Here is a 57,671-nt window from a genome sequence, read left to right on the forward strand (position 1 = left end):
TTCACTCTCAACTTTGTACCTTGAAAACTAGATAATGTCATTCATTAAACTGCGTAAGTTTAATTCAATTAGTTTTAAAATTAGTTAAGTTAGAAAGGGCGCACGGTGGATGCCTTGGCACTAGGAGTCGATGAAGGACGGGACTAACACCGATATGCTTCGGGGAGCTGTAAGTAAGCTTTGATCCGGAGATTTCCGAATGGGGAAACCCACTACTCGTAATGGAGTAGTATCTTTACCTGAATACATAGGGTACTGAGGACAGACCCAGGGAACTGAAACATCTAAGTACCTGGAGGAATAGAAAGCAATAGCGATTTCCTGAGTAGCGGCGAGCGAAACGGAAGATAGCCCAAACCAAGAGGCTTGCCTCTTGGGGTTGTAGGACACTCTATACGGAGTTACAAAGGAACGGGGTAAATGAAGCGACCTGGAAAGGTCCGTCAAAGAAGGTAAAAACCCTGTAGTTGAAACCTCGTTCCCTCTTGAGTGGATCCTGAGTACGGCGGAACACGTGAAATTCCGTCGGAATCTGGGAGGACCATCTCCCAAGGCTAAATACTACCTAGTGACCGATAGTGAACCAGTACCGTGAGGGAAAGGTGAAAAGCACCCCGGAAGGGGAGTGAAAGAGAACCTGAAACCGTGTGCTTACAAATAGTCAGAGCTCGTTAACGAGTGATGGCGTGCCTTTTGTAGAATGAACCGGCGAGTTACGATCCCGTGCAAGGTTAAGTTGAAGAGACGGAGCCGCAGCGAAAGCGAGTCTGAATAGGGCGATATAGTACGTGGTCGTAGACCCGAAACCGAGTGATCTACCCATGTCCAGGATGAAGTTCAGGTAACACTGAATGGAGGTCCGAACCCACGCACGTTGAAAAGTGCGGGGATGAGGTGTGGGTAGCGGAGAAATTCCAATCGAACTCGGAGATAGCTGGTTCTCCCCGAAATAGCTTTAGGGCTAGCCTTATGTGTTAGAGTCTTGGAGGTAGAGCACTGATTGGACTAGGGGCCCCCAACGGGTTACCGAATTCAGTCAAACTCCGAATGCCAATGACTTATCCATAGGAGTCAGACTACGAGTGATAAGATCCGTGGTCAAGAGGGAAACAGCCCAGACCGCCAGCTAAGGTCCCAAAGTATACGTTAAGTGGAAAAGGATGTGGAGTTGCTTAGACAACCAGGATGTTGGCTTAGAAGCAGCCACCATTTAAAGAGTGCGTAATAGCTCACTGGTCGAGTGACTCTGCGCCGAAAATGTAACGGGGCTAAACGTATCACCGAAGCTGCGGATTGATACCGTATGGTATCAGTGGTAGGGGAGCGTTCTAAGGGCGTTGAAGCTAGATCGTAAGGACTGGTGGAGCGCTTAGAAGTGAGAATGCCGGTATGAGTAGCGAAAGACGGGTGAGAATCCCGTCCACCGTATGCCTAAGGTTTCCTGGGGAAGGCTCGTCCTCCCAGGGTTAGTCAGGACCTAAGCCGAGGCCGAAAGGCGTAGGCGATGGATAACAGGTTGATATTCCTGTACCACCTCATTTCCGTTTGAGCGATGGAGGGACGCAGAAAGATAGGGTAAGCGCGCTGCTGGATATGCGCGTCCAAGCAATTAGGCTGATGTGTAGGCAAATCCGCACATCATAAGGCTGAGTTGTGATGGCGAGGGAAATATAGTACCGAAGTTCCTGATTCTACGCTGCCAAGAAAAGCTTCTAGCGAGGAAATAGGTGCCTGTACCGCAAACCGACACAGGTAGGCGAGGAGAGAATCCTAAGGTGAGCGAGAGAACTATGGTTAAGGAACTCGGCAAAATGACCCCGTAACTTCGGGAGAAGGGGTGCTCTTTTGGGTGTATGCCCGGGAGAGCCGCAGTGAAAAGGCCCAAGCGACTGTTTAGCAAAAACACAGGTCTCTGCGAAGCCGCAAGGCGAAGTATAGGGGCTGACGCCTGCCCGGTGCTGGAAGGTTAAGAGGAGGGGTTATCCCTTACGGGAGAAGCTCTGAATTGAAGCCCCAGTAAACGGCGGCCGTAACTATAACGGTCCTAAGGTAGCGAAATTCCTTGTCGGGTAAGTTCCGACCCGCACGAAAGGCGTAACGATTTGGGCACTGTCTCAACCATAGACTCGGTGAAATTATAGTACCTGTGAAGATGCAGGTTACCCGCGACAGGACGGAAAGACCCCGTGGAGCTTTACTGCAGCTTGATATTGAATTTTGGTACAGCTTGTACAGGATAGGTAGGAGCCTGAGAAGCCGGAGCGCTAGCTTCGGTGGAGGCGTCGGTGGGATACTACCCTGGCTGTATTGAAATTCTAACCTAGAGCCGTGATCCGGCTCGGAGACAGTGTCAGGTGGGCAGTTTGACTGGGGCGGTCGCCTCCTAAAGAGTAACGGAGGCGCCCAAAGGTTCCCTCAGAATGGTTGGAAATCATTCGAAGAGTGTAAAGGCATAAGGGAGCTTGACTGCGAGACCTACAAGTCGAGCAGGGACGAAAGTCGGGCTTAGTGATCCGGTGGTTCCGCATGGAAGGGCCATCGCTCAACGGATAAAAGCTACCCCGGGGATAACAGGCTTATCTCCCCCAAGAGTCCACATCGACGGGGAGGTTTGGCACCTCGATGTCGGCTCATCGCATCCTGGGGCTGTAGTCGGTCCCAAGGGTTGGGCTGTTCGCCCATTAAAGCGGTACGCGAGCTGGGTTCAGAACGTCGTGAGACAGTTCGGTCCCTATCCGTCGTGGGCGCAGGAAATTTGAGAGGAGCTGTCCTTAGTACGAGAGGACCGGGATGGACACACCGCTGGTGTACCAGTTGTTCTGCCAAGAGCATGGCTGGGTAGCTATGTGTGGAAGGGATAAGTGCTGAAAGCATCTAAGCATGAAGCCCCCCTCAAGATGAGATTTCCCATAGCGTTAAGCTAGTAAGACCCCTGAGAGACGATCAGGTTGATAGGTCAGAGGTGGAAGCGTGGTGACACGTGGAGCTGACTGATACTAATCGGTCGAGGACTTAACTAACAAGTTTGATGATGACATTATCTAGTTTTGAGGGTACGAAGTACAACTCTATAAATCAGGTGATTAGTGCGAAGAGGTCACACCCGTTCCCATACCGAACACGGCAGTTAAGCTCTTCAGCGTCGATGGTAGTTGGGGGTTTCCCCCTGTGAGAGTAGAACGTCGCCTGGTTTAACAAAGTATCAGCTAATCAGCTGGTGCTTTTTTTATTTTAAATCAGTTAATTGTTGATATTTAACAATCCTAAAGGTGTCAATAATTGATTAGTCCTTTTAAGTTCTTTTTAAAAAAAATTGATTACCAAGAACTTGAATCTTGTCATTCAGAATTATCAATAATAGTAGGAACTGTATCAGATTGTTTAAAAACATAGGTCTCATTATCAATTTTTATTTTAAAAGTTCTTCCTTTTTCATCATAAATAATTTTCAAGTTATGAAATTTAGAACTATTAATTACATACGTGGTATCTGTCTTCTGAGTATAATTTCCTTTATCTGACTCAGATTGATTATAATAATAAAATGAATGATGGTCATCTTCATCAAATACTATTGTTGCAAATGGAAGTTTTTTGCTGTGGAAAGTCCCTATTAAAGTTGAATCATATAAAATCTGTATTTTAGGGACGTTTATAGCTAAACTAATAAATACTAAAGCTAATAATAGAATAATGCTTTTATCAACCCACTTTTTGTTTTGAACTTCAGCCATTACGATCTACACTCCTTCCCTAATTTAAAACTATTTAAATAAAGGAAGAACTATTCTAAATACATACTAATACAAAACCGAGTTATTTTATCTTTGTATTATACATAGTCTCTAGCTCATTAATGTAATAATTCTTGTTGAATAAATAAAACAAACACTCTGAAATATAAAATGGTCAATAGGAAAACGAACATTAAATTGAACAAATTAAGTTGATAGTTTAATCGATGAAGATGTTTTTTGTAAAAATCACATGCTTTAGTACTTTAATAGAGGTTATGTATTTGGTTTATCCACTTTTTTTACGATAATTGTACTTATAGTATCTTTCCAGTAAATTTCGTAATATATTTCTTTTTCCTGATCAATAAACTCACATCCGCCGCTCTCTCTTTTTTTACCATGAAATTCACCAGATTGATATAATAAAAACGTCTCTCCTCCGATGATTCCTTCATTATAACTAATCAAATAGCGTGAGTTTGACTTAATTAAATTTTTATCATATTTTCCTTTATACTTTATATTTGTTTGATATAATATATCAGTTCCAACCAAAGTCATTTGGTGTAATATTTCCCAGTTATTATCTGCTCCTTTAAAACTAACAGACTTAGAACGAAATAAATGATTTGCAATCTCTCCGTGTACAGAAGTAATTTAGTAAAATTAAGAACAATAAACTAAAAGTAAGATACGCTATTGTATTTTTCATTTGAAATCTCCAGTTTTTATATTTAATATTCAATTAAATTATTTGTTTTTATACAATAATAAATCCTTACTAAACTTAATTTCTATTTGCACCAATTTGGAAGGTAGATTTTTTTACTTTTTACAATCCTTTTTACAATTGAATTTATGTAAGTATGAAACATAAAGTTGAATGCTTATCCGAAAGGAAAAAAAGATGTAGAAAATTTAAATTACTCACATATAGTAAATAATGCAGATCATCTTTACTTTTCAAATTACAAATAGTATGATGATTTCAATAAGTTAGATTTCAATGAACATAATAATAAATGAGGTGCCTTTTGTGAGTGCGGTAGGTTCTAAATAGGATAAAAATAAATGAAATAAATAAGATGAAAAAAGGGGATTGGATTTGTAGAATTCGTACCCTTAATTTTGTCATGTATTTATTTCAAACCTATGAAGATACCTACAATACTTTATAATGCGTGTATTGAATTTAGTATGGCTATTCTGTAATAGCTTATTTAACTATATTTCAATTATACTTGCCTTGTAATGTGATTAAAGCTGCGGTATCTCCGCAGCTTTTTATATTTTTCGGGTAAAAACAGTTCTTTACTTCTATAAATAATTTCAATGGAATCTAACTAGTAGGTATCTCCATTTATGATCAATAAAATCATATTAAAGAGGAGAATTAAAGTTGAATAATATAACATTTAAAAAATTACAATATAACGAGTTAAAAGAAATTGTAAAATCTTATTGTGTAAGTGGATTAGGTAAAAAATTGATAAATCAATTAGAACCTAGTACAAATATAAAAGTAGTTAAAAATAGATTAAATGAGACAACTGAAGCTCGGGCAATATTAGATGCAGAAGGACATGTGCCATTTTTAGGTGTCTCTAACATTGAAAATCTTATTCAAAATCTTGAAAAGGGCATAATATTAGATCCAAGTGATTTAACCAGTGTTTCGGACTTTTTAAGAGGGTGTAGAAGAATTAAAAAGTTTATGCAAGATAACGAATTTTTTGCTCCAAATCTCGCTTCTTACGCAAACTCAATGAGTGAATTTATATGTATTGAAGATGAGATTAACTTCTCAATTAAAGGGAACAGCGTTGATTCTGCGGCAAGTAAGGATCTTAAAAGGATACGAAATAAAATAGAATCAGTGGAAGAGAAAATTAAAGATCGTTTAAATAAATTTTTAAGTAGTAGTGCAAATAAAATGTTTATTCAAGACTTTTTTATAAGTAAGAAAGATGACCGGTATACAATACCAATTAAAGCTTCCTTTAAGAAGCAAGTTCCAGGATCGATTATTGAAGTTTCATCTAAAGGGGCAACAGTCTTTATTGAACCGAATACAGTAACTAAATTAAATAGTGAGTTAGCAAGTCTAAAGGCTGAAGAGGCAATGGAAGAATACCAAATATTAGCTACCCTTACAGGAATGATCTTAGAAAACATTTATGAAATAAATATAAATATGGAGTTAATTAGCCAATATGATATGGTGTTTGCTAAAGCTAAATTCAGCAAATATATTGGTGGAGTTGAGCCGAAATTAAATGACTTTGGATATATAAAGTTAGTTGATTGCAAGCATCCACTATTAACAGGAAATGTAGTTCCGCTTAATTTTGAGATAGGAGAAAGTTATCGTAGTTTAATTATTACTGGCCCTAATGCGGGTGGAAAGACAGTTGTTCTGAAAACAATTGGTTTACTAACTTTAGCAACAATGTCAGGTTTCCATATTATAGGAGGCACGGGGACTGAAATTGCAGTGTTTGAAAAGATTTTTGTTGATATTGGTGATAATCAAAGTATAGAGAACGCGCTAAGCACATTTTCATCACATATGAAAAACCTTTCCGATATTATGGGTGTTTCTAATAATAATACACTTTTACTATTCGATGAAATAGGAAGTGGTACGGAACCGAATGAAGGGTCTGCACTAGCAATATCTATATTGGAAGAATTTTACCTTATGGGATGTATTACAGTTGCAACTACCCATTATGGTGAAATTAAACGTTTTTCAGAAATGCATAGTGACTTTATGAATGCAGCAATGCGATTTAATAGTGAAACACTAGAACCAATGTATAAGTTAATAATCGGGAAATCAGGAGAAAGTAATGCTCTATGGATTTCTAAGAAAATGAATATTAGCGAAAATGTACTTCAAAGAGCCAAGGAATATATGGAAAATAAAGAATATCAATTAGAAAAAGTAAATGAAAATGCAATAAGGAGACCAAAGATTGTCAAATTGAGATCTGATGAAAAGGTTAACTTCCAAAAAGGTGATCGAGTAAAATTATTAGACTATGATAACTTTGGAATTGTCTATAAAGAAATCGATTATTTCTACAATCTTATTGTTTTTTACAATGGTGATTTTTTTGAAGTTAATGAAAAACGAGTATCTTTAGAAGTAAAAGCTACTGAACTTTATCCAGAAGGATATGACTTAGATACATTATTTGTTGATTATGCGACAAGGAAATTACAGCACGATATTGAACGAGGTTCGAAAAAGGCACTTCGAAAGATTCAAAAAGGAATGAGAAGTAACGGGGAGTAATATTACGGCTGTTTTCAATCAGCAAATTATCGCACATTGTATACACACTAAAACATCAGCCCAAAAGCTGATGTTTTTTTAAGAAAAAAATCATTGTTTTCAAGAATACAAAACAAATTTAAGCTTATATGAATAGACTATACCAAACAACATGATTGGGGTCTTAATATGAGGAAATTTTCTTATATAGATTTAATCGCCACGTTAAATATAGAAGATGCACATCCAGGTGGGTTTGATTTAACAAAAAAAACATTGAGATTTCTTCCGCTGACATCAGATAGCCAAGTTTTAGAAGTTGGATGCGGTTCAGGTAAAACTGCTAGCTATTTATATGAAAGTTACAATTGCTCAATTACAACAATCGATATAAACAGTCGGATGCTGGCTAATGCACGAAAACGATTTAACAAAAAGAAAATTCCAGTTACTCTACATCAAGCAAGTGCAGAAAACCTTCCTTTTAAAGATAATTCATTTGATATCATTATATCTGAATCAGTAACAAGCTTCACAAATGTAGATAAATCAATACAAGAATATGTAAGAGTGTTAAAAAAAGGTGGATATTTTCTTGCTATAGAAATGACAACTGAGAGACCACTAACACTAAAAGAAGAAAGTGAAATAAAGGAAGTTTATGGTATTCCAAAAGTAAAAACAGTAAGAGAATGGGAACAAGCGTTAATCAAAGGGGGCTTTAGAGATTATAAAATCCTCAAAGGAAATACAGTAATGAATACATCAACAAACTCAACTGATTCAATACCATTTCAAAAGTTACCACCGGAGGGAATTGAATTACTTCATAGATTTCAAGACATACTAGTGCGTTATAAAGATGTGTTAGGATATAGAGTGTTTTTATGTAGAAAAAGATAGGCATAATTGCTTATCTTTTTTTTGATTAAAAAAAACTACCAAATTAACGGTCACCATGAGGATAAATTGAAAATGCTTATTAATCTCTACTTCATTGATGATTAAAAATGTTTTGGAAAATTTATAGGCATATGTATATAAGTAAAGTATGAATATAATTATAATGACTTTTTTCATAATGCTTTTATTCTGTAATTAATGAAAGGAAATTATTTTTGTATTAGTAATTAAAAGTATAATGAGGGTTTTACATGACCTTTTCACCCATAAAATAAAAGGATGTCTCAAAAGTCAGCAATTGACCAAAGAGACATTCCCACAGTAATTGAATATAAAGTTTTTATTGAGCTATTAAAAAAAGAATAATGCAGCTAATGCGACTCCTGCAACAAAACCAAGTGCAATTGAAATACCGAACCCACAGCCGAAGAATCCGCATCTAAATCCATCTCCGTCAAAATTTCTTTCTTCTCTTCTATCAAATCTTCTATCAAACCTTCTGTCAAATCTTCTATCGAATCGATCATCAAATTGATTGTCAAATCGATTATCAACCCGATTACCAAACATATTATCAAAACGATTTCCATTTTGGAAATTTCTATTTGAAAAATTTCTATTAGATTGATTTCTATTCATGTTATTTCTATTACGATTGGATGATCTATTAGAAAAATTAGAGTTCTGACGATTTTGATTCACTGGTTCAATAAAAACTCGATCTTCAGTTACTCTAGTAATACGTCCAACGTGCTCGTTTCCTTCTTTATCGAAAATGCGTACAACCTGCCCTCTAAAATTATTACATAATTGATGGGCTTCATTACATTGCATAACAATTCCTCCTTTTCTTGTACTAATCTATGGAAGAGGAGTAGTTTGTGCTTGTACTTTTACCTAGTTGTACAATTAACTAATTAATTTGTTTGAAATTTATGTGATTTATTTTTAATAACTTTTTGTAAAAGAAATACTTGCAATCATTTGGACGAGATGGTATATTTGTTTATGTTGTCACAACGAAACAAGTTGGAACGACAAAAAAATATAAAATAAGTTGTTGACAGGTTGGTCGACAAAATGTTATTATATTAAAGTCGCTTCTGAAGAGGCGAAATGAACTTTGAAAACTAAACAAAACATGAAGTAAACGTCAATTATTAGTTTTTTGAGCAATACAAGATTTAAACTTAACTTTTATGGAGAGTTTGATCCTGGCTCAGGACGAACGCTGGCGGCGTGCCTAATACATGCAAGTCGAGCGGACTAATGGGAGCTTGCTCCCGTTAGTTAGCGGCGGACGGGTGAGTAACACGTGGGCAACCTACCTGTAAGACTGGGATAACTTCGGGAAACCGGAGCTAATACCGGATGACATAAAGGAACTCCTGTTCCTTTATTGAAAGATGGCCTCGGCTATCACTTACAGATGGGCCCGCGGCGCATTAGCTAGTTGGTGAGGTAACGGCTCACCAAGGCAACGATGCGTAGCCGACCTGAGAGGGTGATCGGCCACACTGGGACTGAGACACGGCCCAGACTCCTACGGGAGGCAGCAGTAGGGAATCTTCCGCAATGGACGAAAGTCTGACGGAGCAACGCCGCGTGAGCGATGAAGGCCTTCGGGTCGTAAAGCTCTGTTGTTAGGGAAGAATAAGTGCTAGTTGAATAAGCTGGCACCTTGACGGTACCTAACCAGAAAGCCACGGCTAACTACGTGCCAGCAGCCGCGGTAATACGTAGGTGGCAAGCGTTGTCCGGAATTATTGGGCGTAAAGCGCGCGCAGGCGGTTTCTTAAGTCTGATGTGAAAGCCCCCGGCTCAACCGGGGAGGGTCATTGGAAACTGGGAAACTTGAGTGCAGAAGAGGAAAGTGGAATTCCAAGTGTAGCGGTGAAATGCGTAGAGATTTGGAGGAACACCAGTGGCGAAGGCGACTTTCTGGTCTGTAACTGACGCTGAGGCGCGAAAGCGTGGGGAGCAAACAGGATTAGATACCCTGGTAGTCCACGCTGTAAACGATGAGTGCTAAGTGTTAGAGGGTTTCCGCCCTTTAGTGCTGAAGTTAACGCATTAAGCACTCCGCCTGGGGAGTACGGTCGCAAGACTGAAACTCAAAGGAATTGACGGGGGCCCGCACAAGTGGTGGAGCATGTGGTTTAATTCGAAGCAACGCGAAGAACCTTACCAGGTCTTGACATCCTCTGACAACCCTAGAGATAGGGCTTTCCCTTCGGGGACAGAGTGACAGGTGGTGCATGGTTGTCGTCAGCTCGTGTCGTGAGATGTTGGGTTAAGTCCCGCAACGAGCGCAACCCTTGATCTTAGTTGCCAGCATTTAGTTGGGCACTCTAAGGTGACTGCCGGTGACAAACCGGAGGAAGGTGGGGATGACGTCAAATCATCATGCCCCTTATGACCTGGGCTACACACGTGCTACAATGGATAGTACAAAGGGTTGCAAGACCGCGAGGTGGAGCTAATCCCATAAAACTATTCTCAGTTCGGATTGTAGGCTGCAACTCGCCTACATGAAGCCGGAATCACTAGTAATCGCGGATCAGCATGCCGCGGTGAATACGTTCCCGGGCCTTGTACACACCGCCCGTCACACCACGAGAGTTTGTAACACCCGAAGTCGGTGGGGTAACCTTTTAGGGGCCAGCCGCCTAAGGTGGGACAGATGATTGGGGTGAAGTCGTAACAAGGTAGCCGTATCGGAAGGTGCGGCTGGATCACCTCCTTTCTATGGAGACATCATGAACCGATGGTTCATGTATGAAATGTTTCTTCATTGTTTTGTTTAGTTTTGAGAGTTCACTCTCAACTTTGTACCTTGAAAACTAGATAATGTCATTCATTAAACTGCGTAAGTTTAATTCAATTAGTTTTAAAATTAGTTAAGTTAGAAAGGGCGCACGGTGGATGCCTTGGCACTAGGAGTCGATGAAGGACGGGACTAACACCGATATGCTTCGGGGAGCTGTAAGTAAGCTTTGATCCGGAGATTTCCGAATGGGGAAACCCACTACTCGTAATGGAGTAGTATCTTTACCTGAATACATAGGGTACTGAGGACAGACCCAGGGAACTGAAACATCTAAGTACCTGGAGGAATAGAAAGCAATAGCGATTTCCTGAGTAGCGGCGAGCGAAACGGAAGATAGCCCAAACCAAGAGGCTTGCCTCTTGGGGTTGTAGGACACTCTATACGGAGTTACAAAGGAACGGGGTAAATGAAGCGACCTGGAAAGGTCCGTCAAAGAAGGTAAAAACCCTGTAGTTGAAACCTCGTTCCCTCTTGAGTGGATCCTGAGTACGGCGGAACACGTGAAATTCCGTCGGAATCTGGGAGGACCATCTCCCAAGGCTAAATACTACCTAGTGACCGATAGTGAACCAGTACCGTGAGGGAAAGGTGAAAAGCACCCCGGAAGGGGAGTGAAAGAGAACCTGAAACCGTGTGCTTACAAATAGTCAGAGCTCGTTAACGAGTGATGGCGTGCCTTTTGTAGAATGAACCGGCGAGTTACGATCCCGTGCAAGGTTAAGTTGAAGAGACGGAGCCGCAGCGAAAGCGAGTCTGAATAGGGCGATATAGTACGTGGTCGTAGACCCGAAACCGAGTGATCTACCCATGTCCAGGATGAAGTTCAGGTAACACTGAATGGAGGTCCGAACCCACGCACGTTGAAAAGTGCGGGGATGAGGTGTGGGTAGCGGAGAAATTCCAATCGAACTCGGAGATAGCTGGTTCTCCCCGAAATAGCTTTAGGGCTAGCCTTATGTGTTAGAGTCTTGGAGGTAGAGCACTGATTGGACTAGGGGCCCCCAACGGGTTACCGAATTCAGTCAAACTCCGAATGCCAATGACTTATCCATAGGAGTCAGACTACGAGTGATAAGATCCGTGGTCAAGAGGGAAACAGCCCAGACCGCCAGCTAAGGTCCCAAAGTATACGTTAAGTGGAAAAGGATGTGGAGTTGCTTAGACAACCAGGATGTTGGCTTAGAAGCAGCCACCATTTAAAGAGTGCGTAATAGCTCACTGGTCGAGTGACTCTGCGCCGAAAATGTAACGGGGCTAAACGTATCACCGAAGCTGCGGATTGATACCGTATGGTATCAGTGGTAGGGGAGCGTTCTAAGGGCGTTGAAGCTAGATCGTAAGGACTGGTGGAGCGCTTAGAAGTGAGAATGCCGGTATGAGTAGCGAAAGACGGGTGAGAATCCCGTCCACCGTATGCCTAAGGTTTCCTGGGGAAGGCTCGTCCTCCCAGGGTTAGTCAGGACCTAAGCCGAGGCCGAAAGGCGTAGGCGATGGACAACAGGTTGATATTCCTGTACCACCTCATTTCCGTTTGAGCGATGGAGGGACGCAGAAAGATAGGGTAAGCGCGCTGCTGGATATGCGCGTCCAAGCAATTAGGCTGATGTGTAGGCAAATCCGCACATCATAAGGCTGAGTTGTGATGGCGAGGGAAATATAGTACCGAAGTTCCTGATTCTACGCTGCCAAGAAAAGCTTCTAGCGAGGAAATAGGTGCCTGTACCGCAAACCGACACAGGTAGGCGAGGAGAGAATCCTAAGGTGAGCGAGAGAACTATGGTTAAGGAACTCGGCAAAATGACCCCGTAACTTCGGGAGAAGGGGTGCTCTTTTGGGTGTATGCCCGGGAGAGCCGCAGTGAAAAGGCCCAAGCGACTGTTTAGCAAAAACACAGGTCTCTGCGAAGCCGCAAGGCGAAGTATAGGGGCTGACGCCTGCCCGGTGCTGGAAGGTTAAGAGGAGGGGTTATCCCTTACGGGAGAAGCTCTGAATTGAAGCCCCAGTAAACGGCGGCCGTAACTATAACGGTCCTAAGGTAGCGAAATTCCTTGTCGGGTAAGTTCCGACCCGCACGAAAGGCGTAACGATTTGGGCACTGTCTCAACCATAGACTCGGTGAAATTATAGTACCTGTGAAGATGCAGGTTACCCGCGACAGGACGGAAAGACCCCGTGGAGCTTTACTGCAGCTTGATATTGAATTTTGGTACAGCTTGTACAGGATAGGTAGGAGCCTGAGAAGCCGGAGCGCTAGCTTCGGTGGAGGCGTCGGTGGGATACTACCCTGGCTGTATTGAAATTCTAACCTAGAGCCGTGATCCGGCTCGGAGACAGTGTCAGGTGGGCAGTTTGACTGGGGCGGTCGCCTCCTAAAGAGTAACGGAGGCGCCCAAAGGTTCCCTCAGAATGGTTGGAAATCATTCGAAGAGTGTAAAGGCATAAGGGAGCTTGACTGCGAGACCTACAAGTCGAGCAGGGACGAAAGTCGGGCTTAGTGATCCGGTGGTTCCGCATGGAAGGGCCATCGCTCAACGGATAAAAGCTACCCCGGGGATAACAGGCTTATCTCCCCCAAGAGTCCACATCGACGGGGAGGTTTGGCACCTCGATGTCGGCTCATCGCATCCTGGGGCTGTAGTCGGTCCCAAGGGTTGGGCTGTTCGCCCATTAAAGCGGTACGCGAGCTGGGTTCAGAACGTCGTGAGACAGTTCGGTCCCTATCCGTCGTGGGCGCAGGAAATTTGAGAGGAGCTGTCCTTAGTACGAGAGGACCGGGATGGACACACCGCTGGTGTACCAGTTGTTCTGCCAAGAGCATGGCTGGGTAGCTATGTGTGGAAGGGATAAGTGCTGAAAGCATCTAAGCATGAAGCCCCCCTCAAGATGAGATTTCCCATAGCGTTAAGCTAGTAAGACCCCTGAGAGACGATCAGGTTGATAGGTCAGAGGTGGAAGCGTGGTGACACGTGGAGCTGACTGATACTAATCGGTCGAGGACTTAACTAACAAGTTTGATAATGACATTATCTAGTTTTGAGGGTACGAAGTACAACTCTATAAATCAGGTGATTAGTGCGAAGAGGTCACACCCGTTCCCATACCGAACACGGCAGTTAAGCTCTTCAGCGTCGATGGTAGTTGGGGGTTTCCCCCTGTGAGAGTAGAACGTCGCCTGGTAACAAAAAAACATCAGTCTAATAGCTGATGTTTTTTTGTGCTGGAATATGTAAAACGATAATTTACTCTAAATTTTTATTTGTTAAATTTAAATCAAGTCAATGATCAAAAGCCAGATGACACGATTAAGTATAGTTCGCATGCTATCTATGAAGTGAAACGAGTAATAAAAGGTTTGATCATATTAAAAATGTAAATGGTCTACATTCTCTAATGAAACAATATTAAGCCGATGAAGGGAGTTGCTACAAAGTATCTTATTTATTATCTGCTTGGTTTATTTTGTTGATAGTCTTAGTAACGAAAATAGAAAACACAATATTAAAGAAGGATTACTCATACCGTTTGTTTTTGAAATAACATTTAGTTATGAATGTTTGCGTTTGGCCAGGCTCAATATTGAGTCTTTTTATTTTTAATTTACAGAAATAATTTTATGAGGTGTTGGAATGATACTTAATGATTTCTTGAAAGAATTATTTCCTAACTTAGAACTCAAGAACACCTTTGTAATTACAATTGGGATATTGGTATTCGATTTGAACTTTGGGTAGAGTGGGAAAGAGGTTAGGATTATCCTGAAATCCCATATATATTGGGTTGTTACAAAAGAGCAACTACTTTTTTAAAGCAATTCACTCTCCAACGGATGATATTTTTGTCTTATGAGATGTAAACGATTTTGATTGAGGTAAACAAATTAAAGGTAAATTAAAGAACTTTTTACCATTTGTAGAGAATTCACTATTGTATAGATTAAAGCATCAAGCGAAGCTATATGTTTTCTGACAATGACGAAGAAGGAACATATAAAACGCATTGGTACAGTTTAAAATGTAAAACGAGTGAATTCAAATACTGTTCTTTGCTAAAAGAAATATGCAATCTAGAATTGGGAATTAGTCCGAAGGTTTTTCATAGAGTATATTTTATAAATATAAATATTAATAAGAAAACAATCTTTTACGTTTACGATGACCGAGTATGATTTACGGCAACTTCACCCGACACTATAAGGGATACATATGTTACTTACAATGAATGGATCTTGGATTATGACAAACCTAATATTGAGATGGTTCTTAGTTGAAATAAGTAGAAGGGAAGTAGTATTTAGAAGTGTTTCCTTTTAATATATATATAATCAACACTAATATTTAATAAAGCAATAGATAATTAAAGTATCTTAAAAAAGGTCATACATAACTTTTATTAATTTTTTGTAAAGAAATGCTTGCAATCATTTGGACGAGATGGTATATTTGTTTATGTTGTCACAACGTAACAAGTTGGAACGACAAAAAAATATAAAATAAGTTGTTGACAGGTTGTTCAACAAAATGTTATTATATTAAAGTCGCTTCTGAAGTGGCGAAATGAACTTTGAAAACTAAACAAAACATGAAGTAAACGTCAATTATTAGTTTTTTGAGCAATACAAGATTTAAACTTAACTTTTATGGAGAGTTTGATCCTGGCTCAGGACGAACGCTGGCGGCGTGCCTAATACATGCAAGTCGAGCGGACTAATGGGAGCTTGCTCCCGTTAGTTAGCGGCGGACGGGTGAGTAACACGTGGGCAACCTACCTGTAAGACTGGGATAACTTCGGGAAACCGGAGCTAATACCGGATGACATAAAGGAACTCCTGTTCCTTTATTGAAAGATGGCCTCGGCTATCACTTACAGATGGGCCCGCGGCGCATTAGCTAGTTGGTGAGGTAACGGCTCACCAAGGCGACGATGCGTAGCCGACCTGAGAGGGTGATCGGCCACACTGGGACTGAGACACGGCCCAGACTCCTACGGGAGGCAGCAGTAGGGAATCTTCCGCAATGGACGAAAGTCTGACGGAGCAACGCCGCGTGAGCGATGAAGGCCTTCGGGTCGTAAAGCTCTGTTGTTAGGGAAGAATAAGTGCTAGTTGAATAAGCTGGCACCTTGACGGTACCTAACCAGAAAGCCACGGCTAACTACGTGCCAGCAGCCGCGGTAATACGTAGGTGGCAAGCGTTGTCCGGAATTATTGGGCGTAAAGCGCGCGCAGGCGGTTTCTTAAGTCTGATGTGAAAGCCCCCGGCTCAACCGGGGAGGGTCATTGGAAACTGGGAAACTTGAGTGCAGAAGAGGAAAGTGGAATTCCAAGTGTAGCGGTGAAATGCGTAGAGATTTGGAGGAACACCAGTGGCGAAGGCGACTTTCTGGTCTGTAACTGACGCTGAGGCGCGAAAGCGTGGGGAGCAAACAGGATTAGATACCCTGGTAGTCCACGCTGTAAACGATGAGTGCTAAGTGTTAGAGGGTTTCCGCCCTTTAGTGCTGAAGTTAACGCATTAAGCACTCCGCCTGGGGAGTACGGTCGCAAGACTGAAACTCAAAGGAATTGACGGGGGCCCGCACAAGTGGTGGAGCATGTGGTTTAATTCGAAGCAACGCGAAGAACCTTACCAGGTCTTGACATCCTCTGACAACCCTAGAGATAGGGCTTTCCCTTCGGGGACAGAGTGACAGGTGGTGCATGGTTGTCGTCAGCTCGTGTCGTGAGATGTTGGGTTAAGTCCCGCAACGAGCGCAACCCTTGATCTTAGTTGCCAGCATTTAGTTGGGCACTCTAAGGTGACTGCCGGTGACAAACCGGAGGAAGGTGGGGATGACGTCAAATCATCATGCCCCTTATGACCTGGGCTACACACGTGCTACAATGGATAGTACAAAGGGTTGCAAGACCGCGAGGTGGAGCTAATCCCATAAAACTATTCTCAGTTCGGATTGTAGGCTGCAACTCGCCTACATGAAGCCGGAATCACTAGTAATCGCGGATCAGCATGCCGCGGTGAATACGTTCCCGGGCCTTGTACACACCGCCCGTCACACCACGAGAGTTTGTAACACCCGAAGTCGGTGGGGTAACCTTTTAGGGGCCAGCCGCCTAAGGTGGGACAGATGATTGGGGTGAAGTCGTAACAAGGTAGCCGTATCGGAAGGTGCGGCTGGATCACCTCCTTTCTATGGAGACATCATGAACCGATGGTTCATGTATGAAATGTTTCTTCATTGTTTTGTTTAGTTTTGAGAGTTCACTCTCAACTTTGTACCTTGAAAACTAGATAATGTCATTCATTAAACTGCGTAAGTTTAATTCAATTAGTTTTAAAATTAGTTAAGTTAGAAAGGGCGCACGGTGGATGCCTTGGCACTAGGAGTCGATGAAGGACGGGACTAACACCGATATGCTTCGGGGAGCTGTAAGTAAGCTTTGATCCGGAGATTTCCGAATGGGGAAACCCACTACTCGTAATGGAGTAGTATCTTTACCTGAATACATAGGGTACTGAGGACAGACCCAGGGAACTGAAACATCTAAGTACCTGGAGGAATAGAAAGCAATAGCGATTTCCTGAGTAGCGGCGAGCGAAACGGAAGATAGCCCAAACCAAGAGGCTTGCCTCTTGGGGTTGTAGGACACTCTATACGGAGTTACAAAGGAACGGGGTAAATGAAGCGACCTGGAAAGGTCCGTCAAAGAAGGTAAAAACCCTGTAGTTGAAACCTCGTTCCCTCTTGAGTGGATCCTGAGTACGGCGGAACACGTGAAATTCCGTCGGAATCTGGGAGGACCATCTCCCAAGGCTAAATACTACCTAGTGACCGATAGTGAACCAGTACCGTGAGGGAAAGGTGAAAAGCACCCCGGAAGGGGAGTGAAAGAGAACCTGAAACCGTGTGCTTACAAATAGTCAGAGCTCGTTAACGAGTGATGGCGTGCCTTTTGTAGAATGAACCGGCGAGTTACGATCCCGTGCAAGGTTAAGTTGAAGAGACGGAGCCGCAGCGAAAGCGAGTCTGAATAGGGCGATATAGTACGTGGTCGTAGACCCGAAACCGAGTGATCTACCCATGTCCAGGATGAAGTTCAGGTAACACTGAATGGAGGTCCGAACCCACGCACGTTGAAAAGTGCGGGGATGAGGTGTGGGTAGCGGAGAAATTCCAATCGAACTCGGAGATAGCTGGTTCTCCCCGAAATAGCTTTAGGGCTAGCCTTATGTGTTAGAGTCTTGGAGGTAGAGCACTGATTGGACTAGGGGCCCCCAACGGGTTACCGAATTCAGTCAAACTCCGAATGCCAATGACTTATCCATAGGAGTCAGACTACGAGTGATAAGATCCGTGGTCAAGAGGGAAACAGCCCAGACCGCCAGCTAAGGTCCCAAAGTATACGTTAAGTGGAAAAGGATGTGGAGTTGCTTAGACAACCAGGATGTTGGCTTAGAAGCAGCCACCATTTAAAGAGTGCGTAATAGCTCACTGGTCGAGTGACTCTGCGCCGAAAATGTAACGGGGCTAAACGTATCACCGAAGCTGCGGATTGATACCGTATGGTATCAGTGGTAGGGGAGCGTTCTAAGGGCGTTGAAGCTAGATCGTAAGGACTGGTGGAGCGCTTAGAAGTGAGAATGCCGGTATGAGTAGCGAAAGACGGGTGAGAATCCCGTCCACCGTATGCCTAAGGTTTCCTGGGGAAGGCTCGTCCTCCCAGGGTTAGTCAGGACCTAAGCCGAGGCCGAAAGGCGTAGGCGATGGATAACAGGTTGATATTCCTGTACCACCTCATTTCCGTTTGAGCGATGGAGGGACGCAGAAAGATAGGGTAAGCGCGCTGCTGGATATGCGCGTCCAAGCAATTAGGCTGATGTGTAGGCAAATCCGCACATCATAAGGCTGAGTTGTGATGGCGAGGGAAATATAGTACCGAAGTTCCTGATTCTACGCTGCCAAGAAAAGCTTCTAGCGAGGAAATAGGTGCCTGTACCGCAAACCGACACAGGTAGGCGAGGAGAGAATCCTAAGGTGAGCGAGAGAACTATGGTTAAGGAACTCGGCAAAATGACCCCGTAACTTCGGGAGAAGGGGTGCTCTTTTGGGTGTATGCCCGGGAGAGCCGCAGTGAAAAGGCCCAAGCGACTGTTTAGCAAAAACACAGGTCTCTGCGAAGCCGCAAGGCGAAGTATAGGGGCTGACGCCTGCCCGGTGCTGGAAGGTTAAGAGGAGGGGTTATCCCTTACGGGAGAAGCTCTGAATTGAAGCCCCAGTAAACGGCGGCCGTAACTATAACGGTCCTAAGGTAGCGAAATTCCTTGTCGGGTAAGTTCCGACCCGCACGAAAGGCGTAACGATTTGGGCACTGTCTCAACCATAGACTCGGTGAAATTATAGTACCTGTGAAGATGCAGGTTACCCGCGACAGGACGGAAAGACCCCGTGGAGCTTTACTGCAGCTTGATATTGAATTTTGGTACAGCTTGTACAGGATAGGTAGGAGCCTGAGAAGCCGGAGCGCTAGCTTCGGTGGAGGCGTCGGTGGGATACTACCCTGGCTGTATTGAAATTCTAACCTAGAGCCGTGATCCGGCTCGGAGACAGTGTCAGGTGGGCAGTTTGACTGGGGCGGTCGCCTCCTAAAGAGTAACGGAGGCGCCCAAAGGTTCCCTCAGAATGGTTGGAAATCATTCGAAGAGTGTAAAGGCATAAGGGAGCTTGACTGCGAGACCTACAAGTCGAGCAGGGACGAAAGTCGGGCTTAGTGATCCGGTGGTTCCGCATGGAAGGGCCATCGCTCAACGGATAAAAGCTACCCCGGGGATAACAGGCTTATCTCCCCCAAGAGTCCACATCGACGGGGAGGTTTGGCACCTCGATGTCGGCTCATCGCATCCTGGGGCTGTAGTCGGTCCCAAGGGTTGGGCTGTTCGCCCATTAAAGCGGTACGCGAGCTGGGTTCAGAACGTCGTGAGACAGTTCGGTCCCTATCCGTCGTGGGCGCAGGAAATTTGAGAGGAGCTGTCCTTAGTACGAGAGGACCGGGATGGACACACCGCTGGTGTACCAGTTGTTCTGCCAAGAGCATGGCTGGGTAGCTATGTGTGGAAGGGATAAGTGCTGAAAGCATCTAAGCATGAAGCCCCCCTCAAGATGAGATTTCCCATAGCGTTAAGCTAGTAAGACCCCTGAGAGACGATCAGGTTGATAGGTCAGAGGTGGAAGCGTGGTGACACGTGGAGCTGACTGATACTAATCGGTCGAGGACTTAACTAACAAGTTTGATGATGACATTATCTAGTTTTGAGGGTACGAAGTACAACTCTATAAATCAGGTGATTAGTGCGAAGAGGTCACACCCGTTCCCATACCGAACACGGCAGTTAAGCTCTTCAGCGTCGATGGTAGTTGGGGGTTTCTCCCTGTGAGAGTAGAACGTCGCCTGGTAACTAAAAACATCAGCTATTAGGCTGATGTTTTTTTATGTTTAAAGTTACTTTACTTTTGCTAAATATTAATTAAGTAAACAATAATATTAATGCTGGGCAAACACCCTTAATTATAAATCTACATAACCTAGAATGAATGGAGGGAAAAAGATGAGAGGAAAAATACTCAATTATTATGCAGGTGGTAATACTGCAAAAGGGTTTTATAATCTCTATGACTCAGCTTTAGAGGATTTAGATAAACTATTCATTCTAAAAGGTGGTCCAGGTACTGGGAAATCAACTTTAATGAAAACAATTGGAGAACTGATTGTAAATAAGGGAATCGATATTGAATATTTACATTGTTCTTCAGATACCAATTCAGTTGATGGCTTAATTATCCCGAAATTTCAAATTGGTATAGTAGACGGAACAGCACCACATGTAATTGAACCAAAAGCTCCAGGGGTTATTGAGGAATATGTGAATTTAGGTGTTGCTTGGGATTCTAAGAAATTATCTGTACACAGGGAAGCAATACTAAAACTAAATGATCAAATTTCCAAGAAGTTTCAAACAGCATATAACACATTTGCCGCTTCATTAAGGGCCCATGATGAGATTGAAGAAATATATATTTCTAATATGGACTTTTTAGAAGCTAATAAACTGACTGACGAATTGATAGCGCTATTTTATGGTAATGACAGTAATACTGAAAAAGATTCCAAAGTAAAACATAGATTTTTAGGTGCAGCAACTCCAAGTGGTGCAGTTGATTATATTCAAAATTTAACAGAAGAAATAGAAAAGCGATATTTTATTAAAGGAAGAGCAGGTTCCGGTAAATCAACAATGTTAAAGAAAATAGCAGCTGCAGGAGAAGAAAGAGGATTTGATGTACAGATTTATCATTGTGGATTTGATCCAAACAGTCTTGATATGGTAATTATTCCGGAAAAAGGCATTGCAATCTTTGACAGTACAGCACCACATGAATATTTTCCTGATCGTGAAAATGATGAGATTATTGATATGTACAAAAGATGTATTACGCCAGGAACAGATGAGAAATACGCAACTGAAATCGAAAGAACAACAAATTCATATAAAGATAAAATGAAAGAAGCAATATCTTATTTGGCAGAAGCTAAAGTTCTTAGAGACGAATTAGAAGCTATTTATATTGGAGCAATGGACTTTTCAAAAGTTGATAAAATTCAGTCTGAATTAATAGAGGAAATTGAAAGTATCATTAAAAATTAAAATTAGCTAATCTCTAAAAAGGCGAAACCAAAATGGTATCGCCTTTTTTACTTTAAATTATTAGTACTTATTAACCATTTTTTCTACGGAATTAGAATAAACATATGGAATTAAACAAATTATCTTTATATTTCCGCAAATTAAAATAAAAAAGAGTATATATTATTAAAAATTTCCGACACAATTATTGAATTATCGTTATATAATTTAGAATTTTTACAATTAATTTTGTCTAATACAATTTTTTTTGCCGCTTTTTGTAGAAATAACGCCTTAAATCATGTGAAATTTCCCCAATTTACTTCGTCATATGCTGAATGTACATTTAGATAGTAATGTATTTATTTACTCACTTAAGAGTAAGGGCTAAAGTTTAAACAAATCTCTATTTATTAAACTACTAACCTCTTAATCATAGTATTAAAGCAAATACATAATCGAAATATACCCACATAAAAGGAGAGGCTTTAATGAAATTCAGTAAAATTATACCGTTTAAAGTAATGACCACAGTGGCTTTATCTTCTTTAATCTTTTCATCGTATACGGCTCTTGCGGAAAATAATGATACATCAACGCAAGAGGCCGAGGACCAAGCACCCCAATTATTAGACCAAAGTCCAAAAGGTAAAGAGGACTTATATAATGATATACAAAAGGAAGAATCTGAGAAAACTTATAAACCTACCGATAATGTTCGCTTTATAGTGGAGATTGAGCAACCATCAGCTACTGACACTTCTACATCAAACAAAAAATCCTTATTTAAAGAAAAACAAGACAAAGTAATCGAAGAAATCACAAAGAAAAATAAGGCTAAATTAAATTCCCCTAAATTAAAACAACGTTTCTTTGAGGGATTCAATGGATTTAGCATTGAGACGGAATATCAAAATCTAAATGAGATTAAGTCTATTCCTGGAGTACTTCATGTAAATGTTGCGAGAACATTTCATGAAACAATGGCAGCAAGTAAAGAGTTAGTACAAGCTCAAAAAGTTTGGAACCAATACGGCTACCAAGGAGAAGGTTTACTAGTAGCAATCGTCGATTCTGGTATTGACTATAATCATAAGGATATGACGTTGACTGAAAAGGGTAAACAAAAAGAAAAGCTAACACAAAGTGGAATTAATAGTAAATTAGATGCTACATCTGTGAATGAAGTATGGTATACAGATAAAGTGCCAACAGGCTATGATTGGGCTGATCATGATACTGATGTTATTCCTCGAAGAGATGGCAGTCCACACGGTACACACGTTGCTGGTACAGTTGGTGCAAATGGCGATGAAGCAAGTGGTGGTGTTCAAGGTATCGCTCCTGGAACTCAATTATTAGCAGAGAAAGTATTTTCTGATGTAGGTGGTGGAGGAGCTTATGAGGATGACATCATCGCAGGAATTGAGCATGCTGTGACAATGGGTGCTGATGTGATCAATATGAGCTTAGGCGTTGATGCAGGTTTTGTTGGAGAAGATTTCGATCCTGTTCAAAAAGCAATTCGAGAAGCGACTGAACAAGGTACGCTTGTTGTAGTTGCTGCTGGGAACACAGCTTACAGCACAAAAAATAATTTGTTTTTCGATGCTGCTGCACAGCCATATGCAGAAAATCCTGATATTGGAACAGTAGGTGCACCTGGGGTAAGTCCGTATGCTTTATCAGTTGCTTCCTATGAAAATACAAAGATGCACTTAAATACTTTAGCTGATGCCAATGGCTTTAAGCTGCCTTTTATGGATCAAACTCAATTTGCTCCTACAGTGAACTTTAAACTTTCTAGAAATTTAACTCCTGGTCAAGAGTATGAATTGGTATACGTAGGTGAAGGTTCGAAGACTACAGATTTTAGTGCTAAAAACGTTGAAGGTAAAATCGTTGTTGCGAAAATGAACAATCAATATACTTCATACTCATTTGTTCAATCTAATGCTTCAAAATATAAAGCTAAAGCTGCTATTATTATTCCACCTAGCAGTTTGGAAGATTATCCATACATGAAACTAAATGGGTCCTCTATTCCAACTGCTACAACAGGTAAGGCAGTAGGTCAAGAATTAATTAATAAACTAACAAATGGCCAAATTGTAAAAATGAAATTAGCAGGAGATACATGGGTTGATAATATTAACAAGAACAAAATGTCTAGTTTTTCATCGTACGGTGCGCCCTCAACATTAGATTTTAAACCAGAAATTTCTGCTCCAGGTGGAAATATTTATTCCACTGTACCTGGAAATGATTATGAAGTAATGAGCGGTACATCAATGGCAACACCACATGTTGCAGGTGGTTCGGCATTAGTATTGCAGTCACTGTATGAAAAAGGATTACAACACTCAGAAGATGCAGCCTTAAAAGCAAAAATAGCATTAATGAATACATCAAGTATAGTGATGGATCCAAAAACAAATGGAGAAGTTCCGTATTCTCCTCGATTACAGGGATCAGGTTTGATGCAAATTCAAAATGCAATTAATACGCCAGTTATTGTTACAAGTAGAAATACACCATTAGAGCAAGCTGGGGCAGTTGCATTAAAAGAAATTGGCCAGAATACTAGCTTTAAATTAAATGTTGAAGCATTTGATGCGCAAAAGGGAAAAAATAATAGCGCTGATATTGAATACTCTGTTTATGTGGATTTATTAAAAGATAAAACAGAAACAAAGCAATTTGATTTAGACAATGATGGTGCGATGGATTCAAAAGATTATTTAACAATGACTAGTGAACGTATTGAAGGTGCAACGATTACTGTAAATGATAATAAAGTAACATATAAAGATGGATCATTACTTAAAATAAAACCAGGTCAGTCAAAGATGCTGACAATTAATGTAAATTTACCAGATTCATTAACGAAAAATAGTTTTGTTGAGGGATTCGTACGCTTAGTCCCTGTGGCAAAAGATCAAGATAAGGCAGTTCCAATTTCCGTTCCTTATATGGCCTTCTATGGAAAATGGGATGAGCCAAGAAATATTGATGCACCTGCGTGGGAAAAGGATGCGTTTTTAGGATATACTGCACTTTGGGATGGAACTTCTGAACGTTATCCAAAAGGATATAATTCTGCAACAGGTACATACGATCTTAGCAAAATAGCAATTTCGCCAAACTTCCATTTAAATGGAATCTATTCTTCATTTACAGCTTTACGAAATTTAGCTAAAACAGAAATGTATATCGAAAATCAAAACGGTGAAATGGTTAAATATTTAGGTGATTTTAGTGAATTTAATGGAACTTCATATAAATTCAGAAAAAATGTCATGCCATTTGGTGATACAAGCTATAATGAACTTTATGCTTGGGATATGACAGATGAGTCTGGAAAATTTGTTCCTGATGGAGATTATAAATATGTTATTCGAACAACATTAGACTATCAAGGTGCAAGACCTCAGGAAGTGAAAATGCCAGTTAAAGTAGATTCTAGCCTTCCGAAAGTTACAGATATTAAGGTGACTCCAAAAGATGGGAAATATGAAATTTCTTGGAAGGGCACAGATAATGAATCTGGTTATGCAGCTTCAGTTGTTTGGGTTAACGGAAGTAACTATTCACCAGGTGCAGCTCAAACTTTACTAGTTAATGTTGAACCAAAGAGTATTGTAATAGGTGGGGCTGACAATGCATTTAACCACTCTTATACTACTTGGGGAGATCAAAGTGCAAAATATATGAGTGAATGGATGATTCTTTCAAATAGAAGTGTTTACCCAACTACAAATATTAACAAAAATAGAGTAGCAGGAATGGATTTCTTTGCTCAAAACAGAGTAGATTGGACGTTTAATATGAAGGATATAAATGGAAATATAGTAGATACAATATCATTTAAAAATGAAAGAGAAGTGCACACAAAATGGATTCCAAAACCAGACCTACCAAACGGCACATACTATATATCTGCTGATGTTACGACAAAAGATGGGTTCAAAGTAACATCAACTCCAACTAAAGTAACGGTTGTTCAATAAAAGTCAATAATTGAAAAAGCTATCTTTCCTATTTATTATAGGGATAGATAGCTTTTTTTTTCATTGATTAGTCGATAATAGAAATCCGAATAAGAAATAAAAAAATACCATTACTATCCGTAATTTAATTATAATTGACATCATAGAATGTGAAAAGCTGAGTAAAACACGAACATTAAAATATTTTTTAAGAAAAACATTCATATTTTATTGAAAAAAGTGTTATAAATTGATACTATAGAGATAGGAAATTTAGCAAACCTCATATAAGTTTGGGAATATGGCCCAAAAGTTTCTACCTAGTAACCTTAAATTACTGGACTATGAGGGGAAGTTAATCACACGTGTACGTAAATTAGTATACGCCTAAGTAGATTATCTTTCTCGCCATGGAGAAATAATTCTATTTAGGCGTTTTTTGTTGGGAATTTTTTGTAAAAATAAAAAAATAGCGAATAAACTTGGGGGAAAAGCAGATGAAACCGATAGTTGGGGTCATTATGGGGAGTACAAGTGATTGGGAAACAATGAAAAATGCTTGTGATGTGTTAGAAGAGCTAAATATAAGTTATGAGAAACGTGTTGTTTCAGCACATCGTACACCAGATTTAATGTTTGAGTATGCAGAATCAGCTAGAGAACGAGGTATTAAAGTAATCATTGCGGGTGCAGGCGGGGCTGCTCACTTACCAGGAATGGTAGCAGCAAAAACGACACTTCCAGTAATTGGTGTACCAGTACAATCAAAAGCTTTAAATGGGTTAGATTCATTATTATCAATTGTGCAAATGCCAGGTGGAGTACCTGTTGCAACTGTTGCAATTGGTAAAGCAGGTGCGACGAATGCAGGCTTACTTGCAGCTCAAGTATTAAGTATCCAAGATCAAGAAGTTTATTTAGCATTAGAAACTCGTCGTGAAAACACTACTAAACAAGTTCTAGAAAGCAGTGAATCACTATGAATAGCAAAGTAATTTTACCAGGACAAACAATAGGGATTATCGGGGGAGGCCAACTTGGAAGAATGATGGCGCTCTCAGCGAGAGAAATGGGCTATAAAATAGCTGTTTTAGATCCTACTCCGAACTCGCCTTGTGGGCAAGTATCAGATATAGAGATTACGGCTGAGTATTCTAATTTAGAAGCAATTAAACAGCTTGCGAATGTAAGTGATGTTATAACATATGAATTTGAAAATATTGATGTAAATGCACTTGAGTACTTAGATGAGCATTCCTATTTACCTCAAGGTAGTGAGTTATTGAAGCTAACAAGAAATAGATTAACTGAAAAAACAGCTATTCAAAATTTAGGCATAAAGGTTGCTCCATTTCGACTAGTAGAAAATGAAGAGCAATTTTCTGAGGCAGTCACGAAAATAGGTTTACCAGCTGTTTTGAAAACAACAACAGGTGGTTATGACGGAAAAGGGCAAGTTGTTTTAAGATCTGAAGAAGACTTTGTTGAAGCGTTAGAACTTGTTAAAAAACAGCAATGTATTCTTGAGGGCTGGGTTCCTTTTGAAAAAGAATTGTCAATAATTGTCGCAAGAAATAGTAATGGAGAGGTAAATACGTTTCCAATAGCAGAGAATGTTCATATAAATCAAATTCTGCATACTTCATCTGTACCGGCAAATACTTCAAAATCAGTAATAGAAACAGCAGAGAACTATGCAAAAAAAGTAGCTAGCTCATTTCATCTTGTAGGTGTTTTAGCAATTGAGTTATTTGTAACAGAAGATGAGCAAGTTTATATTAATGAATTAGCTCCGCGTCCACATAATACAGGACACTATACGATGGAGGCAGTCGAAACTTCACAATTTAAGCAGCATGTTCGAGCGGTTTGTAATTTACCATTAGGGAATACGGAATTACTTAAACCAGTTGTAATGGTGAATATATTAGGTGAACATGTTGAAGAAGTATTGAATGTGATGCAAAATGATAGTACATTAAATGTCCATCTTTACGGAAAAGAAGAAAGCAAAAAAGGCCGTAAAATGGGACATATTAATATAATGGCAGCATCAACAGAACTAGCGATGCAAAAAGTACAAGAGTTAGGGATTTGGAAACAAAACCCGGTGGAGGTAAAAATATGATTGAACGTTATTCACGCCCAGAAATGGCAGCAATTTGGACAGAAGAAAACAAATTTAAAGCTTGGTTAGAAGTTGAAATCTTAGCATGTGAAGCATGGGCTGAATTAGGAGATATTCCTAAAGAAGACGTAAAAGTGTTACGTGAAAAAGCTTCTTTTGATATAAACCGAATTTATGAAATTGAAAAAGAAACACGTCATGACGTAGTTGCATTTACACGTGCGGTTTCTGAAACATTAGGCGCCGAACGTAAATGGGTACATTATGGCTTAACATCAACTGATGTAGTAGACACGGCACTTTCATACTTACTACGTCAGGCAAATGATATCTTATTAAAAGATTTAGAGAATTTCATTGGAATTCTTGAAACGAAAGCTAAAGAACACAAGTACACAGTAATGATGGGACGTACTCACGGTGTACATGCAGAACCAACTACTTTTGGTTTAAAACTTGCATTATGGACTGAAGAAATGAAGCGTAACTTAGAGCGATTTAAGAATGCGATTGAAACAGTTCGAGTAGGTAAAATCTCAGGCGCTGTTGGAACATATGCAAATATTCCTCCATTTGTTGAAGAATATGTTTGTGAAAAGTTAGGAATTCAAGCAGCACCAATTTCAACTCAAACTTTACAACGTGATCGTCATGCTCACTACATGGCTACATTATCTTTAATTGCAACTTCAATTGAGAAGTTTGCAACTGAAGTACGTGGATTACAAAAAAGTGAAACACGTGAAGTTGAAGAATTCTTTGCAAAAGGTCAAAAAGGCTCTTCTGCAATGCCACATAAACGTAATCCAATTGGATCTGAAAACATGACAGGTTTAGCTCGTGTAATTAGAGGTCATATGGTTACGGCTTATGAAAATGTATCACTTTGGCATGAAAGAGATATCTCACATTCATCTGCAGAAAGAATCATCTTACCGGATGCAACAATACTTTTAAATTACATGTTAAATCGATTTGGAAATATTGTTAAAAACCTTACAGTCTTCCCTGAGAATATGAAACGTAATATGGACCGTACTTACGGATTAATTTATTCTCAACGTGTACTTCTTGCTTTAATTGAAAAAGGCATGTCACGTGAAGAGGCTTATGATACTGTTCAACCAAAAGCAATGGAAGCTTGGGAAACTCAAGTTCAGTTTAAAGAGCTTGTAGAAGCAGAAGAAAAAATTACTTCTTTATTATCTCAAGAAGAAATTAATGATTGCTTTGACTACAGCTACCACTTAAGTCAAGTCGATACAATTTTTGAACGCTTAGGATTAAATTAGTAAATTTGTTTGGCTAAGATTAGAGAAAAAAATTCTTAGCCAAACAAGTCAAATAACAGATAAAGCAGAAATTCTATTGGGTGTTTAAATGAGGATATGGGAGGCATTGTTAGCATGGCAGAGCAAGTAATGTTGTATGAGGGAAAAGCAAAAAGAATTTTCTCAACTGAGAATCCTGAAATTGTAAGAGTTGAGTACAAAGATTCAGCAACTGCATTTAACGGTGAAAAGAAAGCAGAAATTGCCGGTAAAGGTCGCTTGAATAATGCAATTACTAGTTTACTATTTTCAAAGTTAATGGAATCAGGTATTGCATCTCATTTCGTAGAAAAAACATCAGAACTTGAACAACTTGTAAAACGAGTAACAATTGTACCAATTGAAGTAGTTGTTAGAAATATCGTTGCTGGTAGCTTATCGAAACGCATGGGATTAGATGAGGGTGTTAAGTTAGAAAAACCGATCATTGAATTTTATTACAAACGTGATGATTTAGGTGATCCAATTATTAATGAAGATCATATCGCTGCACTTAAACTAGCAACAACTGAAGATCTTGAAACAATTAAAGAGATTGCTCTCCGTGTTAATGATGTACTAGTAGAACAGTTTAATGCATGTAATGTTCGATTAGTTGATTTTAAATTAGAGTTTGGCAAATTAAATGATGGAACAATTTTGTTAGCAGATGAGATTTCACCAGATACTTGCCGATTATGGGATAAAGATACAAACGCAAAATTTGATAAAGATGTATTCCGTAGAGATTTAGGTAACTTAACAGATGGATACGAAGAAATTTTAAAACGCTTAGGGGGATTATCATGTTCAAAGTAAGAGTATTCGTTACATTAAGAGAAAGTGTTTTAGATCCACAAGGAAATGCAGTTAAAAATGCACTTCATAGCATGAATTTTAGCGAAGTTCAAGATGTTCGTATCGGTAAATATATGGAATTATTAATTGATAAAAATGTTGCAGATTTAGATACTACAGTAAAAGAAATGTGTGAAAAGTTATTAGCAAACATCGTAATTGAAGATTACCGTTATGAGGTAGAGGAGGTAGTCGCACAGTGAAGTTTGCAGTAATTGTGTTCCCGGGCTCAAATTGTGATGTTGATATGTATCATGCAATCAAAGATGAGTTAGGCGAAGAAGTAGAATACGTATGGCATGATTCAACGAATTTAGATGAATTTGATGGTATCTTATTACCAGGTGGCTTCTCATATGGAGATTACTTACGCTCTGGCGCAATTGCAGGTTTTGCAAACGTGATGGATGCCGTGAAGAAAGCTGCTGCTGAAGGTAAACCAGTATTTGGCGTTTGTAATGGATTCCAAATCCTAACTGAAGCAGGTCTACTACCAGGTACACTTAGACGTAATGAGAAATTAAAATTCATGTGTAAACAAGTAGAGCTAGTTGTTGAAAACAATGAATCAATGTTTACAACTGGTTATGAAAAAGGTCAAGTAATTACTGTACCAATCGCACATGGTGAAGGAAATTACTATTGCGATCAAGAAACTTACGAATCACTTAAAAATAATAATCAGATAATTTTCCGTTATCAAAATAATCCGAACGGTAGTTTAGATGATATCGCAGGAATTGTTAATGAAAATGGAAATGTATTAGGTATGATGCCACACCCTGAGCGTGCAGTTGATGCATTATTAGGTAGTGCAGACGGACTTCAACTATTTCGTTCGATTGTAAGAAACTGGAGGGAAAACCATGTCGTTACTTCTTGAGCCAAATCCAATTCAAATTGAAAATGATAGAATTTATGCCACTATGGGCTTAACGGATGAAGAGTTTCAATTAATCAAATCAATTATTGGTCGCAATCCGAACTATACAGAGCTTGGATTATTCTCAGTAATGTGGTCTGAACATTGTAGTTATAAAAACTCAAAACCTTTATTACGTAAATTCCCAATAAGCGGTGAGCATGTTTTACAAGGACCAGGTGAAGGAGCAGGTATTGTTGATATTGGCGATGAGCAAGCTGTAGTATTTAAAATCGAAAGCCATAATCACCCTTCTGCAATTGAACCATACCAAGGTGCTGCAACTGGTGTAGGTGGAATTATTCGTGACGTATTTTCAATGGGAGCACGTCCTGTTGCACTTCTAAATTCTTTACGATTCGGTGAATTAGAAACTCCAAGAGTTAAATATTTATTTGAAGAAGTTGTTGCAGGTATTGCTGGATATGGAAACTGTATTGGTATTCCAACAGTTGGTGGAGAAGTAAACTTCGATCCATGTTACGAAGGAAATCCTTTAGTAAATGCAATGTGTGTTGGATTAATCAATCATAAAGATATTAAAAAAGGTCAAGCGCATGGTGCTGGAAATACAGTAATGTACGTTGGTGCTTCAACTGGACGTGACGGAATTCATGGTGCAACTTTTGCTTCTGAAGAGTTATCTGATGCATCTGATGAGAAACGCCCAGCGGTACAAGTAGGCGATCCATTTATGGAGAAGTTATTACTTGAAGCATGTTTAGAAGTTGTTCAAAATGACGCTCTTGTTGGTATTCAAGATATGGGTGCAGCTGGATTAACATCTTCATCTGCTGAGATGGCTTCAAAAGCAGGAATGGGAATTGAGATGAATCTTGATTTAGTTCCTCAACGTGAAGCTGGTATGACAGCTTACGAAATGATGTTATCTGAATCTCAAGAACGTATGTTACTAGTTGTAGAAAAAGGTAGAGAGCAAGAAATCGTAGACTTATTTGAAAAGTATGATCTACATGCTGTATCTGTAGGACGTGTTACAGACGATAAGATGCTTCGCTTACTTCATAAAGGTGAGGTTGTAGCTGAATTACCTGTAGATGCTCTTGCTGAAGAAGCTCCAGTATATCATAAGCCATCAACTGAACCTGCATATTATGGTGAGTTCCAAGCGATGGAAAACTATATCCCTGAAATTAGTGATTCAAAAGAAACGTTAAAACAATTACTTTCTCAACCTACAATCGCAAGTAAAGAGTGGGTTTACGGTCAATATGATTACATGGTTCGTACAAATACAGTAGTTGCTCCAGGTTCAGATGCTGCAGTAATCAGAATTCGTGATACAAAAAAAGCTCTAGCAATGACTACTGACTGTAATGCACGCTACTTATATTTAGATCCTGAAGTTGGTGGGAAAATTGCAGTAGCAGAAGCAGCTCGTAATGTAGTTTGTTCAGGTGCTCGTCCACTTGCAATTACAGATTGCTTAAACTTCGGAAATCCTGAAAAACCTGAGATTTTCTGGCAGTTAGAAAAAGCAACAGATGGTATGAGTGAAGCTTGTAATGTATTAAGTACTCCAGTAATCGGTGGTAACGTATCATTATATAACGAAACAAATGGTGAAGCAGTTTACCCAACTCCTGTAGTTGGTATGGTAGGTCTAATTGAAGATGTCGAGCATATCACGACACAAAACTTTAAAACTGCTGGAGATTTAATTTATGTAATCGGCGGAGCAGAAGCTGAATTCGGTGGAAGTGAGCTTCAAAAATTATTAAATGGCAAAATCTTTGGTAAAGCACCAAGTATTGATTTAGCTGTTGAATCTAGTCGCCAAGAGCAAATTCTTGCTGCTATTCAAGCAGGTGTAGTTGCTTCAGCACACGATATTTCTGAGGGCGGTTTAGCTGTAGCGATTGCAGAAAGCACATTTGGTCCGTCAGAAGTTGGTGCAACTATTACGATCGAAGGAAATGAAGTTGTTTCATTATTTAGCGAAACTCAATCACGTTTCTTACTTTCAGTTAAACCTGAACATAAAGAACAATTCGAAGCATTAGTAGATGCAAAGTTAATCGGTACAGTTACAGAAGAAACATCAGTAACAGTTCGTAATGAAAACAATGAAACAGTTCTTCATGCTTCAGTTGATGAACTCAAACAAGCTTGGAAAGAGGCGATCCCATGCTTGCTGAAATAAAAGGACTAAACGAAGAGTGTGGAATATTTGGAATTTGGGGGCATACAGATGCTGCCCAAATCTCCTACTATGGTCTTCATAGCTTACAACATAGAGGCCAAGAAGGAGCTGGAATTGTTGTAACGAATGGGAATGAACTTGAAGGTGCAAAGGGACTTGGCTTAATAACAGAAGTTTTCAGTAAAGGTCAATTAAATGATTTACACGGAAAAGCTGCTATTGGTCATGTTCGTTATGCAACTGCAGGCGGAGGCGGCTATGAAAATGTTCAGCCTCTATTATTCCAATCTCATACTGGAAGCATTGCTCTTGCTCATAATGGTAATTTAGTAAATGCTTCAAGATTACGTAAAGACTTAGAGATGCAAGGTAGTATTTTTCAAACTACTTCTGATACTGAAGTACTTGCACATTTAATTAAACGAAATGGTTCTGCTCCATTAAAAGATAGCATTAAAGCATCTTTAAATATGATCAAAGGAGCTTTCGCTTACTTAGTTCTAACAAAAGATGCAATGTATGTAGCACTAGATCCAAATGGCTTTAGACCATTGGCGTTAGCTAAACTAGGTGACGCTTATGTTGTAGCTTCAGAGACGTGTGCATTTGATGTAGTCGGAGCTAAATATATTCGAGATATTAATCCGGGAGAATTACTTATTATTTCAGACAATGGAGTGGAAACTGATCAGTTTACTTCATCAGTTAATCACACAATTTGTAGTATGGAATATATTTATTTCTCTCGTCCTGATAGCAATATTGATAATATCAATGTTCATGCTGCACGTAAAAATATGGGACGTGTATTAGCTAAAGAAGCTCCTGTTGAAGCAGACGTAGTAATCGGTGTTCCGGATTCAAGTATTTCAGCAGCAGTTGGTTACGCAGAAGAATCTGGTATTCCATATGAACTTGGATTGATTAAAAATCGGTACGTAGCTCGCACATTTATTCAACCTTCTCAAGAACTTAGAGAGCAAGGAGTTAAGATGAAACTTTCTCCAGTTCGTTCGATTGTTGAAGGGAAACGTGTAGTAATGGTAGATGATTCAATTGTTCGTGGAACTACAAGCCGCCGAATCGTACAAATGTTACGTGATGCAGGTGCAAGTGAAGTTCATGTACGTATTGGCGCACCACCATTAAAAAATCCTTGTTATTACGGTATTGACACTTCTACAAGAGAAGAGTTAATTGCTGCAACTAATACAATAGAAGAAATTTGCGAAGAAATTGGTGCAGATTCATTAGAATTTATTAGTTTAGAAGGATTACTAGATGCTATTGGTAGAAATCATGAGGGACCAAATAGAGGACAATGTACTGCTTGCTTTACAGGGAAGTATCCAACAGTAATCTATGATGAAAATGAATTAGTACATTCTCATAATTAATATTAAAAAACAGAGGCGGTGAGCAAAGTCGCCGCCTCTTTTTGAATCTATTCATAAGGAACGGAAGGGGAAATCATCACATGGCGAATGCATATAAACAAGCTGGAGTAGATATCGAAGCTGGCTATGAAGCAGTGAACAGAATGAAGAAACACGTTCAAAAAACAATGCGTCAAGAAGTTCTTAGTGGATTAGGAGGATTTGGAGGAATGTTTGATCTTTCCAAATTCAACTATAAGGAACCGGTTCTTGTATCAGGGACAGATGGAGTAGGAACAAAATTAAAATTAGCTTTCCAAATGGACCGTCACGATACGATTGGCATTGATGCAGTCGCGATGTGTGTGAATGATATTGTGGTTCAAGGAGCTGAGCCTTTATTTTTCCTAGATTACTTAGCAGTTGGCAAAGCTGTACCTGAACGAATTGAGCAAATTGTAAAAGGTGTATCTGATGGTTGTGTTCAAGCAGGTTGCTCATTAGTCGGTGGAGAAACTGCAGAGATGCCTGGTATGTATCCAGAAGATGAATATGATATTGCTGGTTTTGCAGTAGGGATTGTTGACAAGCCGAAGCTTGTAACAGGACAAAGCATTAAAGAAGGAGATATCTTATTAGGAATCTCATCAAACGGGATTCATAGTAATGGATATTCTCTAGTTCGTAAGGTTTTATTAGAAAAAGGTGGCTTAACGCTTGATCAACACATTGATAAATTAGGTCATACTTTAGGCGAAGAACTACTACGCCCAACTAAAATTTATGTAAAACCAATCTTAAATGTACTAAAAAAGTTTGAAGTAAAAGGTATGGCACATATTACTGGTGGTGGGTTTATTGAAAATATCCCAAGAATGCTTCCAGAAGGAATCGGTGCAGAAATTGATTACGGTTCATGGCCAATCCAACCAATCTTTGATTTATTAGAAGAGATTGGTGAATTGAAGCGCGAAGAAATGTTTAATATTTTTAATATGGGTATTGGAATGGTTCTTGCAGTTAATGAAGAGAACTTACATGACACTATTAAACTATTAGAAGAAGACGGAGAAAAAGTATTTATTATCGGAAGAACAAAAGCAGGTGAAGGTGTAACCTTTGGCGGAGGTTCTCTGTAATGAAGAAGATTGCCGTATTTGCGTCAGGAAATGGCAGTAACTTTCAGGCCATTCTTAATGCAACTCTAAGCGGAGAAGTGAATGCTGAAGTGAAATTGCTTGTTTGTGATCGTCCAAATGCATTTTGTATCGAAAGAGCAAAGCAAGCAAATATTCCATCATTTATATTTTCAGCGAAAAACTATGAAACAAAAGAGCAGTATGAAAGTGAAATTATTGCCCATCTTAAAGAGTTAAGTGTCGAATTTATCGTATTAGCGGGTTATATGAGATTGATTGGTCCGACAATTTTAGACTCATTTCCTGGGAAAATAGTAAATATTCATCCTTCATTTCTACCATTATTTCCTGGAAAAGACGCAATTGGTCAAGCTCTCCTAGCAGGTGTCGAATCGACTGGTGTAACGGTTCATTATGTCGATGAAGGAATGGATACTGGTCCAATTATTGCGCAAGAAGAAATTCTGATTGAAAAGGGAGATTCTAAGGAGTCCCTTGAGCAGAAGGTTCATAGTGTGGAGCATGTTTTATATGTGCAAACACTAAAAAAATTGTTTAGTTAATTAGATTAGATATAGAGCATGAAATCGATTAGATAGGGGAATGTATATCATGAAAAAACGAGCTTTAGTTAGCGTTTCAGATAAACAAGGGATTATTGAATTTGTAAGTGGATTAATTAAACATGATTTTGAAGTTATTTCAACAGGTGGAACTTATAATTTACTAAAAGATGCTGGATTAAATGTAATTGGTATTTCAGAAGTAACTAACTTTCCAGAAATTATGGATGGTCGTGTGAAAACATTACATCCTTCAATTCACGGAGGTTTACTAGGAGTTCGTTCAAATGAAGAACATATGCGTCAAATGAACGAGTTAGGTATTCAGCCAATTGATTTAGTTTGTGTAAATTTATATCCGTTTAAAGAAACGATTATGAAGCCTGATGTTACATTTGAAGATGCAATTGAAAATATTGATATCGGTGGCCCTACAATGCTTCGTTCAGCAGCTAAAAACCATGAATTTGTATCTGTAGTAGTTGACCCAACAGACTATGAAGTAGTTTTAGCTGAGTTAGCTGAAAATAATTCGGTTTCTATTACTACGAACCGTCGATTAGCTGCTAAAGTTTTCCGTCATACTGCAGCTTATGATTCATTAATTTCCAATTATTTAACAGAGCAAGTAGGAGAAGAAAATCCTGAAAGCTATACTGTTACTTACGAATTAAAACAATCTTTACGTTATGGTGAAAATCCTCACCAAAAAGCGACATTCTATCGTGCGCCAATGCCAACAGTTTCGTCTATTGCTTATGCAGAGCAATTACATGGTAAAGAGCTTTCTTATAACAATATTAATGATGCTAATGAAGCATTAAATATTGTACGTGAATTCTCAAATCCAGCTGTTGTCGCTGTAAAACACATGAATCCTTGTGGAGTAGGCGAAGGTATTACAATTGAAGAAGCTTATGATCGTGCTTATACTGCTGATCCAGTTTCCATTTTTGGAGGTATTATTGCGACAAACCGTGAAGTTGATGCTGCAACTGCTAAGAAAATGCATGAATTATTCTTAGAAATTATTATCGCTCCTTCATTCAGTGAAGAGGCTTTAGAAATCTTAACTAGTAAAAAGAACTTACGTTTATTAACAGTAGACTTAGAAACTAAGCCTACGTTTGCACCTAAATTAACGACAGTTCATGGTGGCTTATTACGTCAAGATATGGATACATTTGGATTAGATGAAGCAACAATTACAGTTCCTACAAAACGTCAACCGACTGAAGAAGAGTGGGAGAATTTAAAATTAGGTTGGAAAGTCGTAAAACATGTTAAATCAAATGCAATTGTTTTAGCGAAAGATCATATGACAATCGGTGTTGGTGCAGGTCAAATGAATCGCGTTGGAGCTGCAAAAATTGCGATTGAGCAAGCTGGCGAAAAATCAAATGGAGCAGCGTTAGCTTCAGATGCATTTTTCCCTATGAATGATACAGTAGAAGCAGCGGCTAAAGCTGGTATTACAGCTATTATTCAACCGGGCGGATCAATTAAAGATGAAGATTCAATTAAAAAAGCTGATGAATATGGAATTGCAATGGTCTTTACAGGGGTTCGTCACTTTAAACATTAAGAAATAAGGAGATGACAAGATGAAAGTATTAGTCATTGGTCGCGGAGGCCGTGAGCATACAATTGCTTGGAAGGTAAATCAATCGGAGAATGTAACAGACGTATTTGTTGCTCCAGGTAACGATGGAATGATTGATGTTGCAACACTTGTCAATATTGATGAAAGTGACCATGAAGCACTTATTGCATTTGCAAAAAAGGAAGAAATTGATTTAACAATCGTTGGTCCTGAAGTTCCTTTAATGAACGGAATTGTAAATGATTTTCGAGCTGCTAATTTAAAGATATTTGGTCCAACTAAAGAAGCGGCAATTATTGAGGGAAGTAAAAGCTTTACAAAGGATTTAATGAAAAAATACGCAATCCCGACTGCAGCATATGAAACATTTACTAATTTTGAAGAAGCAAAAGCATATGTTGAAAATGTTGGCGCACCGATTGTTATTAAAGCTGATGGTTTAGCAGCTGGTAAAGGTGTAGTTGTAGCGATGACAATTGAAGAAGCAATCGTAAGCCTTCATGATATGCTACTTGATGAAAAGTACGGCGATGCAAGTGCATCTGTAGTAATTGAAGAATATTTGGAGGGCGAAGAATTCTCGCTAATGTCATTTGTTAACGGGAATAAGGTTTATCCTATGGTAATCGCTCAAGACCATAAACGTGCTTATGATGGAGACAAAGGACCTAATACGGGTGGTATGGGTGCTTATTCGCCAGTACCACAAATCTCAGATTCAGTTGTTGAACAATCTTTAAATGAAATAGTAGTACCAGTCGCAAAAGCAATGATTTCTGAAGGAAGATATTTTACTGGAATACTTTATGCTGGTTTAATGTTAACAAGCCAAGGACCTAAAGTAATCGAGTTTAATGCAAGATTTGGTGATCCAGAGACTGAAGTTGTATTACCCCGTTTAGAGAGTGAGTTAGCTGAAGTATTATTAGCAATATTAAATGAAGAAGAAATCAATTTAGAATGGTCAGAGGAAGCTGTTGTTGGAGTTGTGCTTGCTGCAAATGGATATCCAGAAGTTCCTGAAAAAGGTGCTGTAATTTCTGGATTAAATAATGTAAGTAATGAAACAATGGTTTTCCACGCTGGTACAAAGCTTGAAAATAATGAATATGTTACAAATGGTGGACGAGTATTAATTATTGCGCATAAAGGAAGCTCCATTAATGAAGCTTGCGAAAATGTATATAAACAAATTGATACTGTTCAATCAACTGGCTTATTCTATCGCCACGATATAGCACATAAAGCAATTAAAGTAAATAATTAGTAAGAAAGGGGTCGTCATTTATTATTAATGACGACCCTATTTCTTGTCAAAATAAGAACTAGTGTTCTATTTTTATCTATACAATCTACTTCATTTTTGATAAACTATTTTTATGAAGGCTGAATATAATCTTCGAATGTATCTCCCTCGTCGTTTTTATCTGCCATAATCTTACATTTCTTACCTAGAGCAGTCATTGGGCAAAAACGTAAAACTCCCTCTGCAACTTTCATGGCACCGATAATGATCAAAATGATTATAGAATTACTACATCTTCTTCGTGTGAGCTTTGCTGTGCCGTATGCTAAAATTGTTAAGCCAGCAGTTATACGTATAAGTGCATTTATAATACTAATATTTGGTCTCAACAGTAACTCCCCTTATAATAAGTATCAGTGACTATATCACTCTTTACCATTTTTCCCTTTAATTGTTTCATTATAATAGGAAACAATTAGTATTAATTACTTAAAATGGGGACGTAGGGTTACTTTTCCTTTTTAACTAAGATACAATACATTTATATTTTTGATAAAAAGTACTTAATAAAAATAGATAAATTAATGTTAAAAAACATATTCCGGAGGACAAAATGTACGATTATTCACAATGGAATCACATATTTAAATTAGATCCAAATAAAGAAATCTCTGATGATGAATTAGAAAAAATTTGTGAGTCAGGAACGGATGCAATATTAGTTGGTGGAACGGACGATGTAACGTTAGATGCTACGATATCTCTACTAGTTAGAATAAGACGCTTTGCAGTACCGTGTATTCTAGAGGTATCAAATCTTGAAGCCGTAACTCCAGGTTATGATTTCTATTTTATCCCGACAGTTTTAAATAGTAATGATCCAAAGTGGATTATTGGAATGCATCAACAAGCAATGAAAGAATTTGGTCATTTAGTTCATGCTGAAGAATTGGTAATGGAAGGTTATTGTATATTAAATGAAGATTGTAAGGCTGCAAAGCTGACAAGTGCAGTAACAAATCTTTCAATAGAAGATATTGTCGCTTATGCGGAAGTTTCTGAGCAATTATTAAAATTACCGATTTTTTATTTAGAGTATAGCGGCACATATGGTTCACCCCAGGTGGTAGAAGAAGTTTCAAAAGTAGTAAACAATACGAAATTATTCTATGGTGGGGGAATTTCATCAGCTCAACAAGCAATTGAGATGAAGCAATTTGCTGATACAATTGTTGTTGGGAATATTATATATGATAACTTACAAGAGGCTTTACTTACAGTGAAAGCTGTGAAAAAAGGAGCGACGAAGTAATGAAAACAGCAGAAGAATTATTGCAAGGTTTAAATCCAATGCAAAAAGAAGCCGTTAAAACGGTTGATGGTCCTTTATTAATTATGGCTGGAGCAGGTTCAGGTAAGACTCGAGTTCTAACACATCGAATCGCGTATTTATTAGGTGAAAAAGGTGTCGCTCCTTGGAATATTCTTGCGATCACATTTACAAATAAAGCAGCTAGAGAGATGCAGGAGCGTATTTTTAATCTAGTTGGAAAAGATGCAGAAGATATTTGGATTTCTACATTTCACTCAATGTGTGTACGGATCCTTCGTAGAGATATTGATCGGATTGGCTTCAATAGAAGCTTTTCTATTTTAGATACAACTGACCAATTAACAGTAATAAAAAATATCCTTAAAGAGAAAAACTTAGATTCAAAGAAATTTGATCCACGTAGCATACTAGGAACTATTAGTAGTGCAAAAAATGAACTACAAACTGCTGCAGATTATTCAAGAGATGCTTTTACTCCATATGAAAAAGTCGTTGGAGAAATTTATGCATCTTATCAAGATCGACTTCGTAAAAATCATTCTTTAGATTTCGATGATTTAATTATGATGACAATTAGTTTGTTTGAACGAGTTCCAGAAGTACTACAATATTATCAACGAAAATTTCAATATATTCACGTAGATGAGTATCAAGATACAAACCATGCCCAATATAAAATTGTAAAATTACTTGCCGAACAATTCAAAAATATTTGCGTTGTAGGTGATTCAGATCAATCAATTTATCGCTGGCGTGGAGCAGATATTTCTAATATACTCTCATTCGAAAAAGATTACGAAAAAGCACAAGTTATTCTGTTAGAACAAAACTATCGTTCCACTCAAACAATTCTTGATGCAGCGAACGCAGTTATCACGAATAATTCAAATCGTAAAGCGAAAAAGCTATGGACAGAAAATGGAGAAGGTACTCCGATTCATTATTTCAGAGCTGCCTCTGAACAAGACGAAGGATATTTCGTAGCTGGGAAACTAGCCGAGTGGAAAAAAGAAGGCGTTCGTCAATATGGCGATGTTGCAATTCTATATCGTACGAATGCACAATCACGTGCAATGGAGGAAGTTTTAGTTAAGTCCAATATTCCTTATAAAATGGTCGGCGGAGTAAAGTTCTATGATCGTAAAGAGATTAAAGATGTACTTGCTTACTTAAGATTTATTGCCAATCCAAATGACGAGATCAGTTTTTCAAGAATTATTAATGTACCAAAACGTGGTGTAGGTGCAGCGTCCGTAGATAAAATTATTAACTATAGCATAATGAATGACTTATCTTTATCTGATACTTTAGAGCAAATTGATTTTGTTGGATTAAGTGGAAAAATCACAAAAGCAGTTGGAGATTTTCATGCTATGACGAAAAACTGGCAACAGATGCTAGATTATTTATCGGTAACTGAACTAGTTGAAGAAGTACTTGATAAAACAGGCTATATCCAAATGTTAAAAGATGAAAATACAATTGAATCTGCTTCTAGAATCGAAAATATTGAAGAGTTTTTAACAGTTACAAATGCTTTTGAAGAAAGTAGTGATGATAAAAGTTTAGTATCATTTTTAACTGATTTAGCATTAGTATCTGATATCGATCAAGCGGATAAAGAAGAGTCACAATCAGATGAGGTTATCCTTATGACGCTTCACTCTGCAAAAGGATTAGAGTTCCCAGTAGTCTTTTTAATCGGTTTGGAAGAAGGTATTTTCCCACATAGCCGTTCTTTAATGGACGAAGAAGAAATGGAAGAAGAAAGAAGATTAGCGTATGTAGGTATAACACGTGCGGAAAAGGATTTATATATTACAAATGCTCAAACACGTACACTTTATGGGCGTACTAGTGTAAACCAAGAATCTCGCTTTATTAATGAAATTCCTGATGAGCTATTAGATCGTGCTAATAAGAAAGTAATAACTGAGCGCCGTGCTGTATCTAGACCAGCGGTGGCAATGAAAACAACAGGTGGAGAGTCACTCGGTTGGAGAGTTGGAGATAAAGCTTCTCATGGTAAATGGGGAATTGGTACAGTTGTAAGTGTAAAAGGAGAAGGCGAAGCAATGGAGTTAGACATTGCATTCCCAAGTCCTGTTGGTATTAAGCGTTTATTAGCTAAATTTGCTCCAATTACGAAAGCATAGAAGGGATGGAGAGCTTTTGGATCCAAAAATCATTGATAAAGTTGAAGAACTAAGAACAAAATTAAATCAATATAACTATGAGTACTACGTATTAGATCAGCCATCAGTGCCAGATGCAGAGTATGACTCACTATTACATGAATTAATTGGATTAGAAGAACAATATCCTACTCTTTTAACACTAGATTCTCCATCACAACGTATAGGTGGACAGGCAATTGATTTGTTCGAAAAAGTCGTTCATAGTCATCCAATGTTAAGCCTAGGCAATGCGTTTAATGAAGGAGATTTAAGAGATTTCGACCAAAGAATTAGACAGGATTCTGTGGGAGTATCCTACGTTTGTGAACTTAAAATAGATGGCTTAGCCGTTTCACTTCAATATGAAAATGGATTATTTGTCAAAGGTGCAACTCGTGGTGATGGTACAGTTGGAGAAGATATTACGCATAATTTAAAGACGATTAAAGCAATTCCTTTAAGACTTTCTGAGCCAATTTCAATAGAAGCCCGTGGTGAAGCATTTATGCCAAAAGCTAGCTTCGAAAAGGTAAATGAATCGCGTGAAAAGAATGGGGAAGAATTATTCGCAAATCCAAGAAATGCAGCGGCTGGTTCATTACGTCAACTTGACCCAAAAATTGTTGCAAAGAGAGATTTATCGTTCTTTGTTTATGGATTCCCTACAGCTGAGGAATTTTCAATTCATAAGCATAGCGAAGCATTAGATTATCTTCACAAACTTGGATTTAAAACAAATACTTTCCGTAAAACATGCCATACAATTGAAGAAGTAATTGAATACGTTGAGGAATGGAAAGAAAAACGCCCATCATTGCCTTATGAGATTGATGGAATTGTCATAAAGGTGGATGAATACAGTATTCAGAAAAAGTTAGGATCAACAGCTAAAGTACCAAGATGGGCTATTGCATATAAGTTCCCAGCTGAAGAGGTAGTAACGAAATTAGTCGATATCGAATTAAGTGTTGGACGTACAGGTGTAGTAACACCAACTGCAATTTTAGAACCCGTTCGAGTTGCAGGTACAGTAGTAAAACGTGCATCGCTTCATAATGAAGATTTAATTAAAGAAAAAGACATTCGAATTGGTGATTCAGTCATTATTCGCAAGGCTGGAGATATTATTCCTGAAGTGGTAAATGTACTATTAGATCGTCGTACTGGTGATGAACAGCCTTTTGCAATGCCAACTCACTGCCCTTCATGTGATCATGAGTTAATAAGAGTGCCAGGTGAAGTAGCACTTCGCTGTGTAAATCCCTTCTGTCCATCTCAAATTCGTGAAGGATTAATTCATTTTGCGTCTCGTGATGCAATGAATATCGAGGGTCTAGGTGAAAGAGTAGTAGCACAACTATTTGATGCTAATTTGATTAAGACATTTACAGATCTTTATCTCCTAACGAAAGAACAATTATTATCACTTGAACGATTTGGAGAAAAGTCAGCAGATAAATTAATTTCTGCAATTCAAACGTCTAAAGAAAATTCACTTGAAAAATTATTATTTGGTTTAGGGATTCGTCATGTTGGTGCTAAAGCAGCAAAAACATTAGCTCAGCATTTTCAAACAATTGATCGACTGATGGAAGCATCAGTTGAAGAAATAACAGGAATTAATGAAATTGGTTCTAAAATGGCTCAATCAATCAATGAGTATTTTTCACAAGACGAAGTAAAAGAACTTATTTCAACGTTTAAAACTGTTGGAGTTAATACTGAATATAAAGGAATTCAAGTAGAAAATATTAATATGGATTCTCTTTTTGCTGGTAAAACAGTAGTATTAACTGGTAAGCTAGAACAGATGACTAGAAGTGAGGCTAAGAAGCAATTAGAAGCACTTGGCGCAAAAGTAGCAGGAAGTGTTAGTAAGAGTACTGATCTAGTCATAGCAGGTGAGGCAGCTGGATCGAAATTAGATGCTGCACGTAAATTAAATATCGAGATTTGGGATGAAGAAAGAATGATTAAAGAGCTTCAACCACAATAAAATTTCAATCAACTAGAGGGCGGATTAATGAGGTATTAGTTCGTTCACTTAATAAGTAGAAGGTGTGAGTTAGATGAAAAAACGTATAGGAATGCTCCTATGTTGTTTTTCGCTCATCTTATCTGGCTGTTCATTATCAATAAAGAATGAAGATAAGGTTGTACAAGAGAGCAATAACAAAAAAGGGGAAGACGCTATAATACCCCGTTATTCAATTTCAAATGATTACTACAAGACAATACTTCCATTTAAACCGAGTAAAACAAGGGGTGCTGTCGTTGCAAATATCGATAATAGACTTGATATTAGTGAATTTGAATTAGGTTTAATGCGAATTGTACAAGAGCAATATTCAACAAAAGATTACCTGTATCAAGAAGGACAATTATTAAGTAAAAAAACGGTGGAATCTTGGCTAAAAAGGAAGTATACTCCTTCACAATTTAAACAAAAACAAGATGCACTTAAGAGCGCAAATTTAAAACCAAGTTCAATTACAAATGACGGATTGAATCCAATTCAAACGGATACAAAAAATCTTACTGAAGATCAAAAAGCTAAACTAGCTCCGATATTTTTAAATTCTATTTTAGAGCAGGATTATCTAAAAAAGGACGGAAAAGAAGTTAAAGTTGAGGGCGTAGCAATTGGTTTAGCAATGAACTCTGTTTATTATTATCAAGAGGAGCACGGCTACCCAAGAGAGCTTAAAATTCCTCAAGATGAAATGATTAAACAAGGTAAAGCGATCGCACAAGAAATTTTGACGCGAGTGCGAAAAATGGACGAATTTAAAGGTATACCAATCACATTTGCTATTTTCCGTCAGCAAAGTCAGTCATCTGTAGTACCTGGAAACTATGTTGCTATGACTTCAGTTTCTGGAAATGATCTCTCAATAAGCAATTGGGATAAAATAAATGAGAAATATTATTTATTCCCTTCAGCTGCTGCAACTGCAGATTATCGAGATGATGCAATGAAAATGGTTAATTTTAAATCAGATATAGAAAATTATTTTCCGAATTATACTGGTGTTGTAGGCACTGGTTTTTATAAGGATAATGAATTAATACAACTAAAAATTGATATACCTATGCAATTTTATGGTAAGGCAGAAGTCATAGCTTTTACTCAATATGTAGCGGGACTTATGATGGACCATTTCCCTTCATACTTAAAGGTTGAGACGAATATTTTCTCATCAAATGGACAGGAAGCACTCATCGTAAAAGATGTAGATGCTAAGGAACCAAGTGTGCATATTTATAACTAAAAGGAAGAAGACTACTCTTCCTTTTTTTTTATATAAGGGAAGAATCTGTAAGCGTTTCATATTTGAAGAATATATAGGAATATTGTATTATGTAAATGTGAGTTTTTTATACAGTAGTTATTCTACTAGCAATTGACTGAAAACACTGATAGAAAAACGGTTACAGTAATTGCTATTTTCAAACTAAAGGGGGATTTATTCAATGGTTATACCTTACAAACATGAGCCATTTACAAACTTTGGCTTAGAGGAAAATCAAGAACAATACAAACAAGGATTAGCAAAAGTTTCATCTTATTTAGGTGAAAAATACCCACTAATCATTGGTGGAGAGCGTATCTTTACAGAAGAACAGATCGTATCTGTAAATCCTTCAAATCATAAAGAAGTTATTGGTTCTGTATCTAAAGCAAGCCGTGACTTAGCTGAAAAAGCTATGCAAATTGCTGATACAACTTTTAATACATGGAAAAAAGTTAAACCTGAAGTTCGTGCTGACATCTTATTCCGTGCGGCTGCAATTATTCGTCGTCGTAAACACGAATTCTCAGCTTTATTAACTAAAGAAGCTGGTAAACCTTGGAATGAAGCAGATGCTGATACAGCTGAAGCAATTGATTTCTTAGAGTTCTATGCTCGTCAAATGTTACAATTAAAAGACGGAATTCCTGTTGAAAGCCGTCCTGGTGAATATAACCGTTTCAACTACATTCCATTAGGTGTTGGTGTTGTAATCTCTCCTTGGAATTTCCCATTTGCAATCATGGCTGGAACAACTGTAGCTGCTGTAGTAACAGGTAACACTGTTTTATTAAAACCAGCAAGTACAACACCAGTAGTTGCTTACAAATTCTTAGAAGTATTAGAAGAAGCTGGATTACCTGCAGGAGTAGTAAACTTCGTACCAGGTAGTGGTGCTGAAGTAGGAGATTACTTAGTTGATCACCCACGCACTCGTTTCATCAGCTTTACTGGTTCTAAAGAAGTAGGTATCCGTATTTATGAGCGTGCTGCAAAAGTAAACCCAGGTCAAATCTGGTTAAAACGTGTTATCGCTGAAATGGGCGGTAAAGACACTATGGTAGTTGATAAAGAAGCTGATTTAGAATTAGCTGCTAAATCAATCGTTTCATCAGCATTCGGATTCTCTGGTCAAAAATGTTCAGCTTGTTCTCGTGCAGTAATTCACCAAGATGTGTATGATCAAGTTCTTGCTCGTGCAATCGAATTAACAAACGAATTAACTGTTGGAAACCCAGAAGACCGTTCAACTTACATGGGTCCAGTTAATGACCAAGCTGCTTTCAATAAAGTAATGAGCTACGTACAAATCGGACGTGAAGAAGGCCGTGTAGTAACAGGTGGAGAAGGAGACGATTCTACTGGTTGGTTCATCAAACCAACAATCGTTGCTGACGTTGCTGAAGATGCTCGTTTAATGAAAGAAGAAATCTTTGGACCAGTTGTAGCATTCTGCAAAGCTAAAGACTTTGATCACGCTTTAGAAATTGCAAACAACACTGAATATGGTTTAACAGGTGCTGTTATCTCTAACAACCGTGCAAACATCGAAAAAGCACGTGAAGATTTCCACGCTGGTAACTTATACTTCAACCGTGGATGTACTGGTGCAATCGTTGGTTACCAACCATTTGGTGGATTCAACATGTCAGGTACTGACTCAAAAGCAGGCGGACCAGACTACCTAGTTCTTCACATGCAAGGTAAAACAACTTCAGAAATGCTTTAATAAATAGAGTAAAGGTTTGTTTTAATACATCCTTTATGAGAAGAAACCCCACAGAGAAGTTAATTTCTTTGTGGGGTTTCTTCTTATGTTGTCGACATAATCGCCTTTTTTATAGATAATTAACAGAGTTTTATTTGATTTAGTAAGTTTTAGAGCATAATAGTTAGCTTTCGATACTTTTGTGGATTTAGTTGCAGATATTGATTTATAAAATAGGACTGTTTTAGTAAGTTGGACTTTTGTGATAAGCTCTTTTCTTATAATTAATACTTTACTTCTAACTAAACCCTTCCCCATATTATTATGCTATAATTTTAATTAAATTATAGTGAATAGAGAGAAGGGATACCATGCAAATTTTACAGAGAATAATTCAATTAGTAGATTCAATTCCTTTAGGAACTCGCGATGATTGGGACTCTTATTTTTTAGGACAGGCATTTATAACTTCTCTTCGTTCAACTTGCGGAAGTAGAAGGGTTGGAGCAGTTATTGTAAGTGATAATAGAATAATTGCTTCTGGGTATAATGGATATCCAAAAGGTGCTAAGCACTGTATTGATGGGGGATGTCCACGCTTTGCTGCTCGCCAAGAAGGGTTATTAGATAGTGGCAAATACTCAGATCAGTATCCTTGTGATGCTTTCCATGCTGAAGAAAATGCAATTTATCAACTAGTACAATCAGGAATTCAAAAAACGAAAGGTGATAATTGGACAATCTATTGTACGACTGCACCGTGTCGAGCTTGTGCAAAAATGATAAATGGAGCGGGGATTACTAGAGTTGTATATAATGTAGGCTATCCGGATGATTATTCAATTGAGTATTTTAAAAAATATGGAATTGAACTAACAAGAATCCCTGCTGAATAAACTTTAGTCCAAATTGAAACAAACGTTTGATTAATTTTATATGTAAAAATTTTAGTAAAGACTGTTTGAAAGCGAATGTCTTTCGATGTTCATTTAACCTAATAAGGAGCGGAATTATCCTATACGGTAATGAGCTTCAGTTAGGTGAAGCAGCGAAGAAAGCGAGCGTTTGGCGGACAGTCTTTAATTATTTTACTTGTATTTAAGTGGAATGTTGCCCGACACATGGGAAATTTGGTATTATCAGTATATTGTATGTTGTGCGAATAATATGGAGGTGCATATAAATGTCAAAAATTACAATGGAGCAAGTTAAGCACGTTGCTCATTTAGCGCGTTTAGCGGTGACAGAGGAAGAAGCAGAGAAGTTTTCAAAACAACTTGGAGCAATTTTGGATTTTGCTGAGCAGTTAGGTGAACTTGATACATCAAATGTGAAACCAACTACACATGTCCTAAAAATGCGTAATGTATTACGTAAAGATGAGCCAGGTAAAGGTTTACCAATTGAAGAGGTACTGAAAAATGCACCAGACCACAAAGATGGACAAGTTAAAGTACCGTCAATATTGGATTAAGGGGGGAAATTAGAATGTCATTATTTGAATATACAGTTTCAGAATTACATAGCAAATTAAAATCAAAAGAGATTAAAGTAGAAGAATTAGTTAATGAATCTTATGAGCGAATCTCTGCAGTTGATGGTGAAGTAAAATCATTTTTAACTTTAAATGAAGAGCAAGCGCGTCTACAAGCAAAAGCACTTGATGAAAAGCCTTGGGATGAGTCTCGTGGAATTCTTGCTGGTATGCCTATCGGTGTAAAAGATAATATCGTTACAAAGGGTCTTCGTACTACTTGTGCGAGTAAAATTCTTGAGAACTTCAATCCAATTTACGATGCGACAGTTGTAACGAAATTAGCACAAGCTGAAAGCATTACGATCGGAAAGTTAAATATGGATGAATTTGCGATGGGTTCATCTAATGAAAATTCTGCATTCGGTGGTACTCGTAACCCATGGAATACTGAATACGTACCAGGTGGAAGTAGCGGTGGATCTGCAGCTTCAGTTGCTGCTGGAGAAGTATTATTCTCATTAGGTTCTGATACAGGTGGATCAATTCGTCAACCAGCTTCATTTTGTGGAGTTGTTGGTTTAAAACCTACATATGGTCGTGTATCTCGTTCTGGTTTAGTAGCATTTGCTTCATCTCTAGACCAAATTGGTCCAATTACTAGAAATGTAGAAGATAATGCATTGTTATTACAAGCAATTTCAGGATTAGATGCAAGTGACTCTACTTCAGCAAATGTAGAAGTTCCTTCATTTGCTAAGGCATTAACAGGTGATGTAAAAGGTCTTCGTATCGCTGTACCTAAAGAATATTTAGGTGAAGGTGTTGGTGAAGAAGCTCGTGCATCTGTTATGGCTGCTTTAAATTTATTAGAAAGCTTAGGCGCTACTTGGGAAGAGGTTTCCTTACCACATTCTAAATATGCATTAGCTACATATTATTTAATTTCTTCATCTGAAGCATCTGCTAACTTAGCTCGTTTCGATGGTATTCGCTACGGTCATCGTGCAGCTGATGTAGAAAACTTAATTGATCTTTATAAGAAAACTAGAGCTGAAGGCTTTGGAGACGAAGTAAAACGCCGTATCATGTTAGGTACTTATGCGTTAAGTTCTGGTTACTATGATGCTTACTATAAAAAAGCACAACAAGTACGTACATTAATAAAAGAAGATTTCGAGAAAGTATTTGAAAACTATGATGTTATTATTGGCCCAACTACACCAACTCCTGCATTTAAAGTAGGCGAAAAAGTAAGTGATCCAATGACAATGTACGCAAATGATATTTTAACGATTCCTATTAACTTAGCGGGTGTACCTGCGATTTCTGTTCCTTGTGGTTTCCATAATGGTCTTCCATTAGGATTACAAATTATCGGTAAACATTTTGATGAGTCTACAATTTACAGAGTTGCCCATGCATACGAGCAGGCAACTGACTTTACAAAACAAAGACCACAACTATAAGGAGGCGCGGGAAAGATGAATTTTGAAACGATAATCGGTTTGGAAGTACACGTAGAATTAAAAACAAAATCAAAAATCTTCTCACCAAGCCCTAATGCGTTTGGTGCAGAACCAAATACAAACACTGGTGTAATTGATTTAGGTTATCCAGGTGTGTTACCAGTATTAAATGAAGAAGCTGTAAACTTTGGTATGAGGGCAGCAATGGCATTAAATTGTGAAATTGCTACTGAAACAAAGTTTGACCGAAAAAACTACTTTTATCCTGATAATCCAAAAGCTTACCAAATCTCTCAATTTGATAAGCCAATTGGTGAAAATGGATGGATTGAAATCGAAGTTGGTGGTAAAAAGAAACGGATCGGTATTACTCGCGTTCATTTAGAAGAGGATGCAGGAAAGTTAAATCATACAGATGAAGGATATTCATTAGTAGACTTTAACCGACAAGGAACTCCTTTAATTGAAATCGTTTCTGAGCCGGATATGAGAACTCCTGAAGAGGCTTATGCATATTTAGAAAAACTTAAGTCAATTATTCAATTCAGTGGGGTATCAGATGTAAAAATGGAAGAAGGCTCACTTCGTTGTGATGCAAATATTTCTTTACGTCCATTTGGACAAGAAGAATTTGGTACAAAAGCAGAATTAAAGAACTTAAACTCATTTGCTTTCGTTCAAAAAGGACTAGAGCATGAGCAAGTTCGCCAAGAAAAAGTTTTATTATCTGGCGGAGTAATCCAACAAGAAACACGTCGTTACGATGAAGCTACAAAGACTACAATTTTAATGCGTGTAAAAGAAGGATCGGATGATTACCGTTACTTCCCAGAACCAGACTTAGTTGAACTATACATTGATGATGAGTGGAAAGAACGTGTTCGCCAAAGTATTCCGGAGCTTCCAGATGCTCGTCAAAAACGCTATGTGGAGCAATTAGGTTTGCCAGCATACGATGCAATGGTATTAACTTTAACAAAAGAAATGTCTGATTTCTTCGATGAAACTGTAAACTATGGTGCAGATGCAAAGTTAGCATCTAACTGGTTAATGGGTGAAGTTTCAGCGTACTTAAATAAATCACAAAAAGAATTGCATGAAGTTGCTTTAACACCTGAAAACTTATCTAGTATGCTTAAGTTAATTACAGACGGTACAATCTCTTCTAAGATTGCGAAAAAAGTATTTACTGAGTTAATCGAAAACGGTGGAGATGCAAATGAAATTGTAAAAGCAAAAGGCTTAGTACAATTATCTGATGAAGGCGCTCTTCGCAAAATCGTTATTGAAACTCTTGATGCTAACCCACAGTCAATTGAAGACTTTAAAAATGGTAAGGACCGTGCTATTGGTTTCCTTGTTGGTCAAATGATGAAAGCGACTAAAGGCCAAGCAAATCCACCACTATTAAATAAGATTTTAATGGAAGAAATTCAAAAAAGATAAGGTTTTAAATAAAAAACTACGGGCTATAAGCTCCGTAGTTTTTTTGTACTCTCTAAGGTCAAAATGACTCAATAATATGGTTGGCTTGTTGGTGCATACAAAAGGATATCCACTTAACTGTTGGGTCATTATATAATCCTGTTATATGAATTAATAATGAAAAACAACCAGCACCTAGTATATTTCCAATGTAAGTAATAAGCCACAAATTAAGCACCTCTAGCCAATTCATTTTTCCTCTAATGGCAGTATAGGCAAAATAAAATATGTTTCCTATAAATAGATCAGCGCCACCGTATGCAATTAGAAGCAGGGCGACGGTAATTGTTATAGCAGCCATTAAGTAGTCAAAAGGTGTATACGTAGCATGAAAGAAATTACTTGATTTAAATGCTACTATAACTCCGAAGCCTATAAACATACTAGCCATTATTGCTCTTAATAAAAAACGCAAAACACTATCTCGGTAAATTTTTAACTTTTTTAGAGCAAAATACTCTACATTCATAAACGGTTTGTTTTCCATCTCATTATCAATCCTTAATTCTACTTTAATGTATTTATCATCAATATGTACTATAATGATTAAGTTGTTCAAAACGATAGAAAAATATAGCAAAGAAACGAATGTAATATAAATTTAATATAATATAATATTGCTTTTCAATATGGGTTTGAACATGCTTTATAAAGGTAAAAATAGATAAGTAAATGGAAAAAGTTTACTACAAAAACTTTTTAGGTTAGGATATAAGTTAGAGAACTTAAATAAATAAGTAGGATGGTTAATGATGAAACGTGCAAGAATTATCTACAACCCTACTTCTGGTCGTGAAATTTTTAAGAAAAAGCTTCCCGATGTGTTGCAATTGTTCGAGCAAGCGGGTTATGAAACCTCTTGTCATGCAACAACCGGTGCAGGTGATGCGACAATCGCAGCAAGAGAAGCATGTGAACGAAAATTTGATTTAGTTGTAGCTTGCGGTGGAGATGGAACACTTAATGAAGTCATTAGTGGTATGGCAGAACAAGAATATCGACCAAAGTTAGGATTAATCCCGGTTGGGACAACAAATGATTTTGCTAGAGCAATTGGTGTGAATGTTTCAATTATGGAAGCGGCTGAAGTCATAACAAATGGGCAAACTGTACCCCTTGATATTGGAAGAGTTGATGATAAATATTTTGTAAATATTTTAGCTGCCGGTAAAATTACAGAATTAACATATGAAGTACCTAGCAAACTAAAAACAATGTTAGGACAACTAGCATATTATTTAAAAGGTATTGAAATGTTACCAAGGGTTAAGCCTACTCGATTAAAAATTGAGTACGATGGAAAAGTCTTTGATGAAGAAGCGTATTTGTTCTTATTATCGAATACAAATTCAGTTGGTGGATTTGAAAAAATTGCACCAGAGGCAAGTATTAATGATGGGCAATTTGATTTATTAGTCTTAAAGAAATCAAATATAGCCGAAATCATCAGAGTATGTGCACAGCTATTAAGTGGTCAGCATGTACAAAATGAATATGTTCTTTATACTAGAGCAAGCCACTTGAAAATTATGTCTGATGATAAACTACTATTAAATATTGATGGTGAGTATGGTGGAGAAACACCATGTACTGTTGATATGCTTTACAACCACTTAGAAATCTATGTACCATAATAAGTGAAATAGTAGTAAATACTAGAAAAAGTAACCACGGTAGTTAACGTGGTTATTTATTTTGTATAATAAAATGGTTTAATAAAAGGTTGAAAGGTAGGTAAGGGACTTGTCGAAAAGAGTGTTACCTGTAGAAAAGAATCAATTCATAGATGTTGAATTTATCGATTTAACCCATGAGGGACATGGAGTTGCAAAGGTAGATGGATATCCAATCTTTGTACCAAATGCACTTCCAGGTGAAAAAGCACAAATTAAGGTGCTAAAAACAAGTAAAGGTTTTGGATTCGGTAAAATTATTGAATTCCAAAAAGAAAGTGATGTAAGAGTAGAACCAATTTGTTCGATTTACAATCAATGTGGTGGTTGTCAAACTCAACATATGAGCTATGAAGGCCAACTTGAGGCGAAACATAAACAAGTAGTAGAAGTTGTAAAACGAATTGGGAAACTTGATGACGTAGTAATCCATCCGGTTTTAGGAATGGAAAATCCATGGAGTTATCGTAACAAAGCACAAGTTCCAGTGGGGGAACTAGAAGGTGGATTAGTTGTTGGATTCTATCAAAAGAGAAGCCATGAAATTATTCCAATGAATGAATGCTACATTCAAGGAAAAGAAAATGATGAAATGATACAATCCGTGAAAGATCTTTGTGAAGAATTAAAAATCGAGCCATACGATGAAGTTGGCCACAAAGGACTATTGCGTCATATTATGGCACGCTATGGATACTATACAAATGAATCAATGCTAGTTCTTGTTACTAATAAAGTGAACTTTGCACAAAAAGACGAATTGATAGCTAGAATTATTGAGAAATATCCAACGATTACAAGTATTATTCAAAACGTAAATAATGAAAAAACAAATGTGATACTTGGAAATCAAACAATTGTTTTATACGGAAGTGAAACAATTAAGGATAAAATTGGTGATATTACTTTCGAAATATCCGCTCGATCATTTTATCAAGTAAACCCTACACAAACTAAGGTATTATATGATAAAACACTGGAGTATACAAACTTAAACGGTAGTGAAACAGTTATTGATGCATACTGTGGAATCGGTTCAATATCCTTATTTTTAGCTCAAAAGGCTAAAAAGGTTTATGGTGTAGAAATTGTACCAGAAGCGATTGAAGATGCGAAACGAAATGCTATGATTAACGAGATGACAAATGTTGAATTTGAAGTAGGGAAAGCTGAAGAAGTTATACCTAATTGGTACAAGCAAGGAATTACAGCAGAAGTATTAGTTGTAGACCCTCCAAGAAAAGGTTGTGACGAGGCTTTATTAAATACAATCATTGATATGAAGCCAAGCAAAGTAGTTTATGTATCATGTAATCCTGCTACATTAGCAAGAGATTTACGAGTACTTGAAGACGGTGGTTATAAAACAGTAGAAATACAGCCAGTGGATATGTTCCCACATACTAGTCATGTAGAAGCTGTCGCGAAATTAGTACTTAAGGAAGGGAACAGACACTAAGTTTTTGAACCAGGTGTTCTTCTAAAGTTCTTCAGATTTTTAGTAAAACCATTATTAACGTTCACTGGATTGCTGATTGATTGCGTGGAGATGATAAGGGAATGAAGGTACAAGTGCAAGCAAGTACATCTTGCTTTTTAATTTTGGGATAGGAGATTTGAAAATGGAATTGAAAGATAATTTTTGGCGTGATTTACCGCGACCATTCTTTATACTGGCACCAATGGAAGAAGTGACGGATGTTGTTTTTCGCCACGTTGTAAGTGAAGCAGCCAGACCAGATGTGTTTTTCACAGAGTTTACAAACAGTGAGAGTTATTGTCACCCAGAAGGAAACAAAAGTGTGCGTGGGCGTTTGGCTTTTACAGAGGATGAACAGCCGATGGTAGCTCATATATGGGGTGATAAGCCTGAATTCTTCCGACAAATGAGTATTGGTATGGCAGAACTTGGGTTTAAAGGTGTAGATATCAATATGGGCTGTCCTGTACCTAACGTGGCTGGCCACGGAAAGGGAAGCGGCCTGATTCGCCGCCCAGAAGTTGCAGCAGAATTAATACAAGCAGCAAAAGCAGGAGGATTGCCTGTAAGTGTAAAGACAAGGCTTGGCTTCTCTGAGGTAGACGAATGGCGCGACTGGCTAACTCATATTTTGAAACAAGACATTGCCAATCTGTCGATCCATCTTCGCACAAGAGATGAAATGAGCAAAGTGGATGCACATTGGGAATTAATACCGGAGATAAAGAAACTTCGTGATGAAGTGGCACCTGATACACTCTTAACGATCAATGGGGATATCACTGACCGTCAAATTGGCTTAAAGCTCGCTCATCAATATGGTATTGATGGGATTATGATTGGCCGCGGTATTTTCCATAATCCGTTTGCTTTTGAAAAGGAGCCGAAAGAACATAGCAGTAAGGAACTACTTGATCTCTTAAGATTGCATATGGATCTCCATGATAAATATTCACATTTAGAGCTGCGTTCGTTCAAGGCTCTTCATCGCTTTTTTAAGATATATGTTCGTGGGTTTAGAGGGGCAAGTGAGTTAAGAAATCAATTAATGAATACATCATCAACAGATGAGGTACGTGCAATGCTTGATAACTTTGAGTCAAAGAATCTTGATGGAATTTTGGAACTGTAAAAGTGTCAGCGTTTGTGTTGTCAATTACAGTGTGCACATATAAATACAATAAAAAGTACTCTCTAGAGTAGACATGAAAAAGTCTAGCTATAGGGTACTTTTTTGTTTTCATTATATTATCTCTATGTCTAAACCTTGACGAATTTGTTCACATTGAATAAGTGGTTTTTTTCCTTTACATGAAGAAAATATCCACCTAGTAAATGAGAAATGTTTACTTTACAATTAATGCAACTATACATTCATAACAAATTTGAAATTTAAGAAGAAAAAAGAAACGAAAATAGAATGAACTAAAGCTATTTGTATAAGGTGATAAGATAACTTATTGCTTACGAAAGGATGGATCAACACATAATGAATAGACTGATAATCGGAATGGATGGCGGAGGAACGAAAACGAGAGTTATGGTCAAAGAACGCCTAGATGGAGAAACGTTATTTGATCAAAATTTTGGAATGTCAAATTATAACAACATCGGTGTAGAGGGACTTAAACCGGTTTTTAATGAAATATATGAATCGCTTGTTTCTTATTTTGGAGAGCGTTTACAAAATGCGATTCTTGTACTAGGTTCTGCAGGAGTAGACCGACCGAAAGATATTGATATTTATTTGAATGCATTAAAAGAAAGTGGTTTTTCTTGCCAGCTAGAAGTAGTGAATGATGCAGAAATTGCTCTTGTTGGAGGGAACGGAGATCGAAAAGATGCTTTGATGATTGCTGGAACAGGCTCCATTGTTATGGGAGTAGACTCAAAAGGAAATACAATACGCTCAGGCGGATGGGGCGGATTAATAAGTGATGAGGGTGGCGGTTTCCAAATCGGTTTGCATGCAATCGCGGCTGTTATGAATGAGTACGACAAAGTTATTGCTCCTACTACTTTTACCGAAAAATTGCTCGCTCATTTTAAGTTAAATTCTCCGGAAGATTTTATGGATTTATTATACTTGGAAGATACAATTCCCGTAGATAAGGTAGCTTCATGTACGCCTATCGTCTTAGAGGCATGGGTAAACGGTGACGAGGCTGCTCGTACAATTGTTGAAGGGGAACTAGATAAGTTAGTTCGTTTAGTCATTGGAATCAGCCGACAAATGGGTTCAATTAAATTCCGCCTTTCTGTGGCAGGAAGTTTGCTGACGAAATCAGCTGAGTATTTCGATACGCTAAAGGAGAAGTTAGGTGTGGCTTTACCACAGGTTGAACTTTCTACACCTCTTTATGATCCAGTTTTCGGTGCTATCATAATTGGCGAGAAATATTTGTAATTAAAATAAAAATAGTAAGGAATGACGACTGAATATGCGTGAAATAGGAATTAGTGTGTATCCCAATTTTTATCCTTTAGAACAAATCAAAGATTATTTAGAGAAGGCAAAATCATTAGGATTTAAAAAGGTATTTGTTTCATTGATATTAAATAATCATGGTTTTGAAGGTGCAATAAATGTAAATGTGGACACTTGGAATGAATTATTTAGTTATTGCAAGGAACTTAATATGACTGTGTCAGCTGATATGAATGATGAAGTTTTCAGTGAGTTGGGTTGTACATTAAACGACCTTACAGCAATAAAGAATATGGGTATCACAAGGCTCCGCATCGATGGTGGGTTTACCAGTGAAGAAGTTGCACTTCTTTCTAAAAATAAACAGGGAATTCAAATAGAAGTAAATGCTTCAATGTCTTCTTCTAATAATCAAAATGGAAACGCTTTA

General features: G+C 38.2%; 35 protein-coding genes, 8 rRNA genes, 1 pseudogene and 1 riboswitch (1 of these 45 cut by a window edge). Of the genes and pseudogenes, 39 read left to right on the forward strand and 5 right to left on the reverse strand.

What is annotated here, in order from left to right; genetic code table 11:
* Window positions 1-82 precede the first annotated feature (82 nt).
* Window positions 83-3,020 (forward strand): 23S ribosomal RNA (locus MY490_RS01525).
* A 55-nt stretch (window positions 3,021-3,075) separates the two neighbouring features.
* A 5S ribosomal RNA gene (gene rrf / locus MY490_RS01530) occupies window positions 3,076-3,191 on the forward strand.
* Window positions 3,192-3,338: 147 nt separating this feature from the next.
* Here the strand turns inward: rrf (MY490_RS01530) and MY490_RS01535 are convergent.
* Both MY490_RS01535 and MY490_RS01540 read right to left on the reverse strand, forming a co-directional pair.
* Window positions 3,339-3,734 carry a hypothetical protein gene (locus MY490_RS01535; protein WP_248267689.1) on the reverse strand — a complete coding sequence of 132 codons (396 nt, stop codon included), beginning with the start codon at window positions 3,732-3,734 and terminating at the stop codon, window positions 3,339-3,341.
* Between the two features lie 276 nt (window positions 3,735-4,010).
* A complete protein-coding gene (locus MY490_RS01540) occupies window positions 4,011-4,298 on the reverse strand; it encodes a hypothetical protein (RefSeq protein WP_248267690.1) in 288 nt (95 codons plus the stop codon).
* 838 nt (window positions 4,299-5,136) lie between these two features.
* Here MY490_RS01540 and MY490_RS01545 point away from each other — a divergent pair.
* Together MY490_RS01545 and MY490_RS01550 are read left to right on the forward strand one after the other, a co-directional pair.
* A complete protein-coding gene (locus MY490_RS01545; RefSeq protein ID WP_248267691.1) occupies window positions 5,137-7,038 on the forward strand; it encodes an endonuclease MutS2 in 1,902 nt (633 codons plus the stop codon).
* A gap of 168 nt (window positions 7,039-7,206) precedes the next feature.
* Window positions 7,207-7,920, forward strand: coding sequence for a class I SAM-dependent methyltransferase (locus tag MY490_RS01550; RefSeq protein WP_248267692.1), 714 nt, complete (start codon window positions 7,207-7,209; stop codon window positions 7,918-7,920).
* A gap of 351 nt (window positions 7,921-8,271) precedes the next feature.
* On the opposite strand, the gene MY490_RS01555 is transcribed toward MY490_RS01550, so the two are convergent.
* Window positions 8,272-8,754, reverse strand: a complete 483-nt coding sequence (locus tag MY490_RS01555) for a hypothetical protein (protein WP_248267693.1) — start codon at window positions 8,752-8,754, stop codon at window positions 8,272-8,274.
* A gap of 362 nt (window positions 8,755-9,116) precedes the next feature.
* Between MY490_RS01555 and MY490_RS01560 the strand changes: the two genes are divergently transcribed.
* The 21 genes and pseudogenes from MY490_RS01560 (at window position 9,117) to purD (ending at window position 38,742) form a co-directional block, all read left to right on the forward strand.
* Window positions 9,117-10,666, forward strand: a 16S ribosomal RNA gene (locus tag MY490_RS01560).
* 152 nt (window positions 10,667-10,818) lie between these two features.
* A 23S ribosomal RNA gene (locus MY490_RS01565) occupies window positions 10,819-13,756 on the forward strand.
* A 55-nt stretch (window positions 13,757-13,811) separates the two neighbouring features.
* A 5S ribosomal RNA gene (gene rrf, locus MY490_RS01570) occupies window positions 13,812-13,927 on the forward strand.
* 449 nt (window positions 13,928-14,376) lie between these two features.
* Window positions 14,377-15,017, forward strand: a pseudogene (locus MY490_RS22270) (DUF3885 domain-containing protein).
* Window positions 15,018-15,383: 366 nt separating this feature from the next.
* A 16S ribosomal RNA gene (locus tag MY490_RS01585) occupies window positions 15,384-16,933 on the forward strand.
* A 152-nt stretch (window positions 16,934-17,085) separates the two neighbouring features.
* Window positions 17,086-20,023: ribosomal RNA gene (locus MY490_RS01590) — 23S ribosomal RNA — on the forward strand.
* Window positions 20,024-20,078: 55 nt separating this feature from the next.
* Window positions 20,079-20,194, forward strand: a 5S ribosomal RNA gene (rrf, locus tag MY490_RS01595).
* Together the 16S, 23S and 5S rRNA genes form the textbook arrangement of a ribosomal RNA operon.
* Window positions 20,195-20,346: 152 nt before the next feature.
* Complete coding sequence (locus MY490_RS01600) at window positions 20,347-21,444, forward strand: PRK06851 family protein (protein WP_248267694.1); 1,098 nt, start codon at window positions 20,347-20,349, stop codon at window positions 21,442-21,444.
* A 470-nt stretch (window positions 21,445-21,914) separates the two neighbouring features.
* Window positions 21,915-25,433 (forward strand): S8 family serine peptidase, encoded by a 3,519-nt coding sequence (locus tag MY490_RS22030; RefSeq protein WP_282439831.1) that lies wholly within the window; start codon window positions 21,915-21,917, stop codon window positions 25,431-25,433.
* Window positions 25,434-25,675: 242 nt separating this feature from the next.
* A riboswitch (purine riboswitch) is annotated at window positions 25,676-25,777 on the forward strand.
* Between the two features lie 132 nt (window positions 25,778-25,909).
* Window positions 25,910-26,395: a 5-(carboxyamino)imidazole ribonucleotide mutase gene (gene purE / locus MY490_RS01615; protein ID WP_248267695.1), complete on the forward strand. Its 486-nt coding sequence runs from the start codon at window positions 25,910-25,912 to the stop codon at window positions 26,393-26,395.
* Window positions 26,392-27,540: a 5-(carboxyamino)imidazole ribonucleotide synthase gene (purK, locus tag MY490_RS01620; RefSeq protein WP_248267696.1), complete on the forward strand. Its 1,149-nt coding sequence runs from the start codon at window positions 26,392-26,394 to the stop codon at window positions 27,538-27,540. Before purE ends, purK begins: the two co-directional genes overlap by 4 nt.
* Window positions 27,537-28,832 (forward strand): adenylosuccinate lyase, encoded by a 1,296-nt coding sequence (purB, locus tag MY490_RS01625; protein ID WP_248267697.1) that lies wholly within the window; start codon window positions 27,537-27,539, stop codon window positions 28,830-28,832. Before purK ends, purB begins: the two co-directional genes overlap by 4 nt.
* Window positions 28,833-28,946: 114 nt before the next feature.
* The gene (gene purC / locus MY490_RS01630; protein WP_056474748.1) at window positions 28,947-29,669 is read left to right on the forward strand and encodes a phosphoribosylaminoimidazolesuccinocarboxamide synthase; all 723 of its coding nucleotides are present in this window, start codon (window positions 28,947-28,949) and stop codon (window positions 29,667-29,669) included.
* On the forward strand, window positions 29,657-29,911 hold the full coding sequence (gene purS / locus MY490_RS01635) for a phosphoribosylformylglycinamidine synthase subunit PurS (RefSeq protein ID WP_069032645.1): 255 nt from the start codon (window positions 29,657-29,659) through the stop codon (window positions 29,909-29,911). Before purC ends, purS begins: the two co-directional genes overlap by 13 nt.
* Window positions 29,908-30,591 (forward strand): phosphoribosylformylglycinamidine synthase subunit PurQ, encoded by a 684-nt coding sequence (gene purQ, locus MY490_RS01640; protein WP_248267698.1) that lies wholly within the window; start codon window positions 29,908-29,910, stop codon window positions 30,589-30,591. The genes purS and purQ overlap by 4 nt, the downstream gene beginning before the upstream one ends.
* Window positions 30,575-32,794 (forward strand): phosphoribosylformylglycinamidine synthase subunit PurL, encoded by a 2,220-nt coding sequence (gene purL / locus MY490_RS01645; RefSeq protein WP_248267699.1) that lies wholly within the window; start codon window positions 30,575-30,577, stop codon window positions 32,792-32,794. Before purQ ends, purL begins: the two co-directional genes overlap by 17 nt.
* Window positions 32,779-34,191, forward strand: a complete 1,413-nt coding sequence (gene purF, locus MY490_RS01650) for an amidophosphoribosyltransferase (protein ID WP_248267700.1) — start codon at window positions 32,779-32,781, stop codon at window positions 34,189-34,191. Before purL ends, purF begins: the two co-directional genes overlap by 16 nt.
* Window positions 34,192-34,271: 80 nt before the next feature.
* Window positions 34,272-35,309 carry a phosphoribosylformylglycinamidine cyclo-ligase gene (gene purM / locus MY490_RS01655; protein WP_248267701.1) on the forward strand — a complete coding sequence of 346 codons (1,038 nt, stop codon included), beginning with the start codon at window positions 34,272-34,274 and terminating at the stop codon, window positions 35,307-35,309.
* The gene (gene purN / locus MY490_RS01660; protein WP_248267702.1) at window positions 35,309-35,872 is read left to right on the forward strand and encodes a phosphoribosylglycinamide formyltransferase; all 564 of its coding nucleotides are present in this window, start codon (window positions 35,309-35,311) and stop codon (window positions 35,870-35,872) included. Before purM ends, purN begins: the two co-directional genes overlap by 1 nt.
* Window positions 35,873-35,921: 49 nt before the next feature.
* Window positions 35,922-37,457, forward strand: coding sequence for a bifunctional phosphoribosylaminoimidazolecarboxamide formyltransferase/IMP cyclohydrolase (gene purH / locus MY490_RS01665; RefSeq protein WP_248267703.1), 1,536 nt, complete (start codon window positions 35,922-35,924; stop codon window positions 37,455-37,457).
* A 19-nt stretch (window positions 37,458-37,476) separates the two neighbouring features.
* Window positions 37,477-38,742: a phosphoribosylamine--glycine ligase gene (gene purD, locus MY490_RS01670; protein ID WP_248267704.1), complete on the forward strand. Its 1,266-nt coding sequence runs from the start codon at window positions 37,477-37,479 to the stop codon at window positions 38,740-38,742.
* Between the two features lie 110 nt (window positions 38,743-38,852).
* Here purD and MY490_RS01675 read toward each other — a convergent pair whose 3' ends face one another.
* Window positions 38,853-39,110 carry a YgaP family membrane protein gene (locus tag MY490_RS01675; RefSeq protein ID WP_248267705.1) on the reverse strand — a complete coding sequence of 86 codons (258 nt, stop codon included), beginning with the start codon at window positions 39,108-39,110 and terminating at the stop codon, window positions 38,853-38,855.
* Between the two features lie 224 nt (window positions 39,111-39,334).
* Here MY490_RS01675 and MY490_RS01680 point away from each other — a divergent pair, with 224 nt between their 5' ends.
* From MY490_RS01680 to gatB, 9 genes are all read left to right on the forward strand, one after another.
* The gene (locus tag MY490_RS01680) at window positions 39,335-40,033 is read left to right on the forward strand and encodes a heptaprenylglyceryl phosphate synthase (RefSeq protein WP_248267706.1); all 699 of its coding nucleotides are present in this window, start codon (window positions 39,335-39,337) and stop codon (window positions 40,031-40,033) included.
* On the forward strand, window positions 40,033-42,210 hold the full coding sequence (gene pcrA / locus MY490_RS01685; RefSeq protein ID WP_248267707.1) for a DNA helicase PcrA: 2,178 nt from the start codon (window positions 40,033-40,035) through the stop codon (window positions 42,208-42,210). Before MY490_RS01680 ends, pcrA begins: the two co-directional genes overlap by 1 nt.
* Window positions 42,211-42,226: 16 nt before the next feature.
* Window positions 42,227-44,227, forward strand: a complete 2,001-nt coding sequence (ligA, locus tag MY490_RS01690) for an NAD-dependent DNA ligase LigA (RefSeq protein WP_248267708.1) — start codon at window positions 42,227-42,229, stop codon at window positions 44,225-44,227.
* Between the two features lie 73 nt (window positions 44,228-44,300).
* Window positions 44,301-45,503, forward strand: a complete 1,203-nt coding sequence (locus MY490_RS01695; RefSeq protein ID WP_248267709.1) for a CamS family sex pheromone protein — start codon at window positions 44,301-44,303, stop codon at window positions 45,501-45,503.
* 202 nt (window positions 45,504-45,705) lie between these two features.
* On the forward strand, window positions 45,706-47,253 hold the full coding sequence (gene pruA / locus MY490_RS01700; RefSeq protein WP_248267710.1) for an L-glutamate gamma-semialdehyde dehydrogenase: 1,548 nt from the start codon (window positions 45,706-45,708) through the stop codon (window positions 47,251-47,253).
* 350 nt (window positions 47,254-47,603) lie between these two features.
* A complete protein-coding gene (locus MY490_RS01705; protein ID WP_069032658.1) occupies window positions 47,604-48,128 on the forward strand; it encodes a deoxycytidylate deaminase in 525 nt (174 codons plus the stop codon).
* A 287-nt stretch (window positions 48,129-48,415) separates the two neighbouring features.
* On the forward strand, window positions 48,416-48,706 hold the full coding sequence (gene gatC, locus MY490_RS01710) for an Asp-tRNA(Asn)/Glu-tRNA(Gln) amidotransferase subunit GatC (protein WP_248267711.1): 291 nt from the start codon (window positions 48,416-48,418) through the stop codon (window positions 48,704-48,706).
* Window positions 48,707-48,720: 14 nt separating this feature from the next.
* Window positions 48,721-50,175, forward strand: coding sequence for an Asp-tRNA(Asn)/Glu-tRNA(Gln) amidotransferase subunit GatA (gatA, locus tag MY490_RS01715; protein WP_069032660.1), 1,455 nt, complete (start codon window positions 48,721-48,723; stop codon window positions 50,173-50,175).
* A gap of 15 nt (window positions 50,176-50,190) precedes the next feature.
* Window positions 50,191-51,621: an Asp-tRNA(Asn)/Glu-tRNA(Gln) amidotransferase subunit GatB gene (gatB, locus tag MY490_RS01720; RefSeq protein WP_248267712.1), complete on the forward strand. Its 1,431-nt coding sequence runs from the start codon at window positions 50,191-50,193 to the stop codon at window positions 51,619-51,621.
* A 58-nt stretch (window positions 51,622-51,679) separates the two neighbouring features.
* On the opposite strand, the gene MY490_RS01725 is transcribed toward gatB, so the two are convergent.
* Entirely contained in the window at window positions 51,680-52,147 is a 468-nt protein-coding gene (locus tag MY490_RS01725; protein ID WP_248267713.1) for a formate/nitrite transporter family protein, read from the reverse strand.
* Between the two features lie 262 nt (window positions 52,148-52,409).
* Between MY490_RS01725 and MY490_RS01730 the strand changes: the two genes are divergently transcribed.
* The 5 genes from MY490_RS01730 to MY490_RS01750 all read left to right on the forward strand — a co-directional run.
* Window positions 52,410-53,294 carry a diacylglycerol kinase gene (locus MY490_RS01730; protein ID WP_097973985.1) on the forward strand — a complete coding sequence of 295 codons (885 nt, stop codon included), beginning with the start codon at window positions 52,410-52,412 and terminating at the stop codon, window positions 53,292-53,294.
* Window positions 53,295-53,403: 109 nt separating this feature from the next.
* Window positions 53,404-54,792, forward strand: coding sequence for a 23S rRNA (uracil(1939)-C(5))-methyltransferase RlmD (gene rlmD / locus MY490_RS01735; RefSeq protein WP_248267714.1), 1,389 nt, complete (start codon window positions 53,404-53,406; stop codon window positions 54,790-54,792).
* Between the two features lie 163 nt (window positions 54,793-54,955).
* Window positions 54,956-55,945, forward strand: coding sequence for a tRNA dihydrouridine synthase (locus MY490_RS01740; protein WP_248267715.1), 990 nt, complete (start codon window positions 54,956-54,958; stop codon window positions 55,943-55,945).
* A gap of 357 nt (window positions 55,946-56,302) precedes the next feature.
* Window positions 56,303-57,220, forward strand: coding sequence for an N-acetylglucosamine kinase (locus tag MY490_RS01745; protein ID WP_248267716.1), 918 nt, complete (start codon window positions 56,303-56,305; stop codon window positions 57,218-57,220).
* Between the two features lie 34 nt (window positions 57,221-57,254).
* Window positions 57,255-57,671, forward strand: the start of a protein-coding gene (locus tag MY490_RS01750; RefSeq protein WP_248267717.1) for a MupG family TIM beta-alpha barrel fold protein. Its footprint extends 711 nt past the window's final position; only the first 417 of its 1,128 coding nucleotides appear in the window; the start codon lies at window positions 57,255-57,257; its stop codon lies off the right edge, out of view.

It is taken from the genome of Gottfriedia acidiceleris (genome assembly GCF_023115465.1).
GTDB classification, from domain to species: Bacteria; Bacillota; Bacilli; order Bacillales; family Bacillaceae_G; genus Gottfriedia; species Gottfriedia acidiceleris_B.

Coding starts and splice junctions, on each gene's coding strand:
- MY490_RS01740 (WP_248267715.1), top strand. CDS start 54,956: ATGGAATTGAAAGATAATTTTTGGCGTGATTTACCGCGACCATTCTTT.
- purM (WP_248267701.1), top strand. CDS start 34,272: ATGGCGAATGCATATAAACAAGCTGGAGTAGATATCGAAGCTGGCTAT.
- purH (WP_248267703.1), top strand. CDS start 35,922: ATGAAAAAACGAGCTTTAGTTAGCGTTTCAGATAAACAAGGGATTATT.
- MY490_RS01695 (WP_248267709.1), top strand. CDS start 44,301: ATGAAAAAACGTATAGGAATGCTCCTATGTTGTTTTTCGCTCATCTTA.
- pcrA (WP_248267707.1), top strand. CDS start 40,033: ATGAAAACAGCAGAAGAATTATTGCAAGGTTTAAATCCAATGCAAAAA.
- gatB (WP_248267712.1), top strand. CDS start 50,191: ATGAATTTTGAAACGATAATCGGTTTGGAAGTACACGTAGAATTAAAA.
- gatA (WP_069032660.1), top strand. CDS start 48,721: ATGTCATTATTTGAATATACAGTTTCAGAATTACATAGCAAATTAAAA.
- purN (WP_248267702.1), top strand. CDS start 35,309: ATGAAGAAGATTGCCGTATTTGCGTCAGGAAATGGCAGTAACTTTCAG.
- purB (WP_248267697.1), top strand. CDS start 27,537: ATGATTGAACGTTATTCACGCCCAGAAATGGCAGCAATTTGGACAGAA.
- purL (WP_248267699.1), top strand. CDS start 30,575: ATGTCGTTACTTCTTGAGCCAAATCCAATTCAAATTGAAAATGATAGA.
- gatC (WP_248267711.1), top strand. CDS start 48,416: ATGTCAAAAATTACAATGGAGCAAGTTAAGCACGTTGCTCATTTAGCG.
- MY490_RS01730 (WP_097973985.1), top strand. CDS start 52,410: ATGATGAAACGTGCAAGAATTATCTACAACCCTACTTCTGGTCGTGAA.
- purK (WP_248267696.1), top strand. CDS start 26,392: ATGAATAGCAAAGTAATTTTACCAGGACAAACAATAGGGATTATCGGG.
- MY490_RS01550 (WP_248267692.1), top strand. CDS start 7,207: ATGAGGAAATTTTCTTATATAGATTTAATCGCCACGTTAAATATAGAA.
- purS (WP_069032645.1), top strand. CDS start 29,657: ATGTTCAAAGTAAGAGTATTCGTTACATTAAGAGAAAGTGTTTTAGAT.
- purD (WP_248267704.1), top strand. CDS start 37,477: ATGAAAGTATTAGTCATTGGTCGCGGAGGCCGTGAGCATACAATTGCT.
- MY490_RS01540 (WP_248267690.1), bottom strand. CDS start 4,298: ATGACTTTGGTTGGAACTGATATATTATATCAAACAAATATAAAGTAT.
- MY490_RS01600 (WP_248267694.1), top strand. CDS start 20,347: ATGAGAGGAAAAATACTCAATTATTATGCAGGTGGTAATACTGCAAAA.
- MY490_RS01725 (WP_248267713.1), bottom strand. CDS start 52,147: ATGGAAAACAAACCGTTTATGAATGTAGAGTATTTTGCTCTAAAAAAG.
- MY490_RS01535 (WP_248267689.1), bottom strand. CDS start 3,734: ATGGCTGAAGTTCAAAACAAAAAGTGGGTTGATAAAAGCATTATTCTA.
- MY490_RS01555 (WP_248267693.1), bottom strand. CDS start 8,754: ATGCAATGTAATGAAGCCCATCAATTATGTAATAATTTTAGAGGGCAG.
- purF (WP_248267700.1), top strand. CDS start 32,779: ATGCTTGCTGAAATAAAAGGACTAAACGAAGAGTGTGGAATATTTGGA.
- MY490_RS01680 (WP_248267706.1), top strand. CDS start 39,335: ATGTACGATTATTCACAATGGAATCACATATTTAAATTAGATCCAAAT.
- purE (WP_248267695.1), top strand. CDS start 25,910: ATGAAACCGATAGTTGGGGTCATTATGGGGAGTACAAGTGATTGGGAA.
- MY490_RS01745 (WP_248267716.1), top strand. CDS start 56,303: ATGAATAGACTGATAATCGGAATGGATGGCGGAGGAACGAAAACGAGA.
- pruA (WP_248267710.1), top strand. CDS start 45,706: ATGGTTATACCTTACAAACATGAGCCATTTACAAACTTTGGCTTAGAG.
- MY490_RS01705 (WP_069032658.1), top strand. CDS start 47,604: ATGCAAATTTTACAGAGAATAATTCAATTAGTAGATTCAATTCCTTTA.
- purC (WP_056474748.1), top strand. CDS start 28,947: ATGGCAGAGCAAGTAATGTTGTATGAGGGAAAAGCAAAAAGAATTTTC.
- MY490_RS22030 (WP_282439831.1), top strand. CDS start 21,915: ATGAAATTCAGTAAAATTATACCGTTTAAAGTAATGACCACAGTGGCT.